The organism is Bifidobacterium apri (assembly GCF_009299485.1).
Classification (GTDB): Bacteria; Actinomycetota; Actinomycetes; order Actinomycetales; family Bifidobacteriaceae; genus Bifidobacterium; species Bifidobacterium apri.
Window position 1 is genome coordinate 1 of record NZ_WBSO01000014.1, and the last position, 50,157, is coordinate 50,157.

Here is a 50,157-nt window from a genome sequence, read left to right on the forward strand (position 1 = left end):
CCAGGGGAGACGCCCGGCTCCATTCCGAACCCGGAAGCTAAGACCTGGCACGGCGATGGTACTGCATCCGGAAGGATGTGGGAGAGTAGCACGCCGCCGCACCAACACCTACGAGGGGGAGGGACGCACACACGCCCCTCCCCCTCCTTCTTATTTCCAAAACACACACAACCGGCGCGCACACCACACAAGCACGTATATGCGGGGGCGATCGCGCACTGCACCCATTACCTTACAGGGGGCAGGCGGGACTCGCGTATCCGGATACTATGGATACCTGGACGCGAGAACGAGTCCCGCGGGCGCAATCGATCAGGACAGGGAAAGCGGGGGACGCGTTTTGCCCCGCCGCACATTACACAGACCAGACGCCCAGACCGCATGCCGCCACGCAACGGCTAGCCACGACACAATGTCATGCCAACGGCGACGCCACCTACGTATTACAGACATAAACCAACCTGTCGTCCTTAACAGGATGACCGTGCGAATGGCGTGACGTCTTGCTCAACCGGCTGTTACACTTCAGACTCTTACCCTGACATCGCTCTATGCTGATACAGTTCGTGAGGAGACATACATCGTATACGCTTTTATCAGGTCACCAGCGGTGATTGATGGTGAGATGAAGAAACCTCAGAAGAGCTGTGGAACGTCTGAATATCAGCTTCCAACAGTAGTATGATGTCCCGTATATAAGTATTTGAGAATGATATGCGACTGCCACTGGGGGAATGCATGCACTTCGATGATGACAACGACAGCGAAGAGTATCATGAGAGTTTCCCACCGCATATGAGCATGGGCGGATCCCAACGTCGTCATGGGGGATATCATGCCAGACATGACAGGTCAACGTCAACATTTCTGCCTTGGTCCAATGGCTCTGTCCTTGATCACATATGCACGGTGATTCTTGCGATTTGCCTGGTACTTGGTGGGCTGGTCAAAGCCGGCGTCATCAAGCCGTCATCGGCTGCATCCCGCGATACATCCATCACCTATGCGCAAGGTATGCCATCGTCGCGGCCTTCCTCCAGCAGTTCTTCGCCAACCCAACAAGACGCCACTGACTCAGCATCATCGGATTCATCTGATTCGACGGGGCTCATCGGCTACCGATATGATTCATCCGACCAATACCATCAATATGTCAACGAAATCAAAGCCATGCATGACAAGTACCATGCCATGCCTGCAGCGCAGATCAACGAATACGTCAAAGCGCTCTCAGACGCGCAATCAGCAATTGATACATGGCTCAGGACTTTAGACCATATGCTGGAAGCAACATCCTACGGTGATGCGCGGCGCTCCATGAACCGCGACGCTGCGACGACCTACTACAATGCGAAGCTCACGGACCTGCATCAGCTCGAATATGATTTCAAAATCAACCGGGCGTACCGTATATCAATCGAGACGAATACCACGGCGACAGGTTCCTATTTCGAAATTGTCTTCAGTCAAGACGAAAGCCATCACGCGCCATCGCCGCAACAATTAGACACCATTGAACAGCAGATCGCGGCATTCCAAGGGCAGCCAGGACAGGACGGCACCTATATGCAGTCGGGGGAGCAGATGCTCTCGATTGCCGGGTTGCACGCCGACTACGATTTCCAGAGCATCGGAAACTACTGTCCTTCCATGACTACTGATCAGTATACGTTTGCAGCGTATTGCGAGAAGAAAACCGATACCGTATTCGTCAACACCGGCCATGAAGCGTATCCGTATGTCGTCCGTTCCCCACAGTATCTTGATGAACTTCGCCATGAAATCGCCCATTATCTCGTGTATTCACGTTGCGACACGGTTGTCCCGCCGCTTCACGTCGAGATCGAAGGCATGACGAATTCTTACGCGGTGATGTATCTGGGCGCAAACCGTGACACATTGAACAGCACCGGCGCAAGCTTCCCGGCATACGCGATGAATGAACAGACCGACCAGGCGGCGGCGTCAGCACACGCAGGAACGTGTGTGGTCGACTGACGGTATCGGCGAAGTGCCAACTGCGGAAGTCACAACGCAGCGAACGGTAAGTGGACAACGAGCAGACAGTGAGCAGACGGCAAGCGGACAATAAGCGGACGGTGAGCGGACTGCGGATGCCTCTACGCTGCCACTGATTCCGTGCATTTCACAATCCTGTACAGTTCACTGTGGCGCGCACTCCGCGATCCTGCACAACTCGCAAACCTGCAAACCTGCATGCCCTGAATCCTGTGCAGTCCGGCACATGCCTCCAAGATCCGCGCAGTCGAACCGCAGTCGCCGCACAATGCTGTCCTCATCCATCGCGGACGAGTACGATAAAAGTACGCGCCGTTGCAAGGGAGGCATGCCGATGGATGGCGATCAATCGAAGCAACAAACCACAGGCCGTAACAAGGACACTCGGGACAAATACGGTTTGAATCTTCGTGAGTGGACGAGACAGCATGAAGAAGGCATCGCCGCGCGCCTCGACCAAGGCGAGGATCCCCGTCGGCTGCTGGATTGGCATGAACGCAAGCTCGCTTGGTTGCAGCATGAACGGCTCATCCATCTGGGGGTCATGATGATTACCATCGCCGTGTTCCTGGTCGCGCTCGCCTTCATGGTGCTTGTTCCCTCAACAATCCCCGTGTCCACCATCATCTACCTGGCCATGCTGGGACTGCTCATCGGGTATATCCGATATTACTTCTTCTTGGAGAATACCGTCCAGCATTGGTATCGCATTGCAGATGACTTGCATGAGCGGGTGGAGACGCTCGACCGGTCTGGAACCGTACCTGCACACGAAACACTTGACGAAGCGTGATCACAATGAACGACCATCCGTCTGTGGACGCATGGCGGCCGGTGGAATCTGGCGGGCATACCGACAAAGATGACGCTCGGCGATCCACCCAATGGATTGCCGAAACGCTGGAGCGGCTGTCCCATTCATCGTTTCGATCGTCATTCACATTAAGCCCGCATGATGCTGCATATGCGAGGCGCAAAGGACGCGAACTCATTGACCGGCATGCGCACGAGATGCTCGCCCAGCGGGTCGGTGCCGCCCAGCCTGCGAAAGACGGGAAACAGACACCCTGGCGTGGCCATCCGGTGTTCACCGCTCAACACGCCACCGCATGTTGTTGCCGCGGATGCATTGAGAAATGGCACCATATTCCGCGGGGAAGAGCGCTGAGCGTGCAAGAGGTCGACCGTCTCGCCCGATTGGTTATGGCATGGATCGACCGCGATCTTGCTGCACACCCGGCGGTGATGGGGGATAGCAGCGGATGGGCGGCACCGTTCCAGCATCAGCGAGATGGCGACACAGAACAAGGCGAACGAACAGCACAACCGCGGCGGCCCCATGGCGCGGCAGGCGGTTCGGCGGAGAGCCGCCGGCACCCGGGTAATCATCATGACAGCAATGCATCAGGCTTCGTCCAAGGTGAGTTGCTGTAACAGTCAGACAGATGTCAGCACGGCAGCTGGAACGTGCGGCGAAATGCGGCGAGCCGACAGCGGAAAGCGCGATATCTCGCAGCCTCGTCGTGAGTGACAACGCGACCAAGAACGTCACAGCAACACGGCGGCCAACACCAATGCCACCAGATAGACGACGCAAGCAGCGCAAAAGACGCCATCGCGGAAATGCAGACGCATGTCATGCCAATGCGTCCGGCGGATACCCTCCTCATAGGAACGTGCATCCAAAGCGAGACTGAGATTATCGGCATGACGGAGCGAAGCGGCGAACACCGGCATGATGATTGCACACATCGCACGGCATCGCTGCGCCGGGGAACCGCTTTCGATACTGCCGCCGCGAGCCGCTTGAGCGTGCGCGACGGCCATGATCTCTACCCGCAATGTCGGCAAGAACCTCAATGCCAGACTCAGAACCAACGCAATCTCCTGGACATGGATACCGCATCGTTTGAGCGGGGACAGGAGGGATTCGAACGCATCGGTCATCGCCGTGGGCGTTGTCGTCTCCACATATACCGCGCCGAGAATGATCACCAGAGCGAAGCGGCAAGCGTAGATGATCGCCGTGTGCACGCCGTCATCAGTGATCGGCACGGGACCGATATGAGCGAGAGGGGTTCCGGTGCGGACGAAGAAGATGTTCAGTGCTCCCGCGAACACAAACAGGAACAGGAACATGTGGATGCGCGCAAGCAAGAGCGACGGTCGTATGCGCGCCGCGGCGACAATACCGGCGGTCAGGACAGCGCCGACAGCCAACTGATACGGTGAGCTGATCGCAAACGCCGAGAACATCAGCACCAGGAACGCAACCGCTTTCACCCGGGCATCAAGCAGGGCGATGACAGAACGTCCCGATCCGGTTCCAACGTGAGGATCTGCGGCGCCATCGGCTGCTTGTGATGGCTCGGAGGCTGCCTGTTGCGTCGAAGATATGCCAGAAGCCATTGATATGCCGTCCGTTTCGACATTCCGCGTGCCGCGCGAGCGTCGGGCGTCGACATGCTGTCCGGCATGCTTCGGCGGTTCGAGCACCACCACGCGGTCGGCAACTGCACGGGCTTCATCGATATTGTGGGTGACCAGCAGCACTGTAACCCCGCGGCGATGCAAATCGACAAGCATATCTCGGATTCTTGCGCTCGCCGTCTCGTCCAGGCTCGCCGTCGGCTCATCCAACAGCAGTACATCCGGATGACAGGCGATGACCCCCGCGATGGCGACAAGCCGCTGCTGTCCCCCGGAAAGACCGAATGGGGAACGGTCACGCAGCTCGCTGATATGCAACAATTCCAGCGCTTCATCGACACGTTGTACGACGTCTTGCTCGGAAAGCCCCAAATTGCGTGGACCGTATGCGACATCCTCAGCGACCGTGTGCGCGAACAATTGCTGTTCGGGATGTTGCATGACCAAGCCGAGACGATGCCTCAACTCGATCCGTTGCTTGCGGGATAACGGTTTCACCGCTGAACCAGGCAAGCGGCCGATCCAGCTGTCAATATGAGTGTGCCGGTCTGCTCGTAGGCCTGCACTTCCCGTTCCATGAGGAGTCTCGACGCTGGCGGTGTACCGGCGGTCCGTTGCTACGGGGATGCCGGCGACGGTGATATTGCCGCTGTCAGGGCGAGCTAAGGCGGACAGCAGCTTGACGATTGAGGTTTTCCCGGCTCCATTGGCGCCCATCAGCGCTACGGTCTCGCCGGAACGTACGGAGAAAGTCAACTGTTCCACGCTGGGGAATGCTGCGCCTTGAGGAGTGAACGACACATGGTCGACATCGATCGCGAGCGCCGGGCCGCGCGCGGTTGAGGCTTCCTCAGCGTCCGGTGAATCGGCGGTACCAGGTACACCGTTGGTAGCAGGTGCAGCCGCGGTGACAGACACTCCGCTTGAGGCAGGTGACGGATCAGACGGCGCATACTCATCACTCGACCCGGCGCGCAGCCAGGTCACCGGCATGCCACTGGCTTGCAGCAGATGACGGAAATCATCCTGCGATGGACGGTCGTATGCATCGGTATCGGCATCCGCCGGTTCCGCCGTCGGCGTCGAATCGGAAACGACCCGTCCTGCACTCATCGTGATGATGCGCTGCCCGCGATACGCTTCATCCGCATGATGCGTGATATGCACGATGGTGGTCCCTTGCCGGTGAAGCGCGTCAAGAATGGTGAGGACCCCCATACGCGCATCCTGATCAAGCATGGCGGTCGGCTCGTCGAGCACCACCATACGCGGATTCATCGCGATAATCCCCGCGATGGCGATACGCTGCTGCTGCCCGCCGCTCATGGTCGTCGGATCGTCCGCAAGATGCCCCGTCATGTCTACCGCATCGAGCGCATACGCGACTTGCTCACTGATGCGCGTACGGCTCATGCCAAGATTTTCCGGGCCGAATGCCACATCATCACCGGTGACCGTCGTGACGATTTGATCCTCCGGATTTTGGAATACCGCACCGATGTCATGCCTGGCACGTCGATACTGGTCGGCGTGCGCCCCCGCTTCGTCGAACACCATGTGTCCGTCCAACGTAATGGCACCAGAATCCGGGGCGGAAAGCCCGGCAATCAGTCGGCCGAGCGTTGATTTCCCTGAACCGTTCGCCCCTACAATGCACACGTATTCACCATTGCGGATGTCGAGGCTCACTCCATCGAGCGCCCAATCCTGCGCCCCCGCATACCGGTACCGTACCTCACGCAGACTGGCTGCCAGACCGCGCATGTCGTCGTATGCGTCGTCCGATGCTGATGTGGGGGAGAGGATCCGTGGAATAGCCATGGTGCGGTGCGGCATCCGTATCTTTCGTAGTGGTTGATTGCCGATAATACTGATATTGTCATCCCGTGTGCGGGAACCATATGGGCATCTGGCCGTCCCGACGTCGATGAAACGTCGGGACGGACGGTGATCACTCAGCGCGCCGACCGGTTGAGCAGGTCGGACACCGGCTTGTAAATCAAGAAGGTGACCACGCAGTTGATCGCGTACTTTGCCAGATTGAACGGCAGGAGCGCCGGCACGATAAGCGCCGCGACCTGGGAGACAGTCATATGCGCGTACATTGGGGTGATGATCAGATTGCCGACAATCGCGAGAACCAGCGCAACGAGCGCACCGACGACCAGACCGAGCACGGCTCCGGAACGGGTGTGCATACGCCGGTAGATCAACGCCGCCGGAACGGACAAGCCGACGGCGACCAGCCAGGCCATCAGCGTACCCCACGGGCTGATGAACAGGTGCGGCACGAATCCGAGGATGCTGACGATCAGCGCCGCCGCAGGGCCGTAAGCGAAGCCCGCGACCAGCGCGACAATGCCCGACGGGTCGTATTTCAGCCACGGGACGCCCGGAATCAACGGGAATTCAACGAAGCTCAACGCCATGGACAGGGCAACGAAACACGCGTACATCGCGATGCGACGGGTTGACCAGCGTCCGGAATCGCCGACACCGGTCGAATGCGCGTCTTTCGGCGATACGGTGGCATCGCCGGTACCGGTATTCGTTGCGTTTCCTGAAGATTGCCCATCCTTGATGATGGTGCGTGCAGGAATGGAGGTATGCGAAAAGATGCTCATCTGAGCTCCGTTTCTTCCATCCGGACTATAACCGTTGGCCCCGGATTCCCACCGGATCAGCCGCTTGCGCGGGTCGCGGGCTTCGACATGAGACAACCGCCGCGGAATGCGGACGGTTCGTCGTTACCGCCAGTAAGGAATTTCACCTTCCCTGAAACTTACAGCACCCATCAATACCGCATGGTTGGAACAAATGCAAGTCAGAACCCGATATTCGATATTCGGCATTCGGCGAGGGCAAGTGCAAGAATAGTGATCATGACACAATCACAGCACGCCAAAAAAGCCGCCATCGACAAGCTGGCCATTGTCATCGTCACCTACAAACGGCAGAAGCTGCTCGCCACACTGTTCGATTCGCTGAAGGCGCTGACCGTCGCGCCATGGCGCATTGTCATCGTGGACAACGAACATAGCGAGACCACCGAATCGATGGTCGAGGAATTCAGGTCCGCGGTTACGGCGCAATGGGGGCAGACCATCGCCGACGCGTCAGGCAATACAAACCGTGTCGTGTACTTCCCGCAGGAGGGCAACATCGGCGGTTCCGGCGGTTTCAGCAACGGTGTACGCAAAGCGTATGAGCTCGGCGCCGAATGGTTCTGGGTGATGGATGACGATGTGGCGGTGCTGCCGGACGCCATCGAGAAACTCGCTCCCTGGACCCTGCACCATGATGTCATCCAGGGCAGCCGCAACGATTATGACGGCGGCCCGTTCTACTGGCAGTACCATTTCATCGTGCCGCTGGGAATCCCCGACCCGATCGCTCCGGCGGCGTTCGGCCCGCGCGGTTACCGTCTGATGAACACCATGTGTTTCGAAGGCGGGTTGTTCCGTCGCAACATCGTCGAACGCATCGGTTTCCCGGACGGGCGCTTCTTCATTTACTGGGACGACACAATGTACGGCTATCTGGCGAGCAAGGTCACCAATCCTATCGAAGTCAAGGATGTCATCATCCGTCGCACGCGTGATATCGACAACTGGAATATCGCGGGTCTGCGCCAGTTGAATTCCACGTCTGACATGAACCGTTACCACATCATGCGCAATCGTGGGTATATGGCCCGGTATTTCATGGTGTACGGGGATTATCGTCCGGCGTTGTTCGCGCTCGGCACTGCCGCCACGGCCATCAAGGAGGTCATCCGGCTGGTCGCGGTGGATAAGGGGCATCTGCGTTCCGGCCTGTCTGCGATTGCGCGCGGCTGGTGGGATTCTCGCAAGCTGCTGCACGATCCTGACTGGCGGCCGATGCCCGCGTTGAAGTGACGTTTGCAAATTGGTTGGCCGCGTGTCGCACGAGGACTTGGGAACAATGGTGAAAGCGTTTGCAGGTTTTCGGCGTGCCGCGGCCACATTCGGCCATAGGGCGCGGTACAATCACCGTACCGGTTCATACACCCCATCACCTCATAGGAAGGTCAAAGATGATTGAGACAGCACAGGCTTTCGGCGTTGACATCGGCGGCTCCGGCATCAAGGCGGCTCCCGTCAATCTGGAGAAGGGTGAGTTCGCAGAACCGCGTCTGAAGATTCTGACCCCGGAGAAGTCCACTCCGCAAGCTGTTGCGGATATTGTGCGCCAGCAGCTCGAGCATTTTGAGGTTCCTGAGGATGCCCCGGTCGGCATTGCGTTCCCGGCGCCGATCAAGCCCGGCAAGCCGCTTGATTTCATGGCGAACCTCGACCAGTCGTGGATCGGCGTGGACGTCACCGAGGAGTTCTCCAAGGCGTGCGGTCGTCCGGTCGTTGTCGTCAACGATGCGGATGCGGCGGGTATCGCCGAGCAGCAGTTCGGCGCCGCCAAGGGCCAGGACGGTTTGGTGATTGCGACCACGCTCGGCACGGGCATCGGCACCGCGCTCATCTATGACGGCGTGCTCATCCCGAACACTGAGCTGGGGCACATCGAATTGCAAAACGGCAAGGGCGACGCGGAGAAGTACGCCGCCTCTTCGGTGCGCGACCAACTCGATATGAGCTACAAGAAGTGGGCGAAGCGCCTGACCAAGTACTACGGCCTCATGGAGAAGTACTTCAACCCTGATCTGTTCGTCGTCGGTGGCGGCGTCAGCCGTGTGAGCGACAAGTTCCTGCCGTATATCGACATCAAGACGCCGATCGTCCCGGCGAAGCTGCGTAACGAGGCCGGCATCATCGGTGCCGCCTACTATGCGAGCACGAAGACCGCCAAGTAGCGGATCGGAAGGCAACTGACCACATCCGGAAGCGAATTGCCGGATGCTGGACATGCGGTGTGGCCCGTCCCGGTGGTTCGGGGCGGGCCACACCGCATTTTGCGTTTATCTCGGATCCCGATAGGGGAAGGGCAGGCCGATCTTCTCTTGCTGCGTTGTTGTGGCTGTGATGCACCTGATATGTCGGCAAGCCGGTGAAACGGGGGTATGTGACGGCAGTGCCGTTCGGTGGTATGCGGTGGCATGCGCAACGCGGCAGAAGGGAAAAAGAGAAGCGTCTGAACCAAAGTCAGACGTCGTTCCGCCGCCACGGCTAGGATGGGGGCGTGCGTTTTTCATCACGAGTAGACATCAGCGCCCCGAATGCCATCGCCCGGGCGGAGCAAACCGCCAAAGAGGACGGTATTGCGCTTGACAAGCTGAACGATTCGAATCCGACCAAATTCGAGCTCGCTCCGCGATCCCTGCCGACCGAATACGCGGCACAACCCCGCGGGCAATACGAAGCCCGACAGCAGCTTGCCGATTTCCTGGCGGAACGCCGCGGCAGGGAATCCACACGCCCCGACGCCCAGCCGGTCGATCCGGACCGCTTGTATCTGCTCAGCTCAACCTCTCAGGCGTATTCATGGCTGATGAAGCTCTTGTGCGATGCAGACGACGTGGTACTTGCCCCCAAACCCGGATACCCGCTGATCGAATCCATCGCGGCGCTGGAATGCGTGCACGTCATCACTTACCAACAGCGCTTTGACGGGTCGTGGATCATCGACACGGCGCAACTCGAATCCTTGCTCAACGGTCCGCAAGGCGGGAAGATCCGTGCATTAGTGCTCATCAATCCGAACAATCCGACCGGTTCATACGTCAAACCAGAAGAACGCAAGACGATTGTGCGCCTGTGCGCAGAGCATGGGGTGGCCATCATCGCCGACGAAGTGTTCTATGATTTTCCGGTCGAACCCTTCCCCGGCAACGCGCGTCTGGCGGGGGAGCCGGGCGTGTTGACCTTCGCGCTGGACGGGCTGTCAAAAACGCTTGCCGCGCCGCACGCGAAAGTCGGCTGGATCGAAGTGTCCGGTCCCGGCCATGATGTTGAGGAGGCATTGAAGCGACTGGATGTGATCGCTGACGACTACCTGCCGATGAGCGATATCATCGCCGGGCGCCTGCCTGAGTTTCTCGCCGAAGCCGCACAGCAGACCGCTCGGGTCCGCGACCGTGTCACCGCGAACGCCGCGATGTTGCGTCGCATGCTCGCGGATGACCCCCACGGGTTGGTGTCGATGCTGCGCATGGAAGGCGGCTGGAACGCGTTGGTGCGCATCCCCTCGGTGCTTGATGAGAACGAAGTCGTCTTGCGGATGATCCGCGATCATCGGCTGACCGGTCAGCCCGGTTACTTCTTCGATATGACTTCCAACGGGTATCTTGCGGTGTCGCTGTTGCCACAACCGGATCGTTTCGCGCACAACATCGCCGCGATGCTGGACACGGTGGCGGCCATGCTCAACGAATAACCGAATGTGCCAGTCGTATCCCGCGCTGCCAGGGCATGCGACAACATCAGCAGCACACCCACGTACACCGCGATTCAGGCGGCACATGCTGCATCGAACGAGCAGGCGCCTATACGCGTTCCCGCATGCTGCGGATCATATCGGCATAGGCCGCGACCGCGTCTCGGGCAGACCCATCGAACACGATACTGCCATCTCTGAGCAGCAGTGTCCGGTCGATCGCATACTCCGGGCGGGTGATCATATCCGTATCATGCGTGGCGGACACGACTTGACGGTCAAGCGCGAACAAGGCGCGCGCCACATGGGCGGTACCGATTTCGTCAAGCCCTTTCGTCGGCTCGTCAGCCACCAGAACCGACGGGTCGAGACATAGGGCCGCCGCGATGGCTAGCAGGTGACGATGCTCGCTGTCGAGCGCGTCCGCCGGCCGGTCACGCCATGCGGACAGATCAAGCTGTGCCAGCAGTGTGCCGATACGCGCCTGACGCTCGCTGTCAGCCACGTGCCTGGCTTGCATATGGGTGTCAAGTGCTTTCGTAATGCTGGCGCTGCGATAAAAACTGTTCGGGATTTCCTCCCGTCGCACGCAGCCGACAAGCCGATTGATGCTTTTGCGATCCTTGCGGGAGCCCGGTTGCAGGGTCTTGTCGCCGGCGGTGATGGTGACGGAGCCGGATGTGGGGGATAGCGACCCGTCCAACAGCTTCAGCAGCGTGGTTTTCCCCGATCCGTTCAAACCGATGACCGCGGTGCGTCGCGTGTCGAGCGTGAGGGTCGTGTCCCGCAACCCTGTGTGGCCGTCCTCGTACGTGTACGCGGCGTGTGCCAGCGTGAAGGTCACATGGTCCGGGCGAGGGCTGTCAACCCTGCGCGAGAACAATCCTGAGAACATACCCATAGCAGTCATTCTAGCAGTGCGAACCAAGCTTGGATTCGCACGAACATGTCCGGCGCAGAACGTTGCAACGAGTCGTCCCTGCCCGTGACGAAGCACGAGGCGAGAAGGAAGAGGATGCTTGCCAGCAGGAGCAGCATGATGATCAGGCGTCGGCAGTCCAGTGCGAAAGCCCGCCAGCCTCCAGTCGCGCGCACGACAGACGACGCGCTGGGGCAGACGGAATCATGCGCTTTTTCGCCGCCAGTGCCGTCGCTGCGGGCGGTGTCATCGGTCGGATGGAGAAACTCGCCAAGCACCCATAACAGTCCGGGCAGGCTGGCGAGCGTGATCAGCCATCCGAAATCGCAGATATACCGCCATCCCAAGCCGCCCTTGAACGCGTCCACCAGCATAATCGCCATACCGAGCATCAACATGCAAGACAAGAGAGCGCCGAATCGTTCACGACGATGCCGGCGCAACACAGGTATCAGGAACGCCAGCAACGCCATCGGACACATGGCGAACAACCCGGCCACCATCGGTTCCGCAAAGCCCCACTGCGGCAGAGGCGCCGGATTGATCGCCACGAACGGGAAGGTCGATTGCATCCGCGGCGGCAGCAGCAGATAATACCCGATGATCCATGGGATATTGGCGAAGGGTTCGCTGTACGACGTCATGTCGTTGACCGTGATCTGATACGAATTCCCGAAATCGAACAATGAGTCGAAACGCAGCAGGTTGTAAGTGAACACCGGTATCACGACCGCCATCGCGGGCAATATCACCGCCGCGGGGCCGGCCCATAGCGAGCGGGTCACCTTGCCCGTCCTCACCAATCGTGCCATCTGCCTGATCTGCCGCCAGAAGAGGGGGAAGATCAGCAATGCGGTCAACGCGAAGGTCGGACGGCACCCAGCGTTCGCCGCGATGCAAGCGGCACCCCAAGCCAGACGAGGCAACGACAATCCCGGCGCATCGCCCGCATGCCACAAGCGCCGGGAACCTTCCGGACGTTCCGCACCCGTCCACAACCATAATCCAAGCGAGGTGAACATCAGCGAGGCGGCGATCGGGACGGAATAGAAGTTCGTGCGAAGCCACAGATAACCGACATTCGACCCCAGCAGCAGCGTCACCAAGGCCATGCTCATGCCGGCGACCGAACAGTCGGGGGCCACACGTCGCAGCATCCTGATGGTCAGCAACGAGCCGAACAACACGAATCCGAACAGGAAGAGCACCACCGCGCTCGCCGACGGCAGCATCGCCGGTATACCCGGAACCACATGGGACAACGCCTGATACGGAACGAACAAGACAATCGCCGGAATCACGCCGAAATACGAATACCAGTGCCCGTGGTAGAACGCATAATCCCAATAGATCGGGCATGTCCCCGCATCCAGCAGCCGCTCCCGCAAGGCCGGATCATACGGATTCGCGCTGTTCGCGAACGCCGACGACACCGGCAGATCAAGCCACACCCTGCCATGAAGCAGCGCATCGGCGATATGGCCATACTGGTCGAAATCGTAGGTGTACCCGTTCATGGCTTGGAACACCAGCGGTTTGCCAAGCGTGGCGATCACCGCCGCGCCGGTCAGGGACGCCACGCCGACGACCGCCATCAGTGTGAAGAACGCCAACCGTTGGGCAACACTGCCCGGATCGGCGCGAATACGCCACAACCGTGAGCGGGGACGCCAGCACGCAATCAGGATGGCGATGACGGCCATCACCGTCACACGCAGCCAATCAATCTGGAATGCGACACGTACATTGGGGCGAACCGCGAAAATCGGGACTTGTGTGCCGGTCGGGGCTTGGATCCACAGTTTCACCATGTGCTGAGCATCGGTGTGCAAATACAGTGAACGCGGCTGGGACACGTCGATCAGCGTGGACGACCCGGCCCGGCCGTCCGAATCGAGGCGGACGTGCACCGCGGACACGAGATGCGAACGCGTAGCGCCGGTAACTTGCGACAAGTCAATGCGCACATACTGCGAGCTGCCATCCACAGGTACAGACAGAAACGCCTTTGTCTGATCGGTCACTTCCAACGTGCCGGAAGCCTCGCGCGTCAAGCCGGACCCCATCGTGTTCAGCGTGGCGGGTGAATCGGTGCTCGCCGCCACACTCGTCCAATACGGCAGGTTGAACACGACGCATTCGAGCACGACGATGACGAGCACGGACAACAAGGCGAACCGCACTGCCGAGTGGCATCGGCTGCGGCGGGCAAGACGTTCGTGGAGAGACAACACGGTTTTATTCTAAGAGCAAGACCACCCCGCCATGTCTGCGCGGATTGGGACAATCACCGTATGACACGATTCAGGAAGCACACGGACGCACGCGGCAGGCAGCTGAAACCATCGATGTTCGCCAAGCTGAAAGAATCGATCCGCCATTCAGCGTCGGGGCGTTCGAATGGCAACGGACATGCCACGTCCACGCATGCCAACCCCTTCGGCCAGGCGCTGGCGAACCCGGATGATGTCGTCAATGAACTGAGCCGTCGCGCCATCAAACTCACGCCGATCATCAAACGCCGGACGTATGACGGCCTGACAGGCGTGCCTGACGGCTTGCGGCTCGGCTGGGCGCAACTGCCGCAGACGCACGGACGGGCGTTCTCTCTGGGGATGTTCGTCGGGGATGATCGTTTCGCCCAGATCGCGCTCGCCGATGACCGCGGCCGCGTGTTCTCCGGAACGAACCCGAATATGGACATCCAAGGCGCTGAAATCCGGTTCATGTTCAGCAAAGACGGGGCATCACGGTTACCCGACGACACCCGTTTGGGAACAGGGACGTCAGCGGGGGCGTCCGCGGCGAAGCGCGCTGGCGATCTTCTGCGTGCAGTGGTCGGCGGCAATCAGGACGACGAATCCGCAATCGATGTGCTGCAAGGCAGCATCGTCGGACGAGGACAAGACGGCAGAATGATGTGGCTCGCCTCGTGGATCAAACGCAACAACCGCTACACGCTTGAACAATTGCGCACACAGCTCGATGCCAGCATGCGGTGCGACCTGGAGTACCGCGACGCCATCGCGATCGCCTTCTTCACCGCGTATCTGCTGCCCCAGATGAGCGGCCTGCTCATCGGTTTCGGATCGGGCAATATTTTCCGCAGACTCAACCGTGAAGCCCCGATGGGCGCTATCCGACGCAGTGTCCGCGACACGCTGGAAGCGCGGGCGCATGGCATGCGCGCTTCCGGACTCGAAGACTACTTCTCCGACATCATGCGGGAAGCAGGTGCGCTGCAACCGGTCGCTGGGCTGGAAGCCGTGCATGGTGCCGAGCCGTTGCACTTGTTTACTTCGAGCTTCTCGGGAAGCTATTTCTTCAGCTGGGATTCTTCGCTCGAATTTTCCCCTGCGCTCGCATCTTTGGCGATTGAAGGCGGACTCAACCGGTTCGCCGCCGTCAGCGCGGTGTTGGAACGCAACGCGAGAGTAGGCCAGCAGCCGATCGAAGACACGGTCACTCGTGCCCAGGCGGCACAGCTCGATATGGCGTTGCTGCGCGATCCTGCGCTGATCGCCCTGCGCAGTGATGACAGCACGCCACTCGATCCGTTGCATGATGACGGCATCGCCCCGCTGCGCACGATGATGCGGATCGCGCGGGAGGCCGCCGAGCAGACCGCTCATGATTTTCCTGATCCGACAGGTCGTGCCGCAACAGGCACCAAGGATGCTGCGGGGTCCGAGTGGGTATATCGGCAGACCTTGTCGCTGCTGCTGCGCAGCATGCGCCTGCCCTTCCGATTCGATGTCGATTTCCGCACGAACCTGCATGACGGCAACGTGGCGATCACCTTCACCACGGCGGGAACCGCGATGATGCCGAAGAGCCGGTACAGCGAACGCCGGCACGACTGGGTGAAACTCGAGGAGCATGAGCGTGCCGCGATGAGTGCGGCATACAATCTGCGCGTCGGCCTGATGATGGCGAGTATGGCGTTCGCAGTGGATACGCGGGTCAAACAGGTGTCCGTGACCATCGATTCCATCGGTCTTGAAGAAGCCGTTGCCGAGCAGGACAGCGCCATCGCCAAGCTCATGGGTGAGGCGCTGAAAGCGTTCGAGCGCATGCGCACCCAGGAGCCAGGAGCGGTGATGGGCGGTAAATCAGCTCCGAAGGACGGCGATGTACATGGCGACCCGTCACTGGCGCCACCCCAGCGTGGGGATGCATCGCGTGAGGCTGCCGACCGACGCGCGGGGGAGGGGCATATCCCTGCCGATGGCGCCCAGGCATCGGCAGGATTCGAGCGAGATGCCGGCGAGAGCGGGTCGGAAGATGCCTCGAAATCCGCGGAAGACCAAGCATTCGAAGATCTTATGCATGGCGCCGACATCGACGAAGCGGTGTTCAGTGTTCCGCAGGACAATGCCGATTATGACGGTTCCGGAGCTGAATCCTTCACCATCTCCGATTCGGATTCGACGCCGGGCGCCTCCAACGGGGGCGATCACCCCGACGGCCACGGAGCCGATCCGTTGGAGGCGTTGCGCAGCAATCCGACGGTACGGCATATGGTCGCCGTCACATTCAGCCGCGATGCGTTGCTGAGCTACGTGCACGATCATGGGCTCAATGACCCTGTGACCACCTACCGGATGTTCGATGCGGTCATGTCGGTCGATGCCCAAGGTGCGCTCGAACCGGTGGACACCGATCTTGACTTGCGTGACGCCAAGTTCAGCCCGCTCGCTTCGCAGCAGGAACCGGAGTTTTCGGAAGCCCAGTTCGGCCCGCACACCAGCCGGGTTCTCGGATGCGCGGATGCGACCGGACTGTCCATTCAGCGTGTCGATCTGCTGCAACGCGCTGTGACCGACTTCCATCATCTCGCCTCGGATGACAGCATGCCGTCGGTTGCCAAAGCGCAGCATGCGATGCGGATCGTCGACCATATCGGAGACCCGGAATTGTCCCAGTTGGCTCCGCAGGTTGGAGCCGCGTTGATCGACGGCAGGGATACGCCTGATTTCGATTTCACCCTCGCCAAACGATTGGATGCCGAACGTGTCAAGGCGCGTGACCTGCTGTTCTCCGGACAGCCCGAACAGGCGATTGAAGTCCAGGAAGCCGCGGTCGCCCGGGTTGACGCCCTGTTCGCGAAATCCCAAGGAGTGCCCCGGTATTTCAACTCCTATGCGGAGCGCGTAGTGTACAACCGGCTGTTCGCCACAGCGGGGGAGCGCACGGTTCTGATTCCTGACGGCTTGTTCTATGCGCATATGGAGCTTGCGGACATTCTCGCACAAGTCAAAGGAGCCAAGGCGTCCCTGCGGCATCTCAACGCGATGGTCTCCTATGCGCCTGCCTACCCGCTGTCGCATATGCGTTTGGCGGTGCAGCTCGCCAGGGATGAAGACTGGGATTCTGCGCGAGCCGCATGCCTGAACGCGTTGCGTGTCGCCCTCGACCGTGCGGATGCGGCTTTCGCATACTACCGGTTCGCGTACGCCGAATGGATGCGGGATCGATTCGACACCGCCGCCGCGGCATATCTCATGGCCGCCCATATCGCCCCCGGCCAGCTGTCCACGCTGCCGGCCGAACTCGATGAGCTGATGGAGCGGGCGCGTTCGCAGTGCATCCCCGTGCCGCATGATGTGGTTGATGCGGCGACGGTGTTGACTGAGCATGATCTGCCGGTGTGGCCGCACACCGAAGTCGAGCCGATTGTGCGGCAGGCCGCGCGGGTGTGCGTCGACAACGGCATGTTCGTTCCCGCCCGTACGCTGTCCATCGCCGCCGCACGGCTCAATGACGGTCAAAGCGACGGGATTGACATGGTCCAGGCGCAGTTCCTCAGGTCGCTTGACGCGTGAATCGGTGAGCTGACCGCCGGTGGCGAGTCGGCGGGCACACTGGCGGCGAGTTGCGACCGGTGACCGTACCGCCGGTTCGTGCCGTGCCTGCCGACGCCGGCGCACTGGACAGCGCACCCACTGTGGGCGGTTTCTACTATTATCGGGTAAGGAAGCGGGCATTCCTGCCCACGGGTAGACGATGAATGGCGATGAATGGCGGATTTGGTATGACTGCACATAATGCGCGCAAGGCTGTCGAAGCTGAAGGGGAACAACTGGCTTGGGATTTTGATGCCCCGGATCAGCAATCGTCGGACCCGCAAGCGGTGAGCGCGCCGGATGTCCCGCCGGTGGTCGCGGATGAGGGCGCGCGCCGATATGCGCCCGGCAGCGTGCAGTGGATTGCCGCCCTGCGCGCGGATGATGAGGATGCGCTGCGGCTCGACCGGCTTGATGTCAGCGCCATGGACGCCGACGCGGCTGCACGGTTGTGGGCGAAGGTGGCCGCATGGGTGGAAAGCGACCAAGTCGCCTACTATATCGATGACTCGCCGGTTTCCTCGGATGCCGCCTATGACGCGCGCATGCGGTGTCTGCAACGGTTGGAAGCCGCGTTTCCTTCGCTGGATTCCCCGCAGTCGCCCACACACCGTGTCGGCGGCGCGTTCTCGAACGATTTCGCATCGGTACGCCACCCCTCGCGGATGATGAGCCTCGATGATGTGTTTTCCATCGAGGAGTTGCGCGACTGGTACAACGGCGTGCGGGAGGATCTCGAATGGCCGGATGGCAAGCCGTTGCCGATGACCTGTGAAGTCAAAATCGATGGGCTGGCGCTCAATCTGCTCTACCGCAACGGTGTGCTCGAACAAGGCCTGACCCGTGGAGACGGGGTCGTCGGCGAAGATATCACGATGAACGTGCGCACCATTTCAACGATTCCGCAAAATCTTGCCGGTCCTGCTTCGGATATCCCGGAATTCGTGGAGATCCGCGGCGAAGTGTTCATGCGGTGGGATGATTTCCACGCGCTCAATGAGCGCAATGAGGATGAAGGCCATGCCCCCTTCGCGAATCCACGCAATGCCGCAGCCGGGTCGCTCAGGCAGAAGGATCCTCGGATCACCGCGACCAGACGATTGAGCTTCTACGCGCACGGTCTGGGTTCATTGCGTTGGGGCGAGGGCAGCGCACATCAAGGCCATGACCAGGTGGACGACCAATCGCAGGCATACGAACTGTACAAAAAGTGGGGGATTCCGGTCTCCCCGCATAATCGCGAGGTCACGGATTTCAGCCAGATTCTCGACATGATCGACTATTACGGCGAGCATCGCGGCGATATCGAGCATGCGCTCGACGGCATCGTCGTCAAGGTTGACGATCTTGCGCTGCAACGCCGGCTGGGCGCCACTTCGCGTGCGCCGCGCTGGGCGATCGCATACAAGTATCCGCCCGAGGAAGTCAACACCGAGCTGCTCAACATCATTGTGCAGGTCGGGCGGACGGGGCGTGTCACGCCGGTCGCCGTGCTCAAGCCTGTCTATGTCGCCGGTTCAACGGTGGCACGCACCACGCTGCATAATCCGTTCGAGGTCAAGCGCAAGGGCATTCTCATCGGCGATACCGTGGTGGTGCGCAAGGCTGGCGATGTGATCCCGGAGCTTGTTGGACCGGTGCTGGAACGGCGTAAGGGCAGGGAAGACCAGTTGCGTGAGTTCGTGATGCCCACGCGCTGCCCGTCCTGCGGTGCGACGCTCGCTCCGGCGAAGGAGGGTGACAAGGATATTCGTTGCCCGAATGTCGAATCCTGCCCAGCTCAGCTGACCGAACGCATCATCAACTTGGGGTCGCGCAAGGCGTTCGATATCGAGCATTTGGGCGATCAGAGCGCCATCGCGCTGACGAACCCGGAGGAGAACCGTCCGGATTCGGTGGCTTCCTATGACCCGTATCGGACTGAAATCGAAGTGGAACCCGGGCAAGAGCCGGACCCCTATGAGCCGGTGGAAGGCTTGCAGTTGCCGCCCGTGCAGACGCCGGTATTGTCCAGTGAAGCGGGGCTGTTCGGTCTTGACGCCGAGATGCTGCGTAACATTCGGGTGTGGCGAGAGGCACCGATTATCGAAGTGCGCGAACAAGTCGATGCGAATGGGAAGAAACGGAAGATCCGTCGGCGCATCGGCGGATCGGGCTTGTGGCATCAGGTACCGGCGTTCTGGACGACACCGACCGATGCGAAACGTGCGGTGAGCGACAAGGCCGTCAAGCAAGCCAACCGGCGTGGGGACGACCTGGAATCGTACCCGGGCTACGCTGTGCCGCGTGATGCGCATGTCGTGGATTGCCATACCAAGACTCTGCATGACGGCACGGTTGCACGCCAGCCGGTATATGTGCGGCCGATGGAGAACACGTATAAGCTGCTGGACGAAATCAACAAGGCCAAGCAGGCGGATTTGTGGCGTGTGCTGGTCGCATTGTCCATCAGACGGCTTGGTCCGCCGACCGCCCGCATGATCGCCGACCATTTCGGGTCGCTTGAGGCGATTGAGCATGCCAGTGTTGATGATCTGACTGAAATCGGCGGTATTGGTGAGGAAATCGCCAGTTCAGTGGTGGACTGGTTCGCCAAATCCCGTGAGCCGGAGGACTGGCGGGGCAAGGTTCTTGCAGCGTGGAAGGCCGCCGGTGTCGGGCAGGTTGAGCGTGAGAACACCGAGCCGCAGACCTTGGCTGGCATGACGGTTGTTGTAACTGGATCCTTGGAGGATTTCAGCAGGGAATCCGCCAAGGAGGCGATTGTGTCGCACGGTGGCAAGGCCGCGGGGTCGGTCAGCAAGAAAACCACGTATGTGGTGGTCGGGGAGAACCCGGGGTCGAAGGCGACGAAAGCCGAGGAACTTGGCCTGCCGATACTCGATGAAACCCAGTTCCGCCGGTTGTTGGATACCGGCGAACCGGGAGAACCGGCCGCTCGTGCTGGCGCTGGTGCAGCTGATACGACCCAACCCGAACTCGCTGACTGACCTCTCCGAACCTTCTACCGACGCTGAGACCGCCGTCAGCGTCGGTAGAAGCAGCAGTTGCACAAACTGGTTACGCTGGGAGGGCTGTTTGCGTAGACGGTTTGGGAAGGGGCGGCGTTGGGGATTGGGGTGGCGTTGCTTATCCGGGTTGCTTACCCGCCTTGTTTGGTGCTGTTTACTTGGTACTGGACATCAGGGATTGGGCGAGCTTGGTGAACTGGGCCGCAAGAGGCGTGTCAGCCAGCTCGCCGGACGGTGTGAGCACCGCAGGGCGCCCGGAATCATCGATTTCGCGGATTTGCGGCTCCAACGGGAGCTCGGCAAGCAACGGCACATCATAACCGAGCGCGTGAGTCAACTGTTCGCTGACGCGCCGCCCGCCGCCATGCCCGAAGATTTCCAGCCGTTCCCCATTATGCTCGAAATAGCTCATATTCTCGACCACGCCACGCACGGTCATCGGCACCTGCAAGGCGACCAAACCGGAACGCACCGCGATTTCGGAAGCGCTCGGCTGCGGGGTGGTCACCACCACGAGTTCCGCGTTCGGCAAGGTCTGCGCGACCGATATCGCCATATCTCCGGTGCCGGGAGCCATATCAAGCAACAGGACGTCCGGGCTTCCCCACCACACGTCCGACAGGAACTGTTCCAATGACCGTTGCAATCGCGGCCCGCGCCACAGAATCGCGCGTTCAGAGCCCGCGAACATGCCGATTGACATGAGTTTGACGCCCCACGAGACCACCGGCATGAGCATCCCGTTCAGATTGGTAGGCTGCGTGTGCACGCCAAACAGCCGTGGAAGCGAGAACCCATAGATGTCCGCGTCGATGGCGGCGGTGTCGTAGCCGAGCGCTGCGAATGTGGCGGCGAGATTCGCGGTGACCGAGGATTTGCCGACTCCGCCCTTGCCGGAAGCAATCGCGAAGATCCGTGTGTGCACGCCAGGCTTGGTGAACGGGTTCTGCCGGCGTTCGGCCTTGAGCTGGGCGACGAGATTGGCGAGCTTGTCTTGGCTCATGGCCGTCACTTCGATGTGCGGGATGAGCGTCGCATCCGGGTAGGATGCTACGGCGCCATTGATTTGATTGGTGATGGTTTTTGACAGCGGGCACCCGGCCACGGTCAGTTCCACGTGCACGGTCACGTCGAAGGTGAGGGGAAGTGTGCTGTGTGGTGTGGCTTCGATGGCGGCGATCATGCCGAGATCGGTGATGGAACGGCCTAATTCCGGGTCGATGACTTTGCTTAACCGGTGGTAGATGGCGATTTCAATGGCGTTTGGCTGATCGTTCGCCGCCGGCATGGTCGTGGTGTTCGCGTTGCGAACAGTGTCGCCGGCGTTCGGCTGGGTGCTGCCGGCTCCTGTCGTGGTTGCCGCTTGCTGGGAAGTCGGGGTGTGTGCCATGGTTCCTCCTGATTGTCCTTGAACACCGTAGCGCGCTTCCGTCCGCCACGCTAGTGGCCAAGTGCGTATTTCAGACGGCAGGACTCGCGCATCGGTTTGAAACAATCGGGGACGGCAATCGGGGACAATGATTCCAGGCGGACCATATGCGTACGAAAAACGGGAAGCAAGCCCAAACTTGCCTCCCGTTTTTTCGGTTACTGATCAGTGTGAATCAGATGTTGAAGTACAGCTCGTACTCGAGCGGCGTCGGCTGCAGGCGAGCCTGGTCGATTTCACCGCGCTTGAGATCAACCCAAGTCTCCAGCAGATCGTCGGTGAACACATCGCCGGCGGTCAGGAAGTCGTGATCTTCCTCGAGGGCGTCGAGCGCCTCGCCGAGGGAGCCCGGCACCTGCTTGATGCCCTCATGCTCTTCCGGCGGCAGCTCGTAGAGGTCCTTGTCAACCGGAGCCGGAGGCTCGATGTGGTTGAGCACACCGTCAAGGCCTGCCATCAGCTGTGCGGAGAAGGCGAGGAACGGGTTGGAGGACGGATCCGGAGCGCGGAACTCGATGCGCTTGGCAGCCGGGCTCGTGCCAGCCAGCGGAATACGGATGGCGGCGGAGCGGTTACGAGCGGAGTACACCAGGTTGACCGGAGCCTCGAAGCCCGGAACCAGACGGTGGTAGGAGTTCAGCGACGGGTTGGTGAAGGCGAGCACGGAGGAAGCGTGCTTGATCAGGCCGCCAACGTACCAACGAGCGATATCGGAAAGCCCGCCGTAGCCCTTCTCGTCGTAGAACAGCGGCTTGCCGTCCTTCCACAGGGACTGGTGGCAGTGCATGCCGGTGCCGTTGTCGCCTGCGATCGGCTTCGGCATGAAGGTCACGGCCTTGCCGGCGAGGGCAGCGGTCTCGTGAACGACGTACTTGTACTTCATCAGGTCGTCGCCCGCGTGCTGCAGGGTGTTGAAGCGGTAGTTGATCTCCTGCTGGCCGGCGCCCGCAACCTCATGGTGCGAACGCTCGAGAATCAGGCCGACCTTCTGCAGGTTGGCGACCATGTCGTCGCGCAGATCCTGATAGTGATCGTTCGGCGGAACCGGGAAGTAGCCGCGCTTGACGCGGTTCTTGAAACCGATGTTCGGGGTGCCGTCATCTTCGGTGTCCACGCCGGAGTTCCACGGAGCCTCGATGGAGTCGACCTCGTAGAAGGAGCGGCGCATGCTGTTCTCGTAACGCACCTTGTCGAAGATGAAGAATTCGGCTTCAGGTGCGAAGGATGCGGTGTCGGCGATGCCGGTGGACTTGAGGTAGGCTTCGGCCTTGCCTGCGACCTGGCGCGGATCGCGGGAGTAAGGCTCATCGGTGATCGGGTCGACGATGGAGAAGGCCACGTCGAGCGTCTTGTGCTTGCGGAACGGGTCAATGAACGCGGTGGAGACATCCGGCACCAGCTTCATATCGGACTCGTTGATGGCCTGGAAGCCTTGGACGGAGGAACCATCGAACGGCATTCCGTCGGTGAAAGCATCCTTGAGGAACTCGCTGGCGGGAACCGTGAAGTGCTGCTGAATACCGATGAGATCGGTGAAGCGAACGGAGACGTACTCAACGCCCTCTTGGTTAATCAGGGCCTCGACGTCTGCTTTGGTTTCGAGTGCAGTCAAGGGACCGCTCCTTTCATGTGAACTTACAGGCTCCAAGTCTAGGTTCGTCGGTTTCGGCCACTCGCCGTTTGCGTTACGAACATGTTTCGTACTTCGGTAACATTTGGGTGAAATCGTTGGAAAATCAAGGTTCTGTATTTTTAAATCCGTAAGGATTTCGTGCATTTGGCGTTCGAAACATGGACATGTGGGCGTATCTGGGCGTCTTGGGCGGAGGATGTGCACATGCCGTTGGCGCCGTCTCGGCGGCGTGCGAAACGACGAATGCCCGGCCGGAGACAAGTCCGACCGGGCATTCGTGTGGTGTTGTTGTGTGATGTCGCTGTGCGGTTAGTGTTGCCGCGACCAGCGATATAGGTCAGCGACCGCGCAGCGCTCGACGATTGACATGCTGAGCGCGCGTCGGGTCGATGCCCTTCGGGATGCCGTAGCCCTGTTTGAGCTGCAGAGTGCGCAGACGCTCGTTGAGCGTGTTGAGCTCGGTTTTGGTCAGGTAGAAGCGGGTGCGCGGGTGGAGTTTCTTCGCGATCCACAGCTTGTGGTGGGTCGGTTCGTAGCTCTTGCACTTGAGCACGGCACGACGCACGTCCTTCAAGCGCACCTGATGTTCGCCGGTACCCACGCAGATGCGGTAGACCGGGATCGACGAGCCGGCGGTGACGCCCTTGATCTTGCGCTCTTCTCGGTCCATCGCGCGGCTGACGCGCTGCTCGTCGCCCTCTCCGAGCAAGTAGATGCCGGAATTGCTGGTGCCGCGCCAAATCATGTCCTTCGTTTTCGGATCGACCCACACCGGTTCCTGCGGGAAGGAGTAGCCGGCCTTGCTGATATTGCCCAGCACGCCGATGGCGGCGCCCGGCTGGCCTTCGAGCTTCGCGTAGCCGACTCGGTCGGCGCGGTTGGTGAGCACCATGGTGAAGAACAGGGCTCCCAACATGACCGCGGTGATCATGAGCAGGATCCAGGCGATGACCGACCAGTGGAATACGATGCCGAGCACAATCGCGACGACAATTGGCACGATGAAGGCGCCCGCGGCCAGCCAAGGCAGCTTCTTATCCTCTTTGTAGGTGAACTTGAACAGCGCGATGATATTCTTCACCATGTTCTGGCGCTTGCCGCCATTGCTCTTTTCAGCCTTGTCTGCCATTTGCGATCCTTATCTTCTGGGAAACGGACACACTGGGCACCACTCTATCAAACGGTATGGAAGCGCCGGAGGCTGCCCGCGGGTAGCGAAATCGCTGTCTGCGGGCAGCCTTCCGCGGTCGGTTCTGGCTCGCGGCGGTGTCATGCGGCTCAACGCGTATGCAACGGCCGCCCGTCCGCCTTGAGCATCGCCTCGCCGAGCGTCTCGCTGAAGGTCGGATGCGGGTGGATGAGCCGCGCCGCCTGGCTCAGCGGCACATGGTTGCCGACCAGCTGCTCGGCTTCGGCTATCAAGTCGCTGGCCACAGGCGACATCATGTGCACGCCGAGGATTACCTCGGTATCCGGGTCACTCGCCCGCATGCCGCTGACCACGGACATCGAACCCGCGGAGCCGCTCATCAGCATGCGCGCGTTCGACAGCATCGGGTACAGGGTTTCCTTGACTTCCTGCACATCGTCGCGCTTCTGCGCCTCGTCAAGCGTCATGCCGACGGACGCGACCTCTGGCGTGGAGAATACGATCTGCGGCACGGCGTCATCGTCAACCGGCGGGGGATTGAGCCCGGCGATCGATTCCGCGATGACGATGCCCTGCTCGTACGCGCGGTAGGCGAGTGCCGGCCCGACCGTAATATCACCCACCGCCCACACCCCGGGCACATTGGTGCGTCCGTATGCGTCGGTGACGACGAAACCGCCGTCGGTCAGGGTGATTCCGTTCGAAGCGAACCATGGGCTTGACGTGTTCGGGGTGCGGCCGATTGCGGCGAGCACTACTTCGCCGTATGCGGTGTGGTCCGTCGCGTCATCGCCGCGCGTGTAGTGGACGGTTGCGCCGAGATTGACGCCCGTATCGACATGGCTGACTGAGGTGTGGTCGATGATGGTGATGCCATGCCGTTTCAGCTCGCGCGTCAATGCCATGGAAGTCCTGCGGTCCCATGCCGACAGCAGCCGGTCCTTGCGGATCAGCATGGTTACGTCAGTGCCGGCGGCATGCCACATCGAAGCGAATTCGATGGCGATGGCCCCGGCGCCGATAATCACCGCGCTGGACGGGAACTGGTTGCGCGCTAACGCCTGCGTGGAGTCGATGAGCGCCCCGCCGAACGGCTGACTGGGCAGCGGCTTGGGTTCCGAGCCGGTGGCCAGGACCACATGTTCCGCGTTGAAGACCAAGGTCTGGCCGGCGTCCTCGGGGATTTCCGCATTGCGGAACCGTTGTACCTGCTGTGTTCCGGCACTGGGGGTGACACTGACTGTGGAATGGTCGGTCAGTTCTGCCTGCCCGCGGATGACTGTGACCTTGCGGTGGGCGAGCAAACCGGCCAGCCCCTTGGTCATCGTGTCGACGATGTGCAGCCGATAATCGCGTAGCGCGCCGTAATCCACGCCGCTGAGTGTGGCATCGATCCCCAGCTGCTGGGCGCGTCCGATTGTGTCGATGGTGCGTGTGGCAGTCAGCAGCGCCTTGGACGGGATGCACCCGCGGTTCAGGCACGTGCCGCCGAGCGTGGCATCCCGTTCAACCAGCACAACGGATTTGCCTAGTTGCGCGGCTCGCAGTGCGGTGGCGTATCCGCCCGGCCCGGCCCCGATGATGACGATGTCGGCATGTTCACTCATATGGCCTCCTCGCGCATGGCCCGTCGCGCTGCCGTGTGCGCCGGGCTTCGGTTCAGGTTGCAATGTCTTCCAGTCTAAGGTGACGCTTCTACCTGCCACCCGTATCCGCCCGTGGCGAAGCTTGCGGTTGGCGGACAACATGCCGCCACATACAACAACCCCGCTGCGGTGGTATGCCGCAACGGGGTGTCAGACAAAACCGGAAAAGCGACCGAACGAAACTCAGTCCGGCCAGTTGCCGCGCTTCGGGGAGGTGGGCTTGGGCAGACGCCAGCGGCGGATCTGGATTGACCGGCTCCACGCGTACATGCACGAGCGCGAACCGCGGGCCACCGCACGGTCGCCGAACTTGGCGACCAGCTTCTTCTTGAGCTTATGCCACATCACCACGATGTCGATGATTACCGCGAACAGGTACGCGTACATGAGAATCGTCAGCACGATCACTGCTTGCGGGCTGCGGGAGCTGAACACCATCATGACGACCATCATCACGACAATCACCGGAATGAAGAACTCGCCCAGATTGTAGCGGGCATCCACATAATCGCGGATATACACGCGCCACGGCAGCTGCTCCGACTTCGGCATATGACGGACGTCGCCGTTCTGCATTGCCTCGTATTCCGCGTCCTCTTTCGCACGAATCCGCTGCTTGGCGGCCTTCGCGCTCGCCTTGCGGTCCTTGGGGACGAGCGGGCGAAGATTGCGCGCCTGCGCCTCCTTGCGTTTGGGGGTCGGACGGCCCTTGCCTTCAGTGATTTTCGCGCCTGATTCCTTCGACGCGGCCGGTTCATCCTGCTCGGCCGGCTGCTCGTCGGTGGTCTTCTTGAACGGGTTCCATGTCATGCTTGCAGGTTACGGTGACCACTAGACGCTCGCAGCCCGGCAATCCGCCCGGAATCGCCGAAAACCAGCCCGATGGGAACGGCCGAACGCCACGGTATCACGGTAATACGGTATGCGGATGGTGCGCGGCGGCGACACATCACCCATCGCACACACGATGACCAGAGATATAAGGAGAACCCATGACCGCGTTGAATGAACAGACCGTCCGCGCGCGCGTAGAAGCCGACTGGACCAGGATCGTCGACCTGCTCAAAGAGAAGATCGCACTCAAAGCCGTGTCCGCACAAGGCATCACCGGCGAACATATGAAGCGTTCGGCTGAATTCGTCGCCGGCGAAATGCGTAAGGTCGGTATCGACGCGCATGTCGAACAGTCCACCAACCCGGACGGCACCCCGGGCGCATGGGAGGTCATCGGCTCGCATATCGTCGACCCGGAAGCGCCCACCGTGCTCCTGTACGCGCACCACGATGTGCAGCCCGCCCCGAATCCCGCGGACTGGAACATCGACGACCCCTTCACCGCCACCCAGGTGGGCGACCGTTTGTACGGGCGCGGCACCTGCGACGACGGCGGCGGCATCGCCATCCACTCTGGCGCGCTCAACGCGCTCGGCGATGACCTGCACGTCAATATCAAAGTGTTCTTCGAAGGCGAAGAGGAAATGGGCTCGCGCAGCTTCATCCCGTTCATCGAAGCGCACCGCGACGAATTCGACTCCGACGTCATCATCGTCGCGGACTCCGGCAACTGGACCCCGGACATCCCCAGCCTGACCACCAGCCTGCGCGGCAACACCACGCTCGACGTGAGCGTGAAAGTCCTCGACCATCCCGTCCACTCCGGGCAGTACGGCGGGCCGATTCTCGACGCGAACACGCTCGCAGCCATGCTCATCGCGTCCATGTACAACGCGGACGGCGAACTCAACATCCCCGGACTGCTCTCCCAAGAGCCGATCGGCGGCCTGCAGCAGGATCTCGACCCCGACAAGGTGCGTTCCGACACGTCCCTCGTGCCCGGCTACCGGTTCGCCGGCACCGGTTCGCTTGCCTCCCGCCTGTGGACCAAGTCGAGTGCCACGGTCATCGGATTCGACGCGCACCCGGTTGACGGATCGTTCAATGTCATCGCCAACGAGACGCGATTCCGCCTGTCCGTGCGCACCGCCCCCGGTCAACGACCTGAAGAGGCGCAGCAGGCGGTCGCCGATTTCCTCACCGAGCACGCGCCATTCGGTGCGAGTGTGACCGTAACCCCGCTGGACAACGGCATGGGGTGGGCCATGGACCCTGACGCCGAAGCGACCGAGGATGCGCTCGCCGCCATGCGTGAGGCGTTCGGCGTGGAGCCGATCAACAAGGGTGAGGGCGGTTCCATTCCGTTCATCCCTGAATTGCAGTGCATCTTTCCGAAGGCGCAAGTGCTGGTGACCGGGCCTGAAGACCCGCAATCCAATGCGCACAGCCCTAACGAGTCGGTCAGCCTGTCCGGGTTGAAGAAGAACGTGGTCGCAGAGGCGCTGCTGCTCGCCAAACTCGGGCAGTGATGCGGCGGCGGATGTCGCGGTCGAAGTGATCGATCGCGTGTCGTTTTGTCTGGTGAGGCGGTGGTGCCGGTGCTGGCGTGGGTGCCGGTGTCGGAGCCGCCGCCTGTTGTGTGGTTGCGGGTGGTTGCGTATGTCTGAGCATGCGCAAGTTGTAGTGATGTCTGCCGGTGGCCGCTGACTGTGGAGTATCTGTCGCGCAGTGTATGTCCTGACACGCGTGATGGTGCAGGTCGACCGGTGAGGGTCGTTGTCTGTGGGGTATCTGTTGTGTTGCGTATGCCTTGGCATGCGCGATTTGTCGGTCTGCGTGTGCTATGACACGTGCCGTGACCGATATGTTGTGTTGCGTATGTCATGACGTACGCGACGGATTCCTTGGATGAAGATGTAATTTCGACAGAAGTCATGGTGTCGGATTGTGTATGCGCGATATGCGGGTTCGGGTGGTACGCCGCACTGGTCATGGGCGAAATGTCGCGTTGTGTATGTCCGGACACGCACAATCTGCAGGACCTGTCATCGTTTGGTATCGGCACAGGTCGATACATCGCGTTTCGTATGTCGGGGCATACGCAATGATAAGTCCTGGCGATGAAACGATACTGACTCCTACTGATGTGCAAGATTGTGTATGTCCAGGCATGCGCGATTGGCAATGCGGCTGATGGCTGCGGAATGGCATGGTGCTGTGGTCGCTGGGTGTGTGCGGTTTTGCTCACACAACAGGCATCTTGGTAGTCCGAATGAGCCAGACTGCGGTCGAGTCATTCATCATGTGAGAATTCACTCACATTGTGGACGCTTGGGCGGCGGATATGGGTCGTGAAAAGGTTTGCGGATGTCGATTTGTGAGAATCGGCTCGTACAGTGGGGTGCCGGCAGAGTGTGGGGTGGCACAAGAGGTGTTGGAACCGGTGATTGTGTGAGTGTCGGCTCACACCATGGCTACCGGTGGGGGCCATGGTGCTGATTCTGGGTCGGGAACCGGTCTCTGTGTGAGGATTGGCTCACACAGAGACCGTCCGGATGGCTTCTGGTTGTGTTTTCTGCTTGGCGCACGTCGGTTTGTGAGGATTGGCTCACACAACGGAGGTCTGAGCGGGCCGGAATCGGGAATCGGGCTACTTCGGGTGTCGGTTTGTGAGGATTCGCTCACAAAGTGGGCGGTTGGGTGGCCGATAAGGGCTGGTTGAAAGGCTGTGGGTGTCGTCGTGTGAGGATTTGCTCACACAATGCCGCCCACAGCCTGCCGCCCGCAGCCTGTCAGCTTGCGGCGGGCACTTCGTCGACGGTCAGCGTTGCGGGCAGGTTGTCGCCGGAGTCGCTGTTCACCCGGTTGAAGGTCTCCCCGCTGATATCCTGTTCGGTTGCCGTGCCAGTCTGCGCCTTCGCCTTCGCAGTGGCGGAGGCGAGGTAGATCCCGGCGTCCGCTCCTGTCACGTAGTATTGCGAGGCGAGGTCGCCGGATAGTCCGCTGTGCACGAGGAACAGCAGGTAGGTCGATCCGGTTTTCATCATCGCCCCCGCGGTCTGGTTCTTGGTTGAACCGGTCTGGCGGACAACGACGGTCTCATCGCCGGCATCGCCTTTCTTCGTCGTGATGACCTTCACCGTGGAGAGGGTGAAGTCCGTCTCATCGTCGATGTCCTGGACGACTCTCTGGTCGGCGACAGTACCGACGATCACCAGATCGGAATCATCCGTGATCGCTTTGACGGAGTCGTACATCTTGACTCTCGAAATTTCGCCTTTGCTTGTCGTTGCATTTCCGCTCGTCTGAGCAGTTGTTCCTGAACCGCAGGCTCCGACGCCAAGAGCAATCGAGAGAGCAGTCACCATTGCCAGAATCGGCTTTACGAGTCGTGTATGCTTCTTCATTTCAGCACGCTTTCCATAGTTTTGTTGGTAATCAATATAGATTGTTGATGCCATTTTTTTCATCGCTTGTAAGGGTCCTCACACCTCCTCTCAAATACGCGTCCGAGGCGGATTGATACATGACATGATTGATTCCACTGACATGGCCAAGTCCCCAGACATGGCATAGTTCATGTAGCCAGACGACTTTGAGTCGGTCGAAAGGCATTCCTGTGGATAGGTATCGCGTGTTTAATTTTGAACTTGCACTTCGAGTACTTCCGAGAACGACGTTCCATTGTGACTGACCTTCCCAACCTGTTGCCCCATAGTCAGCGGCATAGGCTTTCCAAGATGGTGATGTGCTGTCAGTCCACGAAAAATTGACGTCTGTCTGCTGATTGATCTCGAAGACCGCATTTCCCATCGCGGTCTCGAATGTCCCCGATATCGCAGAAGCGGAAATCTTCTGAGTCGGACTACCCCACTTTGAGCCGCTTGTCGTTGAGGCTGCTGCTGAAATAGTCGAGAGATACACGGCCATGCAGACTGCAATACTGACACATACTGCATGTTTGATATTATGGACAAACGAATGGCGTTTCATGTTTTTCCTTATCTATACACGAATTATCGCTCCAATGAAAAATGACGAAATTTGAAATTGAAATGGCTGTGAATATATAATACTACTTACATCATTACCCCTTTCTATCCCCTAACAACCCTGTCGTTCTAAAGCATAGCATATGGGCATACTCTTCGTGCGTGAGTTCGGTGTCAAATGCAGGTTTGCAGTAAACCCCCGCAAAGACGTCGTAATCGTAGGAATTCACTGCTACGAATAGCAGCCATCGCCGTATCGTGATCAATTGATAATTGAGGTTGAGATGTATATTTGTGCCAAGACAATGAGAGTTGCTTTAATTTGTGGATTGCGGCATCACAACAAAGAGGATTTACCTTATGGTGGGTAAGTCCCTATGCATGAAGAATCCAATGATGGAGAACATGGCAAAAAGAAGTGTAAAGTAGTTGGGATTTTGCTGCGGCAATCGCTGCAGGATAGATATAAGGTCAATGAGATAATCACGGGGATTAACACGCCGTGTGACGTGTCTGCCATTGGCGGTAACTCTGCGTATTATGATTATGTCGAATTTTATCTGAAATACATATATCAGAGTTGACTCAATAGAGCTGGATTGGGGGATATAAACCATGCAATGGACAAGAACAATATTGAGTTCTCTGCTGATTTTTGCAGTGGCAAGCGGGATAATGTCGCTGTCATCATGCTCCCGGCCCGATTCGCAGAATCCTGGTTCTTCGGCGTCGAACACGGCGTCGGCGCCGAAGACGGGTTCAAAACTGGCATCGTCACTGAAAGCGTATGCCCAGTCCATGCTTGATGGCGACAAGCAATTGTCCCAGATGGGTGAGGAACAGAAGGCAATCATCGAGCGTGCCGCCAAGGGCGACGGCACAGTGTCGCGCACGGATTATGAACAGGCGTGGGCGAACTATCGCAAATGCATAGTGGATCGGGGCTGGACCGATCCGACACTCAAACATCTTGACGGGTTGTACGCGGCCCCGCCCATCGATGTGGAAGGGTTGAGCGACGCGCAGCAGCACAAGCTGGACGAAGACCTGCAATACTGCTCCATCACCTACGTGACCGATCTTGACCAGCTGTATCGCACCCAGGTTGCCAATCCGGGGTTGTCAAGCGCGAACTATCAGCTGATTGTGGCGTGCCTGAAGAAGAATGGCGTTGTCGGCAAGGATTACACGTCGGACAAGCTCCAGGACGATCTCGGTGACAAACTGGATTTGTCGGATTCCGCCGTCCAGACCTGCCTAGTGAAATACGGATACTCTGCGAATGACGCGCGAGATGAAAGCGCCTACTGGAAACCGCTGGGTTAGGCTATACTGAAAGCAATATGTTCCTTTGCTGGTTAGTCAGTGGGGGCTTGGCATAACGACTCCGATGGCGGAGCACATAGGAAGGGGAATGCCATGAAGCCCAAGATGATGCATGTTGTCGCGGTTGGTCTTGCGATGGCGATGGTGCTGTCTGGCTGTTCGATGCGCATTTCTGCACAGAAGCAGGAAACTACCTCGTCTCCTTCAGCGTCGGCGTCACAGACGAGCGGGAAGATAGCGTCGTCCTTGCAAGAATATGCCCAATTCTTGCTGGATACGGATGCAAAACACCCGTCGATGGCCGACGAGCAGAAAGAAGCCATCGAGCGTGCCGTCAAGAATAACGGTAAGCTTACACGCGCTGACTATGAGCAGGCGTGGAGCACATATCGCACGTGCATCACTTCACGGGGATGGACGTCCCCGCCCGTGATACAGCATGGGGACTTGTACGGTGAACCACAGGTCAACACGAAAGGGATGAGTAAGGAGCAGTCAGACAGATTGTTCGAGGACATTCAGGATTGTGCATTCAAATACAAGACCAATGTAGACTCGCTGTACCGTACGCAAGTTGGTAATCCTGGTTTGTCTTCCGATACGGATCAGCTGATTGTTGACTGCCTCATCAAGAATGGTGTAGTTCCCGTGTCGTTCACTAAGGAACAATACAAGAAGGAAATGGGAGATGACTGGTCCCCAGGAGAGAAATACGTGGGACCGACATCATTTTCCATAAGCGATGAGCGCGTCCAATCCTGCTTCTTCGCCCAAGGCTTCTATTTCAACGACGATGCGGGAACGTCGGAACCGGTATGGAAACCGATATCTTGAACAAGCCAGAATAGTTGATATCAGTATTCGATGATGAAATCTGCAATAGTCCAAAGAAGGTGATGGGTTATGAGAGACAAGCGCCATGAAATAACCGGTATTCTTGCCGTTGTGACGTGTTGCGTCATGCTGCTGTCATCGTGTTCTCATCCCGGTTCCCCTCATACCTCTGTTTCATCTGAGTCTCCATCGGCATCACAGACCGGGGCACGTCTTGCCTCATCGTTGAAAGCATACGCACAGTCGATTCTTGATGCTGATAAACAATCGCAGAAGATGGATGACGAGCAAAGGAACGTAGTTGAGAAGGCTGCGAAAGGGGACGGCACTGTCTCTCGTGCTGATTATGAACAGGCATGGGCGAACTATAAACAGTGCATCGTAAGCCGAGGGTGGACCAGCCCCAATTTGCGGGAAGCAGACGGACTATATGCAGAGCCTCCGATTAATGCGGAAAACATGACGGAGGCGCAGATGACAAAATTATCCCAGGATACTGATTATTGCGCAAGGACATACGTGGTAGACGTCGATCAGCTGTACCGGACCCAGGTTGCCAATCCGACATTGTCAACGGCGAATGTTCAGTTGATAGTGAAGTGTCTTGTGGCAAACGGCGTCGTAAGCAGTGACTATACGGCAGAAGAATTCCAAAAAGATAGCAGCGGTCTGGATTTCTCAGATAGCAAGGTGCAATCTTGCCTGATTAAATATGGATACCACGCCGTCGATGGCACCAAAGAAAAAGACAGCCTATGGAAGCCGATGGGCTGATGGACGCGACGGTGCCTCGTTCCTGCATTGTTATGAGAAATATATGCCGCTGATGAGGCAAGGAGCTGCTGCTGGAGAGAAAGACGGACATACACGGGCTGATATTTGATAGGGGTTTGTCGTAAATAAGTGATTTTCGAGCATGCTTCAACGCGATAATGAATAATAATTATATATTAACGAAAGATAACAATATCTAGTTGCATTCATGAACTGCTGGAGATTATTACTGGGATATAAATAAGCGAGCTGAGAATTTTCTTGATGGTCTTACTTGGTAAATTAATAATATATTTCCGAAATGCTGAGGAATATTAGAGAAGTATCATGTTGTTTGGTTTCAATATGTAGATGATTTACATTCTTAATGGGAGATGATGATATTTTGCCTAGATTAAATTGAGAAAAATGATGATGTGAATATATATGTAAGAACACAATGGGTTTGCTCGGTTTGGGTTATGGCACATCAGTGTGGCTGCAATTGTGAGCATGCTGTTGTTTGGTAATAGGGTGTAGCCTGTGAAAGTGATATGGATACGAAGTTCTAGTTGTGGCATATTTTGTGAAAATGAAGATAATGGAGAACGGAGATGATAAAATGCTGATTGAGAGCTCTAAGGTGAGTTCTCAATCATAAAATAGATTGTTCACAAGGACGGTGACAACATGAAAAGAATAACGAGGGCTTTGCTCTCTTCCGCCGCAGCATTGGGGATTTGTGCCTGTGCTACAGTGTCGGCGAATGCATATATTCAGTATCCGGTTAGTAGTGGTAGCACGAATATTGGATACTATCAGGCAAGTTGGAATGTAACGCCCACCCGTTCTGAAGTAACGGGATATTCGGTATCTAAACAACATTATTGTAAAGCTGTTCAGGATAAAAAAATAATCCGCTATCAAACAGCAAGTACATATACATCATGCCATGTGGTAGCGAACGGTACGCAGGCAGCGCATGATGATTGGGTTGAGTATTCATATTTTTAATACCGCTTATTAGTTTGTTTTCGGCGCCATGAAAATGAGAGTGGCGCCGAAAACAATGTTCATTGAAAAGGATAGGGAATGGTATTGAAGTTGGTAAAATGCATTCGTGCATTTGTTGCGGTGTTGTGCCTCTCATCATGCCTGACTGCATGTTCGAGTCCGGATGCGTTGAAAACCGCCAATTCAGCAAATCAAGGCACTGCTGCGGAACCTTCTGCTTCTCAATCCAGTGCTGATACGGATTTTGGTGCGGATGGGTCTCATATGGCGTCTTCGTTGAAGGCGCTGGCGGAACAGATGCTGAGTGACGATGATGCTGTGAAGGCGAATGCCAACAGTAGGGATACCGCCATGAGCTCGCAGCAGAGGGCAATCATTGCGCATGCGGCAAAGAATAATGGGAAAATGTCCCGCTCGGAATACGAACAAGCATGGATGAATTTTCGTTCCTGTATCATGAATAGAGGTTGGACGGATCCGAAGCCTCCCGCATATGGGGGCTTTTACTCTGTTCCCTCGATGAATATTGAAGGGCTCAATGATGAACAAGCCAAAAAACTCGATAAAGACTGGCTGTACTGTTCGAGTTATGAGCTGGTTAATGCGGATACACTGTATCGTACCCAGGAAAGCAATCCGGAACTGTCTACGGATTTCCATCAGCTCGTTGTCAACTGCCTGATCACTAAGAAAGTCGTTCCTACGTCGTATTCGAAAGATCAATTTTCGAAAGATTTCTCCAACGAGCCCCTGCCGCAATATTTTTCCACTGCAGAGGCCCAGGAATGCTTCACCCTATATCAGATAGGCATAGCCAATGTGTCGGAGAAGGAATCGTACTGGAAACCGTTGGGATAGGTCGCGCACCATCCACACCGATTGCCGGTATGCGATAGTCCGTTAGCAACAAGAGAAGGGGAACATCGATGTTTCGTCATGAGCGTGGTGTCAAAGGCAAAGTCGACAACAAACGCCATCGGCATGTCAATATCGCGGCGTGGGTCATCATGTCCATCGTGGTGGCCGCGGCGATCACCGTGGGGGTGTGCGCGATGTTCATGCCCGACCGTCCACCCGCACTACTGGGCGCATCCGGAGAAGTGACGCAAGCCAAAGTGTCGACGCAGCAGTACAACGGCGCGCAAACAGTCACACTGATCCCCGACATCGCCAGCGACAGAACCATTCTGGGCAACAGCACCGGCACCGTGACAGCGGATTACTCAGGCAACGGGCTGTCTTCCGGTCATGCCTGCATGCGCGTCAACGACCGTGCCGTCATCGCCCTGAACACAGCCCTGCCGTTGTACCGCGACCTGCACGTGGAAGACCGAGGGCAGGACGTGCGTGCGCTGAACAATGAACTGTCCCGGCTCGGCTACCAATCCGACGCCGACAGCGACCGGTACTCATGGAATACCCAGCAAGGGTGGAAACGCCTCATGGCGGACAACGGTTCGGACAGTGACGGTGCGCTCCTGCTGAGCGACATCCTATGGATCCCCGAGCAGAGCGTCACCGTCAGCAACTGGCAGGGAACCACAGGCGCAAGCGTCACCCAAGGGTCGCAGATCGGCGACATTCCAGGGGCTTTGGTCAAACTCAACATCAAGAACACGAACCCCTCGGACCAGGACCGGGTGATTACCGTATTCGGCCAATCGACCACGCTGCCCGCAGGCCAGACCGCCATCGACAACGCCGACTATCTCAAACAGGTTTCGGCGACGGAAGAATACAAAACCCAGACCAAGGACACACTCGCGGCGGGCATCAGCGGCACGCTCTCCCTGGCGCAATCCATTGAAGCGCTTCGCGTTCCCGCGGGCGCCGTATTCGGCCTGAACGGAAGCAAAGGGTGCATCATGACCACGGACGGGACGAAACATGCCGTCACCGTTGTCGGCTCTTCGCTTGGAGTCAGTCTCGTGCAGCTCAATGACGGCGGCAGCACGGCATCCATCACCTCGGTGGAAATCGGGTCGAAGATCGCGGGCGCAACATGCTCCTGAAAGCAATAGACCTGGCACATCGTTTCCCCGGAACGGATATTCTGTTCGAGCATCTCGATTTCGAAATCAGTCCGGGGCAGACTGTCGCGCTGTGCGGGCCTTCCGGATGCGGTAAATCCACCTTGCTGTCGATTCTCGCGGGATGGGTGAAACCATGGGCGGGGCAAGTCGAACGCGACGACATCCACCGCATCGGGTGGGTATTCCAAAACCCCTACGGCGTTCCGGAACGGACCGCGCTCGACCACGTGGTCTTCCCGCTGCTTTGCCACGGCATGAGCAGACGTGAAGCGATTCCTGAAGCGTTGCAAGCCATGGGGCTGTTCGATCTGGAATATGCGGCGGACCGGAGGTTTTCCGAACTCTCCGGCGGCGAAGCGCAACGGTTGATGCTCGCCAGAGCCGTATGCTCGCACCCTGATGTGTTGCTCGTCGACGAGCCGACCGCGCAGCTGGACACGCGAACGGCGGCATCCGTGAGCGAAGTGTTGGGCAATCTCGCGGGGCAAGGCATGATCGTGGTCGTGGCGACGCATGACCCGCGTGCCAGGGACGCGTGCGACCGGATCATTGATTTGGCTGATTACGCGCCGGTCGGTGCTGAAAACGCGGATGGGGACGCGGGTGAGAGCGCTGCTGCACGTGTGGACGGGCGTGCTGCTGGGAGCGCAGACGGAAGCATTGCAGGAAGTGTTGCCGGAAGCGATGCTGGAAGTGCTGCCGGAAGCGAGGGGGTTAGATCATGAATCTCCGGTCAATCTGTTCCGAAGCCGTGCGGAACATCAGCGCGGGGACCACGCGGGCAGCATGGTTTTTCCTCGTCATGCTCATCACCGGTGCGCTTCTTGGCGGGTACGAAGCCATGTCCATCGTGCAGCTCGAACAGGAAGCGATCACGCGCATCAGTTCGGACGCCGATACGAAAGCCCTCATCGGCGCAAGCGTCGACGGCCAAGCGTGCGACGGGCTCGAAATGGTCCACAACGGGCCAAGTCTTGCAGGAGCGGCCCGTGCTGCCGAAAGTATCACCGCGTCCTCGACGCCCGGCATGGAACTGCCCGCGTACGAAGTGACCCCGGGATTCATCAAACTGCTTGCATCCGGGCAGAAAACAGCGAACGCGGCATCGTCGTCTGCGTCTTCTGCGGCCTCGTCTGCGCAACAGGGGGCGACATCAACGCAACAGGAAGTGAACGAGACCGCTGACACCTCGGGAATATGGATTTCAACCGACGTTTCGCATGATTTCGGACTGGTCAAAGGCAGCGTCATGCAAACCAACCGTGGCGATATGACCATCGCCGGCGTATTCTCCTGGCCCAACGACGGCCGTGACACCAGATTCGCCTATGCGGCGATGATCCCGGTTTCGGCATCCTCCGGCGAATTCACCGAATGCTGGGCGAAGCAGTGGCCGGTCAGCGAACAAACCAACGACCTGCTGTATTCGACGGCGATCGTTTCGGGAACGGGCGGAAACACGACGGTCGCGCAGGTCAACAAATCCTTCGACTCTCGGTATAATGCGTACTCCAGCTATAAGAACCGCATGACGGTATGGTTGCCGTACGTCTCGCTGGCGGTCGGGGTGATTGCCGGGGTGATTTCCGTGCGGCGGAGACGACTGGAATACGCGGGTGCCTTGCACGTAGGGCAAACCAAAGGTGCCCAACTGCTCGAAATGACTCTGGAAACGCTGATTTGGGCTGGACTGGCGACTATAGCGTGCCTGGCGCTGCTGTGCGCGTACTGCTGGCGTATGTCCGCCGACGGCTGGATGAACATCTTCATCGCCGCCTGCCGAATCCCTGCCACCGGGTTCGCGGGGGCGATGGCCGCGACGTTCCTCGCCGGGCTCAGCGTGCGGGAGTCCCAGCTGCTGCGGTTCTTCAAGAGCCGGTAGGGGTGCGGGTTGGGTGCGGCTTGGGTGCGCGGTGGGTAGCGCGCGCTAGATAGGCGACTATCTCCGGATTTCTGTACGGTCGGGGGAGCAGGAACGCCGAGATAGCGCGGCTTGTGTGGGAAGTTGTGTGAGATGGGCTTGGGGTTGGCGGTTCCTGCGTGGCGTTGCTCGCGGGTTGTCGGAGATGGCTGTGTATCTGCGGGTTGCCGGCGTCGGACGGGTACAGGCTGCCCGAGATGGCGCGACTAATGCGGATTTCTGCCCGGGTTGGAACCGGAATCGCCCACTCCTGCACGACATGGGTTACGGGACATCCGAGATGCGGGCATATCGTGGAACCGCCGTGCCGGTACGGGGACGATGTGGGGACCGTGCAAAATCATGGGGTGCCCCTACACTGAACAACCGACACGGGGGCTTGGCTACAGCCAGGCTGAGATGGGGGTTTCCTCCGACCGAATGAACGTGAACCGGGCAATGCCGGCGCACGGACGTCGTTCTTCCCGTGCCTGAGAACAACCGTTCAAGAAAGGCACAAACATGGCACAATCTGCGAATACTGCAGCATCATCCACAGTGAATCTCAAGTGGCGCGTCGTCGACATCGCCGTCGCATCGGTGATCGGCGTGGCCAGCGCGCTGATTTATTGGCTGGTCGCCCTGCTGACCGCCGCACCTTGGACCGCGCTGGACGCGGTTGTCCCCGGTCTGCCCGGCCTGTTCAACGGATTGTGGCTGTTCGCAGGCCCCTTGGCCGCTATCATCGTGCGCAAGCCGGGCGCCGCAGTGTATGCGGAGGTCGTCGCCGGCATTCTTGAAGCGTTGATGGGCAACATGTGGGGCGGTCTCGCCACATTCCTCATCGCCTTGGTGCAAGGCGTGTGCGCGGAGCTTGCGTTCGCGATTGTGCGCTACCGCAAGTGGACCCTGCCGGTTGTCACCCTGTCCGGCGCGCTGTCCGGGGTCGGATGCTGGGCGTACAGCTTTATCGAGAATCTTCAGGGCATCAATCTTGCCGGGTCCTACGGCATCGTCTACCTGATCACCACTGTGGTGTCTGGCCTGTTGATCGCCGGCATCCTCATGTGGTACCTGTACCGTGCGATCGCGCGGACGGGTGCGCTCGACAAGTTCGCGTCAGGGCGTGAGGTGCGCGGTATCAGCGCCTGAGAGACAACACCGTCTGAAATTACCGTCTGACAGCACCATCTGAAAGCGTCAACTTTTGAATCCCTGGGGCTTGCGGCGGAGCGCCGATACGGCTTCGCAAGTCAGCGGCATAAGACCCGCCACCAGTATGGGCGGGCGGTTTCGGGATCATTGCAGCGATATACCACCCCGTGCCGGGCATCATCGAAATCCGGCATCGCATAGGAAGACATGAATATGAGCAACAACTCTTCGAACGCATCCAATACATCCAACGCATCCGTCGCCACAGCGACATCTACTGGCAATGCGGCCCCCGCGCCGCAACCCGAGGCGACCCCGGTCGCAGCGGGGCGCCTCAGCCTGAGGTGGCGTGTTGTCGATATCGCCGTCGCGTCGGTGATCGGCGTGGCCAGCGCGCTGATTTTCTGGCTGGTGTCCCTGATTTATTCGCTGGGCGTCGGCGACCTGATTGGCCTGGTCATGCCCGGATTCCAAGGCATCTACAACGGTTTGTGGCTGTTCGCCGGCCCCTTGGCGGCGGTCATCGTGCGCAAGCCCGGCGCCGCCACGTACGCGGAACTGCTTGGCGGGGTCATCGAAAGCCTGATGGGCAACCAGTGGACGGGCATGGACACGTTCAGCACATCGCTGATGCAGGGCGCGTTCGCTGAACTTGCGTTCCTCATAGTGCTGTACCGCGTGTGGAACGTGCCGATCACCATGCTGTCCGGCGCGTTCGCCGGGGTCGCCGTGTGGCTGCATGACATTTTCATGCGCGGCCAGGCGTTCACCGGCCAGTACATCACCATCTATCTAGTCACGTCCGTGATTTCCGGCATCGTGTTCGCCGGCATCGTGGTGTGGTACCTGTATCGGGCGATTGCGCGGACCGGTGCGCTGGACAAGTTCGCATCCGGACGTGAAGTGAGGGCCACCGCCTGAACCACGGCGGGGCTACGGTTCACGCCGGCAGAAGCACTTCGGCAGGCAACTGTTCAGGTGTGAAGCGATACAGAACAGCAGCAACAGCGGCACAGCGGTACGACAGCGCAACAGGCACGGCGGCGGAACCGAGGCCGGCGGACGGCAGTTCGCGATACAGTAGCGAACGGCGGCAGAACAACGGTTCCACGCCAGCGCATTCGAAGACGGCAGGACACAGGACGCGATGAAGTCAAGCGAACACGACAACAGCAGCACGATGACGGCAGTGTCGACACAACCGGCACGCCTCGAATTCCATGATTGGGGTTACCGGCATGCTTCACGCCGCCACTTCGCCGTCCGCGGCCTCAACCTGAGCATCGAACCCGGACAGCGCGTACTGCTGCTTGGGGCTTCCGGCATCGGCAAATCCACCATTCTCGAAGGCGCGGCCGGATTGCTCGGCGGCGATATCGAAAGCGTGAACACCGCCGCTAACGGCACCACCAGCACCATCGACGCGGACGGCGGACTGATTGAGGGGAGTGTCACCGTCGACGGCACGCCCGTCAGCCAGGCTAGGGGACGCGTCGGCCTTGTTTTGCAAGACCCGGATGCGCAGGCGATTTTCGAACGGCTCGGTGACAATGTCGCGTTCGGCCCGGAAAACCTCAACGTGCCGCGCGAAGCGATATGGCAGCGCGTCCGCGACAGCCTTGACGCGGTCGGCATGCACGGCATTCAGCTTGATCGCTCGACCATGCACTTGAGCGGCGGGCAAATGCAGCGCCTCGCCCTTGCGGGAGCACTCGCCATGCAGCCGGGCGTCCTGCTGCTGGACGAGCCCACCGCCAACCTCGACCCGGATGGTGTGGACCAGATCGTCGGCGCGGTGCGCAATGTGCTCGACAACACGCATGCGACTATGATGCTCGTGGAACACCGTGCAGAACCCTGGATCGATATGATCGATCGTGTCATCGTTCTCGGATTGCAAGACAGCCAGCCTGCGAGCAAGACCGGGGAAACCGGAGGAGCGGGGGACACAGCGGAATCCGGCGAACAGGGCGAACCAAGCAACGGCACTGTCATCACCCAGCAGGGCGACGAAGCCGAAGTGGGCCGCCACGGCGACCAGCGTACGGTGATTATCGCCGACGGCACTCCGGACGAGATTTTCTCCGACCGCAGCATCGATTTCGCCGGTCTCGGCATCTGGCTGCCCAAACGCTACCAGCGCCCCGAAGACGTGATCACCCGCATCCACACCGACAGCGAACCCGATTACGATCCGGCGACTGGTACCGGCGAGCCGATTCTGACCACCAGCGGTTTGGGCATCGGGCACAGTGAAGACGCCATCGCACGCGACATCAACCTCGCATTCAAACCCGGGCAGATCACCGCGCTCGTCGGAGCGAACGGCGCCGGAAAATCCACGCTCTCCCTGACCCTCGCCGGACTGCTCAAACCGCTCGAAGGCTCCGTGGACGCCAGCCGCGAACTCGCCGGGAACGCGCACGGCACCCAGCCGATCAACTGGAAATCAACCGAACTTGCCTCCCGCATCTCCTACGTTTTCCAAAACCCCGAACACCAGTTCGCCCGGGGCAGCGTCATCGACGAAGTCATGCTCGGGTCGCTGCGCACCGGCATCGCACCCGACGAAGCCCGCCGCCGCGCGCACGACCTGCTTGAACGCTTCAACCTCAGCCGGTACGAGAACGTCAACCCGTACACGCTGTCCGGAGGCGAAAAACGCCGGCTCACCGTGGCCGCAGCGCTCGCCGCCGCCCCACGCGTGCTGATTCTTGACGAACCGACGTTCGGGCAGGACCGCCGTACTTGGATGCAGATTGTCCACCTCATCCACGGGCTGCGCGGCGACGGCGTCAGCATCATCGTCGTCACCCACGACCATGAGCTTGTCACCGCGCTCGGCGCACGCGTCATCGAACTCATTCCGCAAGGCGGGCAAGGCCAATGGGACGACGAGCAGACCATCCGCGTCAGCCCGGTCAACGAACGTCATGAACAGCCGCGTGCCTCCAGCAGGTCAAGTGTCATCGCATCCATCAACCCCGCCTACCGGCTGTTCGGCGCCCTGCTTGCCTCGCTGCCGCTTATTTTCAGTCTCGACTGGGTGTCCGCATGCACCGCGCTTGTCATCGAATTCCTTGCGCTCGCCTGCCTCGGGCTCAAGCCGTTGCGGGTCGTCAAATCCACGTGGCCGGTATTCATCGGGGCGCCAGGTTCGGCGCTCGCCGTACTGCTGTACGGCAAACAGGGGGGAGCTGTCTGGTGGCATTGGGGCATGATCACCGTCAGTGAACGGTCGGCGTGGCTTGCTTTGGCTACCGGCTTGCGCATTCTGGCGGTGGGTATTCCCGCGATTATTCTGGTGTTGGGCATTGATGCGACTGATTTGGCGGACGCGTTCAGCCAGATTCTGCATTTGCCGGACCGATTCGTCTATGGCGGGCTCGCCGGTATGCGCCTGTTTTCCGTGCTGCGCGACGATTGGGCGGCGCTCACTGCGTCACGCCGTTCGCGCGGACTCGGTGATGATAATGCGTTCAAGGCGTTCTTCCCGCAGGCGTTCGCGTTGCTGGTGCTGTCCATCAGGCGTTCGACCACGCTGGCGACCGCGATGGAGGCGCGTGGATTCGGCGGCGACGGGCCTCGCAGCCATGCACGCGTCAGCATGAGCGGGACGCGCGACCGGGTGTTCCTTGTATGCTGCTTCGCGGTGCCGATGATCGCGCTCGCGGTGTCGGTGTGGTTCGGCGCGTTCAGCTTCTTTGGCGGCAAGTGAGCGTAGTCGCGGCGGGAGCATCCGGTTTTCACTGTTGATGTTGTTCACATGTTGAGACGCAGAAAAAACGTCAAACGTTTGACGAATGGTTTCTGATGGTTTTCTGCGTGTCGTTACGGATTTTGCGTGCGTGACGGGGGTATGGTCGTGCTGACGGGGAGTCGGTTTCCGTCGGGTCGGGAGGAGTGTGCCATGGTGAGGGTCGAGGGGCCGTTCACGTTGTTGTCTCCGCGGGAGATGGATGGTCTGCGCGCGTTGGGTGTGGATCTGGAGCATTGCCGGTATTGGGTTGTCGGTGATGGCGGCGAGGCGCTGCTCGCGGATACCTCCGGTGGCGAGTGGTTGCCAGGCATTTGGGGTCGGGATTTCTATCCCGTCTATGCGTTTGTGTGGCGTGGCGTATTGTTGCTGGCCAATATCGATTGGAAGGGGGGCGATGATGGTTCGGATGAGTATGACGTGTATGCGTTGTCGCGTCCGGATGGTCTGCCGGCTGACTGGTATAAGGCGGATTTCGGTGATGTGGGCCTGTTGGGCGAGACGGTGGAGCCTGACATGGAGATGCTGCAAGTCTTGGCGGCGATGCTGCGAATTCATTATCGTGGCTGGCTGTCGTATGGTGGCGTGTGGCCGGATGGCGTGACCTGGTATGAGGCGGACCGGCATGGCCTGAAGGTTCGCGGGGGGAACCTGGTTGGCCCGTGGGATGTGCCGTTGACCAGGTATCGTGCGCGTGTCCCGTCCGAGGGGGAGTACGCGTATGCGGAAAGCCTGGCGCATGAGGGTTTCACCGAGCGGGTACGCCCGGGCTGGAAGGTGACGATCGATGACGCGGGCCGGTCCGTGCTGTGGAGTGTGCCGGTGGCGCATAATCCACATGGCGGCGGCAGCGGGACCAAGGGCGGGTTCATTTATGACGGCGTGAAGTATGGGTGGTCGCAGGTCCGTGAGGATTTCGCCCGTCCGGTCGGCGAGCGTCGGGTGAACGCCAGGCGTGTGTTCTTCGGGCAGGGGAATGGGCCGTTTATCCCGGATGCGGCGTTCCTGCGGGCGTATTGGGATGCGGGTTACGCGTGCACGGCGCCGTTGAGGTTGACATACCGGGGGATGTCTGTCGACTTGCCCGAGATTCTTCCCGGGGACAGTCCCGCGTAAGGCGCGGTTGCGATGCGGCCGGGCGTGGTGGCCGTCGTCCGGATTCTCATTGGTGATACGGGTTGTATTGGTTTGATTTTTTGATTGGAGTGGTGGAAATGGAGTTTCATGATCTGGCGTGGTGGGAGGAGCAGCTCGGGCTTGATAAGGCTGGGCGTGCGCAACTCGAGGAGGATTTGCAGACCGCAAAAAAGAAATTCCCCAAACCGGATGAAATGCACACGGAAAAGCAGATCAAGGATGAGTACGCGAAGTTGCTGAAGGAGAAAAGCAAGGCGTGGAAAAAGATTTTCGACACGTTGGGTGTCAATGATTCGTTGGATGGTCTGGCGCGGATGGAGTCGTTCATCGGCGGCGTGTTCTCATCCGAGTTGGACCCGGAATTGGAGGGGTGCCTGTATGCGGGTGGCATGTCCGTGGGTGACCGTGCCGGGCTCATGTGGCAGGTGATGGACTCGTACGGGGGTCATGGGTATATCTCGTCGACCGAGGCGGGAAGGTTGATGAATGATGAGGGGTTCCAGCAGTCGTTGGCCGACCGGTTCCCTTCGCTGATCAGGGACAGGCTGGGCGGCGACCCGAGCGAGACGGATGCCGCCGGCGAACGTCGTAGCGGCTGGTCGCGTGCGAGTAGCCTGTTCGATTCGGACACGGGTGTCCTCGGCAGGGGTGAAGACGGTGACGTGCCCGGGCTTAATGATTACTTCTCCGAGCGGTATGTGAGTTCGCTGCGGGGCCCGGATGTGGAGACCTTCTTCATGGGTGACCCGGTGAATGACAATGGGTCGGTGAAAGTGTCGATGCGCACCGAGCTTGACGCGCTGTTGAAGAACGACCGCGTGAAGACGGTCAACGGGGTGAACAAGGAACTCATCGCTGCAGTGTACGAGCATATCCCCAAGTCCGCCGGCGCGTCCGAGGTCGCCAGGAAGATGGCCAACTTCATGAACGTGACGGCCATGAACCGGGCCGGCTGCCAATACGTCAAATGGCAACCGAAACGCAATGATGCCGGTGGCCCGGCCGATGAGGGCGAATGGAAGTTCACGACTGCTGCGGACCCTGATGCCCACCGGTTCATGGATGTCTATGCTTCCGGCGAGTCCGCGGCCCGTCACGGTGATGTCCTTGCCCCTGATTTCGCGGAGGCTTACGCCATGCTGGATGAGCCGGGTATCGGTGCCGTGGACCGTGCGGGTGTCCGGGAGATGATCGACCAGAGCGCGTTGCAGTGGCGCGCCACCATACTCGCCGACCACGGGCAGATCGTCAAACTCAACGGCGGCAAACCACTCGAACGATCCTGCGCAATGATCGACAATGCCGGGGAGATTGTTTCCACCAAGCTCAATATCGGCGAGCATGGGGTGACTGAAGTTATCTCGGGAAAGGAAGTCTCGCTCAAAGACCAGAAGGCGTGTATCCTCGACGACGGACGTGTGAAATACGTCGACAAGAATAGCGCCGCCGTAAGCCATACGCGTTTCAGCATCAGCATGGAAGACATGTCGAATCTTCCTGGGGAAGGCGAAATCAAAAAACGATGCAAAGACTTCGATTCCATGTCCTCGTCTGACAAACTGCTTGCGCGCATAGGGGTTGATTCTCTGGACAAACGTGGTATCAGCGTCAACAAGGACTCCCTGTCTGCGAAGGATCTCACGAAATTCGCCGAAAACGGCATCGCTGATGGAACGAAGCTTGGAAGCGAAGATCTGGTGTGTAATTTCGACAAATCTGGCGCGTTAACCTCAGTCGCGCGCAAGGGCGAGGCGGTCGAGAAGGGTACCGCGTTGTCGATCAATCTGTCGGAAGTACGAGGATTCGATGATGCGAAATCCTATACGTCCCAGCTGAAGGATTATGACAAGCTCACAAATCTGAACAAGCTCCGAGCGCGACGAGGTGTCTTGGCACTGAAAACGAGAGGACTCTCCGTCGCACCGGGCACTGATGCGATCGACCTCGCCATGGTGGGCGAGACATGCGAATCCAGGAACGCGGGCAAGACCTATCACGGGGTATTTGACGCCGAAGGCAGATTCCGCGGTATGAATATGCCGGAGTCGTCTGAAAAAGGCCTGTTCAAAGCGGATATCGCCGATGCGTTGGGTGCCAATGACAAATGGATTAATGATAATATCCCGGAAGGCAAGAAACTTACCGGTATCTCTCGCCTGCGTGTCAGCAACGCCATCGGCACGATACAACGAGCAGGTTACGAAGTGCAGGTGCGCGACGCGGGCAAGCTTGAGGAAATCGGCAAGGCGCTGGAAAACCCTGATGATACGAAGCACCTGGTTTTCGATGACCAAGAGAGGCTCGTAGACATCGACTCGGGCAAAGAGCTGGACAAGGGGATGAAACGGTACAGTACCGCAGATGTCGTTCACGCTTCAGGCGTGAGCGATGCGGAACTGAAAGAATCGTTCGGCGAGCGTGGAGCGATCGCGTTCGGAGCAGAACCTGGCGGTATGACCACGGCACAGGCAAAACGGTGGTGTGTCAAGAAAAACAACTTCATGCGCGCCATCGATGTGAACAACCTTCCCGAAAAGGAAATCAAGGAATTCTGTGAATCGTATGATTCGAATCGTGTCCAGTGGGGCTTCGGGAAGCAGCTTCCCCCTTCGTCGAAAATCTTGGAAACGGGCGGTCTAAGAAGCGCCGATAGATTTGTTATTTCATTGGGGAAGCACATCGGCGATTCCAAGATAATGCAAGGCCTTAACAGCCTAAGCGAAAGCATTGGCGGTACCAAGTGTTGGCGACGTATCAGCGCTGTTGCTGGAAAACCTATTGGCAAGCTGTTCGGTGCAGCTGGAATAATACTCATGACCATTGATGCGGTGAATACCTACAATGATATCCGCGACAAGTGGAATAAGGGCGATCGCAAGGGGGCAGTGTCAGCCGGCCTTGATTATAGTCTTTCATGGGCCGGTGGGGCTATCGGTATGAAATACGGTGCGGAGCTTGGATGCGCAATCGGAGGGCCCGCTGGTTGTGTCATCGGCATGCTTGTCGGCGGAGCCATCGGTGTCGGAGCCGCGTACCTGTCACAGAAAATCTCGCCGGCCATAGTTGATTTTCTGTTCCCGAACTGGAACGATGCCAAGAACGCAAAGTACGATCCGCTGGTCATCGATCTGGACGGTAAAGGTTTCGACATCACCGACCGCAAGAACGGCACGCATTTCGATCTCAACGCTGACGGTTATGCCGAGAAAACCGATTGGACTCGCACGGACGGCTGGCTCGCTCTCGATCTGAACGGCAACGGGAAAATCGATGACGGTTCCGAACTCTTCGGCGATCATACCAAGCTGGCCGATGGATCCCTCGCGGCAGACGGTTTTGCGGCATTGTCACGTTACGATGCCAACGGCGATGGGCTCATCGATGCGCGAGACGAGATTTTCTCACAGCTGCGGATATGGTGCGATGCCGATGGAGACGGGCAATCCGGCAATGGGGAACTGGTCAGTCTCGCCGACGCGGGAGTTTCCAGCATCAGTCTGAAAACGGAGAAACCCTCGGAATCCGGTGCGGGTGAAGCGGAAATTAGCGGTACGGCGCAAGTCGTATTCGCTGACGGCACCTCGAAGACCATTGGCGAATTGTGGGCGAAAGCCAATATGTACGATACCGTTGAAATGGATGACGGTACTGCGGGCTCAACGACGAGGTTGTTGAACTATACCACCAACAACCACGGCACGCTTCCGTCACTTGCACGCGCGGTCGCAGGCGAGCACGGAGACATCATTCTGGCCGATCTCCAGGCATTCACCTCGGAGACCGACATACTGAAACGTTTCAGTATCGTTGATGACATGCTGTGCACGATGGCCGGCGCGCGAGACATTCAACAAGACGCGTTCGGCACGTACATCGACGCCCGGCACCTCATGGTCGACGAGGCGTTCATGGGAGAGAAGTTCCAAGGGCAATGGGGACGCAACCCTAACCCCACCGCAGGACCACAGCTTGAGAATCTATATAAGAATATCCGCGATTCGTACTGCTTCTCGCTTATGTCACAAATTCCAGGCAATGAGATGTTCTCAGGCGCAATCATCAATCGCGATGAAAACGGAAAAGCCAGTGTTGACCTTGGAGCATTGGAGTTTCTGGTTATCGCAGCGTCGCTGAAAGGGGAGCTCAAGGAAAGCACTGTCAAAGATGTTGCGGCATATGTCGCATACCTTTCCACGGCGATTGCCCATGATGCCAGCGTATTCGTGGGATTCCACGGGATGGTCGCATCTCAGCTTCCGGGCATGTCCAAAGCTGTGGAAGACGGAGTTGCATCTTCGGCAATCTGCGGTAGTGACATCGCAGACACGCTTACAGGTGATGGAGTCCATCAATTGATGTTCGGCAGGGACGGAAACGATACCATGAACGCCGGTTCAATTGATGGGGCGTTATTCGGTGGCGCCGGTGATGACCGGCTGACGGGTTCGTGGGCGTCGGACACGCTGGTGGGCGGCCTGGGCGACGACCGGTTGGACGGCGGTTCGGGCGCGGACGTGTATGTGTTCGGCCTGGGTGACGGTCATGACGTGGTCGAGAACTACGACTCGGGGTGGGAGCATGATGTGATCAGGTTCTCGCAGGGCGTGCTGCCGTCGATGGTGTCGTTGTCGCGTTCGGGCGATGACGTGGTGTTCCGGGTGGGCGAGTCGGACTCGTTGACGTTGCGGGGCGCGTACCGGGATTCGTGGCGGTACGTGGGCCGGGTGGAGTTCGCGGACGGGACCGTGTGGACCCCGGAGTCGATGCGGGACATGATCGTGACGCGTGTGGACGGCACGGACGGGGACGACGAGCTGGCCGGGTATTCCGGCGGGTTCAACTTCAACGGCGTGGAGACGCTTTCCGGTGGCGCCGGTGATGACCGGCTGACGGGTTCGTGGGCGTCGGACACGCTGGTGGGCGGCCTGGGCGACGACCGGTTGGACGGCGGTTCGGGCGCGGACGTGTATGTGTTCGGCCTGGGTGACGGT

General features: G+C 59.1%; 33 protein-coding genes, 1 rRNA gene, 1 pseudogene and 2 riboswitches. Of the genes and pseudogenes, 24 read left to right on the forward strand and 11 right to left on the reverse strand.

What is annotated here, in order from left to right; all coding sequences use genetic code 11:
* The 4 genes and pseudogenes from rrf to DSM100238_RS09575 form a co-directional block, all read left to right on the forward strand.
* Positions 1–102, forward strand: a 5S ribosomal RNA gene (gene rrf, locus DSM100238_RS07725); the annotation flags it as partial.
* A gap of 636 nt (positions 103–738) precedes the next feature.
* Positions 739–1,998: a hypothetical protein gene (locus DSM100238_RS07730; RefSeq protein WP_152356095.1), complete on the forward strand. Its 1,260-nt coding sequence runs from the start codon at positions 739–741 to the stop codon at positions 1,996–1,998.
* A gap of 247 nt (positions 1,999–2,245) precedes the next feature.
* Entirely contained in the window at positions 2,246–2,812 is a 567-nt protein-coding gene (locus DSM100238_RS07735; protein WP_167511107.1) for a YihY/virulence factor BrkB family protein, read from the forward strand.
* A gap of 5 nt (positions 2,813–2,817) precedes the next feature.
* Positions 2,818–3,258, forward strand: a pseudogene (locus DSM100238_RS09575) (DUF4186 domain-containing protein); the annotation flags it as partial.
* 309 nt (positions 3,259–3,567) lie between these two features.
* Here the strand turns inward: DSM100238_RS09575 and DSM100238_RS07745 are convergent.
* Both DSM100238_RS07745 and DSM100238_RS07750 read right to left on the reverse strand, forming a co-directional pair.
* Positions 3,568–6,270, reverse strand: a complete 2,703-nt coding sequence (locus DSM100238_RS07745) for an energy-coupling factor transporter ATPase (protein ID WP_412160388.1) — start codon at positions 6,268–6,270, stop codon at positions 3,568–3,570.
* 134 nt (positions 6,271–6,404) lie between these two features.
* On the reverse strand, positions 6,405–7,073 hold the full coding sequence (locus DSM100238_RS07750) for an ECF transporter S component (protein ID WP_152356097.1): 669 nt from the start codon (positions 7,071–7,073) through the stop codon (positions 6,405–6,407).
* Positions 7,074–7,077: 4 nt separating this feature from the next.
* Positions 7,078–7,236, reverse strand: a riboswitch (FMN riboswitch).
* Positions 7,237–7,331: 95 nt separating this feature from the next.
* On the opposite strand from DSM100238_RS07750, the gene DSM100238_RS07755 reads away from it, so the two are divergent.
* From DSM100238_RS07755 to DSM100238_RS07765, 3 genes are all read left to right on the forward strand, one after another.
* The gene (locus tag DSM100238_RS07755; RefSeq protein ID WP_152356098.1) at positions 7,332–8,348 is read left to right on the forward strand and encodes a glycosyltransferase family 2 protein; all 1,017 of its coding nucleotides are present in this window, start codon (positions 7,332–7,334) and stop codon (positions 8,346–8,348) included.
* Positions 8,349–8,506: 158 nt separating this feature from the next.
* Complete coding sequence (ppgK, locus tag DSM100238_RS07760; RefSeq protein WP_152356099.1) at positions 8,507–9,277, forward strand: polyphosphate--glucose phosphotransferase; 771 nt, start codon at positions 8,507–8,509, stop codon at positions 9,275–9,277.
* 326 nt (positions 9,278–9,603) lie between these two features.
* On the forward strand, positions 9,604–10,797 hold the full coding sequence (locus DSM100238_RS07765) for a pyridoxal phosphate-dependent aminotransferase (RefSeq protein ID WP_152356100.1): 1,194 nt from the start codon (positions 9,604–9,606) through the stop codon (positions 10,795–10,797).
* A 109-nt stretch (positions 10,798–10,906) separates the two neighbouring features.
* On the opposite strand, the gene DSM100238_RS07770 is transcribed toward DSM100238_RS07765, so the two are convergent.
* Positions 10,907–11,707 carry an ATP-binding cassette domain-containing protein gene (locus DSM100238_RS07770; RefSeq protein WP_376831026.1) on the reverse strand — a complete coding sequence of 267 codons (801 nt, stop codon included), beginning with the start codon at positions 11,705–11,707 and terminating at the stop codon, positions 10,907–10,909.
* Positions 11,704–13,950 (reverse strand): glycosyltransferase, encoded by a 2,247-nt coding sequence (locus DSM100238_RS07775; RefSeq protein ID WP_167511108.1) that lies wholly within the window; start codon positions 13,948–13,950, stop codon positions 11,704–11,706. The genes DSM100238_RS07770 and DSM100238_RS07775 overlap by 4 nt, the downstream gene beginning before the upstream one ends.
* A gap of 60 nt (positions 13,951–14,010) precedes the next feature.
* Here DSM100238_RS07775 and DSM100238_RS07780 point away from each other — a divergent pair, with 60 nt between their 5' ends.
* On the forward strand, positions 14,011–17,541 hold the full coding sequence (locus DSM100238_RS07780) for a tetratricopeptide repeat protein (protein ID WP_152356103.1): 3,531 nt from the start codon (positions 14,011–14,013) through the stop codon (positions 17,539–17,541).
* A 209-nt stretch (positions 17,542–17,750) separates the two neighbouring features.
* The gene (gene ligA / locus DSM100238_RS07785) at positions 17,751–20,552 is read left to right on the forward strand and encodes an NAD-dependent DNA ligase LigA (protein ID WP_152356104.1); all 2,802 of its coding nucleotides are present in this window, start codon (positions 17,751–17,753) and stop codon (positions 20,550–20,552) included.
* Positions 20,553–20,727: 175 nt separating this feature from the next.
* On the opposite strand, the gene DSM100238_RS07790 is transcribed toward ligA, so the two are convergent.
* The 5 genes from DSM100238_RS07790 to DSM100238_RS07810 all read right to left on the reverse strand — a co-directional run bounded on the left by DSM100238_RS07790 (position 20,728) and on the right by DSM100238_RS07810 (position 27,241).
* A complete protein-coding gene (locus DSM100238_RS07790; RefSeq protein ID WP_152356123.1) occupies positions 20,728–21,861 on the reverse strand; it encodes an Mrp/NBP35 family ATP-binding protein in 1,134 nt (377 codons plus the stop codon).
* A 316-nt stretch (positions 21,862–22,177) separates the two neighbouring features.
* Positions 22,178–23,614 carry a type I glutamate--ammonia ligase gene (gene glnA, locus DSM100238_RS07795; RefSeq protein ID WP_015451297.1) on the reverse strand — a complete coding sequence of 479 codons (1,437 nt, stop codon included), beginning with the start codon at positions 23,612–23,614 and terminating at the stop codon, positions 22,178–22,180.
* A gap of 358 nt (positions 23,615–23,972) precedes the next feature.
* Complete coding sequence (locus DSM100238_RS07800) at positions 23,973–24,764, reverse strand: DUF4191 domain-containing protein (protein ID WP_152356105.1); 792 nt, start codon at positions 24,762–24,764, stop codon at positions 23,973–23,975.
* Between the two features lie 149 nt (positions 24,765–24,913).
* Complete coding sequence (lpdA, locus tag DSM100238_RS07805) at positions 24,914–26,392, reverse strand: dihydrolipoyl dehydrogenase (protein ID WP_152356106.1); 1,479 nt, start codon at positions 26,390–26,392, stop codon at positions 24,914–24,916.
* Between the two features lie 222 nt (positions 26,393–26,614).
* The gene (locus tag DSM100238_RS07810) at positions 26,615–27,241 is read right to left on the reverse strand and encodes a DUF3043 domain-containing protein (RefSeq protein ID WP_152356107.1); all 627 of its coding nucleotides are present in this window, start codon (positions 27,239–27,241) and stop codon (positions 26,615–26,617) included.
* A gap of 182 nt (positions 27,242–27,423) precedes the next feature.
* Between DSM100238_RS07810 and DSM100238_RS07815 the strand changes: the two genes are divergently transcribed.
* Positions 27,424–28,794 (forward strand): dipeptidase, encoded by a 1,371-nt coding sequence (locus tag DSM100238_RS07815; RefSeq protein ID WP_152356108.1) that lies wholly within the window; start codon positions 27,424–27,426, stop codon positions 28,792–28,794.
* 1,263 nt (positions 28,795–30,057) lie between these two features.
* Here the strand turns inward: DSM100238_RS07815 and DSM100238_RS07820 are convergent.
* A complete protein-coding gene (locus DSM100238_RS07820) occupies positions 30,058–30,672 on the reverse strand; it encodes a hypothetical protein (protein ID WP_152356109.1) in 615 nt (204 codons plus the stop codon).
* A 31-nt stretch (positions 30,673–30,703) separates the two neighbouring features.
* The gene (locus DSM100238_RS07825) at positions 30,704–31,258 is read right to left on the reverse strand and encodes a matrixin family metalloprotease (RefSeq protein WP_152356110.1); all 555 of its coding nucleotides are present in this window, start codon (positions 31,256–31,258) and stop codon (positions 30,704–30,706) included.
* 619 nt (positions 31,259–31,877) lie between these two features.
* Between DSM100238_RS07825 and DSM100238_RS09375 the strand changes: the two genes are divergently transcribed.
* The 14 genes from DSM100238_RS09375 to DSM100238_RS07890 form a co-directional block, all read left to right on the forward strand.
* Complete coding sequence (locus DSM100238_RS09375) at positions 31,878–32,063, forward strand: hypothetical protein (protein WP_167511109.1); 186 nt, start codon at positions 31,878–31,880, stop codon at positions 32,061–32,063.
* Complete coding sequence (locus tag DSM100238_RS07830) at positions 32,056–32,583, forward strand: hypothetical protein (protein WP_167511110.1); 528 nt, start codon at positions 32,056–32,058, stop codon at positions 32,581–32,583. The genes DSM100238_RS09375 and DSM100238_RS07830 overlap by 8 nt, the downstream gene beginning before the upstream one ends.
* A 93-nt stretch (positions 32,584–32,676) precedes the next feature.
* The gene (locus DSM100238_RS07835) at positions 32,677–33,417 is read left to right on the forward strand and encodes a hypothetical protein (RefSeq protein WP_152356112.1); all 741 of its coding nucleotides are present in this window, start codon (positions 32,677–32,679) and stop codon (positions 33,415–33,417) included.
* Between the two features lie 69 nt (positions 33,418–33,486).
* Positions 33,487–34,191: a hypothetical protein gene (locus tag DSM100238_RS07840; RefSeq protein WP_152356113.1), complete on the forward strand. Its 705-nt coding sequence runs from the start codon at positions 33,487–33,489 to the stop codon at positions 34,189–34,191.
* A 669-nt stretch (positions 34,192–34,860) separates the two neighbouring features.
* Positions 34,861–35,184: a hypothetical protein gene (locus tag DSM100238_RS07845; protein ID WP_152356114.1), complete on the forward strand. Its 324-nt coding sequence runs from the start codon at positions 34,861–34,863 to the stop codon at positions 35,182–35,184.
* 78 nt (positions 35,185–35,262) lie between these two features.
* Positions 35,263–36,042 carry a hypothetical protein gene (locus DSM100238_RS07850; protein ID WP_152356115.1) on the forward strand — a complete coding sequence of 260 codons (780 nt, stop codon included), beginning with the start codon at positions 35,263–35,265 and terminating at the stop codon, positions 36,040–36,042.
* Positions 36,043–36,110: 68 nt separating this feature from the next.
* Positions 36,111–37,196 carry a hypothetical protein gene (locus tag DSM100238_RS07855; RefSeq protein WP_152356116.1) on the forward strand — a complete coding sequence of 362 codons (1,086 nt, stop codon included), beginning with the start codon at positions 36,111–36,113 and terminating at the stop codon, positions 37,194–37,196.
* A complete protein-coding gene (locus DSM100238_RS07860) occupies positions 37,187–37,942 on the forward strand; it encodes an ABC transporter ATP-binding protein (RefSeq protein ID WP_152356117.1) in 756 nt (251 codons plus the stop codon). Before DSM100238_RS07855 ends, DSM100238_RS07860 begins: the two co-directional genes overlap by 10 nt.
* Complete coding sequence (locus tag DSM100238_RS07865) at positions 37,939–39,099, forward strand: hypothetical protein (RefSeq protein ID WP_152356118.1); 1,161 nt, start codon at positions 37,939–37,941, stop codon at positions 39,097–39,099. The genes DSM100238_RS07860 and DSM100238_RS07865 overlap by 4 nt, the downstream gene beginning before the upstream one ends.
* 400 nt (positions 39,100–39,499) lie before the next feature.
* Positions 39,500–39,609, forward strand: a riboswitch (TPP riboswitch).
* A gap of 30 nt (positions 39,610–39,639) precedes the next feature.
* Positions 39,640–40,269 (forward strand): ECF transporter S component, encoded by a 630-nt coding sequence (locus tag DSM100238_RS07870; RefSeq protein WP_015451291.1) that lies wholly within the window; start codon positions 39,640–39,642, stop codon positions 40,267–40,269.
* Positions 40,270–40,485: 216 nt separating this feature from the next.
* Positions 40,486–41,193 carry an ECF transporter S component gene (locus DSM100238_RS07875; protein ID WP_240812408.1) on the forward strand — a complete coding sequence of 236 codons (708 nt, stop codon included), beginning with the start codon at positions 40,486–40,488 and terminating at the stop codon, positions 41,191–41,193.
* Positions 41,194–41,452: 259 nt separating this feature from the next.
* A complete protein-coding gene (locus DSM100238_RS07880) occupies positions 41,453–43,990 on the forward strand; it encodes an ATP-binding cassette domain-containing protein (protein WP_167511112.1) in 2,538 nt (845 codons plus the stop codon).
* 192 nt (positions 43,991–44,182) lie between these two features.
* Positions 44,183–45,145 (forward strand): hypothetical protein, encoded by a 963-nt coding sequence (locus DSM100238_RS07885; RefSeq protein WP_152356120.1) that lies wholly within the window; start codon positions 44,183–44,185, stop codon positions 45,143–45,145.
* Positions 45,146–45,243: 98 nt separating this feature from the next.
* Positions 45,244–50,157 (forward strand): calcium-binding protein (locus DSM100238_RS07890; protein ID WP_167511111.1); only part of this gene is annotated, 4,914 nt, incomplete at its 3' end.

Coding starts and splice junctions, on each gene's coding strand:
- DSM100238_RS07730 (WP_152356095.1), top strand. CDS start 739: ATGCACTTCGATGATGACAACGACAGCGAAGAGTATCATGAGAGTTTC.
- DSM100238_RS07735 (WP_167511107.1), top strand. CDS start 2,246: ATGCCTCCAAGATCCGCGCAGTCGAACCGCAGTCGCCGCACAATGCTG.
- DSM100238_RS07745 (WP_412160388.1), bottom strand. CDS start 6,270: ATGGCTATTCCACGGATCCTCTCCCCCACATCAGCATCGGACGACGCA.
- DSM100238_RS07750 (WP_152356097.1), bottom strand. CDS start 7,073: ATGAGCATCTTTTCGCATACCTCCATTCCTGCACGCACCATCATCAAG.
- DSM100238_RS07755 (WP_152356098.1), top strand. CDS start 7,332: ATGACACAATCACAGCACGCCAAAAAAGCCGCCATCGACAAGCTGGCC.
- ppgK (WP_152356099.1), top strand. CDS start 8,507: ATGATTGAGACAGCACAGGCTTTCGGCGTTGACATCGGCGGCTCCGGC.
- DSM100238_RS07770 (WP_376831026.1), bottom strand. CDS start 11,707: ATGACTGCTATGGGTATGTTCTCAGGATTGTTCTCGCGCAGGGTTGAC.
- DSM100238_RS07780 (WP_152356103.1), top strand. CDS start 14,011: ATGACACGATTCAGGAAGCACACGGACGCACGCGGCAGGCAGCTGAAA.
- ligA (WP_152356104.1), top strand. CDS start 17,751: ATGACTGCACATAATGCGCGCAAGGCTGTCGAAGCTGAAGGGGAACAA.
- DSM100238_RS07790 (WP_152356123.1), bottom strand. CDS start 21,861: ATGCCGGCGGCGAACGATCAGCCAAACGCCATTGAAATCGCCATCTAC.
- DSM100238_RS07800 (WP_152356105.1), bottom strand. CDS start 24,764: ATGGCAGACAAGGCTGAAAAGAGCAATGGCGGCAAGCGCCAGAACATG.
- lpdA (WP_152356106.1), bottom strand. CDS start 26,392: ATGAGTGAACATGCCGACATCGTCATCATCGGGGCCGGGCCGGGCGGA.
- DSM100238_RS07810 (WP_152356107.1), bottom strand. CDS start 27,241: ATGACATGGAACCCGTTCAAGAAGACCACCGACGAGCAGCCGGCCGAG.
- DSM100238_RS07815 (WP_152356108.1), top strand. CDS start 27,424: ATGACCGCGTTGAATGAACAGACCGTCCGCGCGCGCGTAGAAGCCGAC.
- DSM100238_RS07820 (WP_152356109.1), bottom strand. CDS start 30,672: ATGAAGAAGCATACACGACTCGTAAAGCCGATTCTGGCAATGGTGACT.
- DSM100238_RS07825 (WP_152356110.1), bottom strand. CDS start 31,258: ATGAAACGCCATTCGTTTGTCCATAATATCAAACATGCAGTATGTGTC.
- DSM100238_RS09375 (WP_167511109.1), top strand. CDS start 31,878: ATGGACAAGAACAATATTGAGTTCTCTGCTGATTTTTGCAGTGGCAAG.
- DSM100238_RS07830 (WP_167511110.1), top strand. CDS start 32,056: ATGCTTGATGGCGACAAGCAATTGTCCCAGATGGGTGAGGAACAGAAG.
- DSM100238_RS07835 (WP_152356112.1), top strand. CDS start 32,677: ATGAAGCCCAAGATGATGCATGTTGTCGCGGTTGGTCTTGCGATGGCG.
- DSM100238_RS07840 (WP_152356113.1), top strand. CDS start 33,487: ATGAGAGACAAGCGCCATGAAATAACCGGTATTCTTGCCGTTGTGACG.
- DSM100238_RS07845 (WP_152356114.1), top strand. CDS start 34,861: ATGAAAAGAATAACGAGGGCTTTGCTCTCTTCCGCCGCAGCATTGGGG.
- DSM100238_RS07850 (WP_152356115.1), top strand. CDS start 35,263: ATGGTATTGAAGTTGGTAAAATGCATTCGTGCATTTGTTGCGGTGTTG.
- DSM100238_RS07855 (WP_152356116.1), top strand. CDS start 36,111: ATGTTTCGTCATGAGCGTGGTGTCAAAGGCAAAGTCGACAACAAACGC.
- DSM100238_RS07860 (WP_152356117.1), top strand. CDS start 37,187: ATGCTCCTGAAAGCAATAGACCTGGCACATCGTTTCCCCGGAACGGAT.
- DSM100238_RS07865 (WP_152356118.1), top strand. CDS start 37,939: ATGAATCTCCGGTCAATCTGTTCCGAAGCCGTGCGGAACATCAGCGCG.
- DSM100238_RS07870 (WP_015451291.1), top strand. CDS start 39,640: ATGGCACAATCTGCGAATACTGCAGCATCATCCACAGTGAATCTCAAG.
- DSM100238_RS07875 (WP_240812408.1), top strand. CDS start 40,486: ATGAGCAACAACTCTTCGAACGCATCCAATACATCCAACGCATCCGTC.
- DSM100238_RS07880 (WP_167511112.1), top strand. CDS start 41,453: ATGACGGCAGTGTCGACACAACCGGCACGCCTCGAATTCCATGATTGG.
- DSM100238_RS07885 (WP_152356120.1), top strand. CDS start 44,183: ATGGTGAGGGTCGAGGGGCCGTTCACGTTGTTGTCTCCGCGGGAGATG.